Origin of the sequence: Nonomuraea sp. NPDC050153 (genome assembly GCF_044460125.1) — a bacterium.
Taxonomy (GTDB): Bacteria; Actinomycetota; Actinomycetes; order Streptosporangiales; family Streptosporangiaceae; genus Nonomuraea.
The window spans coordinates 1-54,356 of record NZ_JBITJQ010000014.1; the positions used below are offsets into that span (position 1 = coordinate 1).

The 54,356-nt window shown below is 69.4% G+C and carries 56 protein-coding genes, 2 tRNA genes and 1 riboswitch (1 of these 59 running past the window's edge); of the genes, 28 read left to right on the forward strand and 30 right to left on the reverse strand.

What is annotated here, in order from left to right; genetic code table 11:
* Window positions 1-90: 90 nt before the first annotated feature.
* The gene (locus ACIBQ1_RS30495) at window positions 91-1,050 is read left to right on the forward strand and encodes a GNAT family N-acetyltransferase (RefSeq protein WP_397282741.1); all 960 of its coding nucleotides are present in this window, start codon (window positions 91-93) and stop codon (window positions 1,048-1,050) included.
* On the opposite strand, the gene ACIBQ1_RS30500 is transcribed toward ACIBQ1_RS30495, so the two are convergent.
* From ACIBQ1_RS30500 to ACIBQ1_RS30510, 3 genes are read right to left on the reverse strand one after another with little or no spacing between them, the layout of a single operon-like run.
* Window positions 1,037-1,420, reverse strand: coding sequence for a Rieske (2Fe-2S) protein (locus ACIBQ1_RS30500; protein WP_397282742.1), 384 nt, complete (start codon window positions 1,418-1,420; stop codon window positions 1,037-1,039). The genes ACIBQ1_RS30495 and ACIBQ1_RS30500 overlap by 14 nt on opposite strands.
* A 37-nt stretch (window positions 1,421-1,457) precedes the next feature.
* Entirely contained in the window at window positions 1,458-2,918 is a 1,461-nt protein-coding gene (locus ACIBQ1_RS30505; protein WP_397282743.1) for a sensor histidine kinase, read from the reverse strand.
* On the reverse strand, window positions 2,915-3,586 hold the full coding sequence (locus ACIBQ1_RS30510; protein ID WP_397282744.1) for a response regulator transcription factor: 672 nt from the start codon (window positions 3,584-3,586) through the stop codon (window positions 2,915-2,917). The genes ACIBQ1_RS30505 and ACIBQ1_RS30510 overlap by 4 nt, the downstream gene beginning before the upstream one ends.
* Window positions 3,587-3,710: 124 nt before the next feature.
* Here ACIBQ1_RS30510 and ACIBQ1_RS30515 point away from each other — a divergent pair, with 124 nt between their 5' ends.
* Complete coding sequence (locus ACIBQ1_RS30515; protein ID WP_397282745.1) at window positions 3,711-4,211, forward strand: hypothetical protein; 501 nt, start codon at window positions 3,711-3,713, stop codon at window positions 4,209-4,211.
* 59 nt (window positions 4,212-4,270) lie between these two features.
* On the opposite strand, the gene ACIBQ1_RS30520 is transcribed toward ACIBQ1_RS30515, so the two are convergent.
* Together ACIBQ1_RS30520 and ACIBQ1_RS30525 are read right to left on the reverse strand one after the other, a co-directional pair.
* A complete protein-coding gene (locus ACIBQ1_RS30520; protein ID WP_397282746.1) occupies window positions 4,271-5,347 on the reverse strand; it encodes a hypothetical protein in 1,077 nt (358 codons plus the stop codon).
* Between the two features lie 115 nt (window positions 5,348-5,462).
* Window positions 5,463-5,936: a YtxH domain-containing protein gene (locus tag ACIBQ1_RS30525; protein WP_397282747.1), complete on the reverse strand. Its 474-nt coding sequence runs from the start codon at window positions 5,934-5,936 to the stop codon at window positions 5,463-5,465.
* Window positions 5,937-6,122: 186 nt separating this feature from the next.
* Between ACIBQ1_RS30525 and ACIBQ1_RS30530 the strand changes: the two genes are divergently transcribed.
* Together ACIBQ1_RS30530 and ACIBQ1_RS30535 are read left to right on the forward strand one after the other, a co-directional pair.
* On the forward strand, window positions 6,123-6,659 hold the full coding sequence (locus ACIBQ1_RS30530; protein WP_397282748.1) for a peptidylprolyl isomerase: 537 nt from the start codon (window positions 6,123-6,125) through the stop codon (window positions 6,657-6,659).
* 269 nt (window positions 6,660-6,928) lie between these two features.
* Entirely contained in the window at window positions 6,929-7,795 is an 867-nt protein-coding gene (locus ACIBQ1_RS30535) for a rhomboid family intramembrane serine protease (protein ID WP_397282749.1), read from the forward strand.
* 34 nt (window positions 7,796-7,829) lie between these two features.
* On the opposite strand, the gene ACIBQ1_RS30540 is transcribed toward ACIBQ1_RS30535, so the two are convergent.
* Window positions 7,830-8,075 carry a cell division protein CrgA gene (locus tag ACIBQ1_RS30540; RefSeq protein WP_397282750.1) on the reverse strand — a complete coding sequence of 82 codons (246 nt, stop codon included), beginning with the start codon at window positions 8,073-8,075 and terminating at the stop codon, window positions 7,830-7,832.
* Window positions 8,076-8,218: 143 nt separating this feature from the next.
* Here ACIBQ1_RS30540 and ACIBQ1_RS30545 point away from each other — a divergent pair, with 143 nt between their 5' ends.
* Genes ACIBQ1_RS30545 through ACIBQ1_RS30555 form a run of 3 tightly spaced genes read left to right on the forward strand, consistent with a single transcriptional unit; the run spans window position 8,219 to window position 9,550 of the window.
* On the forward strand, window positions 8,219-8,821 hold the full coding sequence (locus tag ACIBQ1_RS30545; protein ID WP_397282751.1) for a class E sortase: 603 nt from the start codon (window positions 8,219-8,221) through the stop codon (window positions 8,819-8,821).
* 1 nt (window position 8,822) lies between these two features.
* A complete protein-coding gene (locus ACIBQ1_RS30550; protein ID WP_397282752.1) occupies window positions 8,823-8,981 on the forward strand; it encodes a hypothetical protein in 159 nt (52 codons plus the stop codon).
* Complete coding sequence (locus tag ACIBQ1_RS30555; protein ID WP_397282753.1) at window positions 8,978-9,550, forward strand: anthranilate synthase component II; 573 nt, start codon at window positions 8,978-8,980, stop codon at window positions 9,548-9,550. Before ACIBQ1_RS30550 ends, ACIBQ1_RS30555 begins: the two co-directional genes overlap by 4 nt.
* A 147-nt stretch (window positions 9,551-9,697) precedes the next feature.
* Here ACIBQ1_RS30555 and pknB read toward each other — a convergent pair whose 3' ends face one another.
* From pknB to ACIBQ1_RS30590, 7 genes are all read right to left on the reverse strand, one after another.
* Window positions 9,698-11,563 (reverse strand): Stk1 family PASTA domain-containing Ser/Thr kinase, encoded by a 1,866-nt coding sequence (pknB, locus tag ACIBQ1_RS30560; RefSeq protein WP_397282754.1) that lies wholly within the window; start codon window positions 11,561-11,563, stop codon window positions 9,698-9,700.
* A gap of 83 nt (window positions 11,564-11,646) precedes the next feature.
* Window positions 11,647-12,996, reverse strand: a complete 1,350-nt coding sequence (locus ACIBQ1_RS30565; protein WP_397282755.1) for a serine/threonine-protein kinase — start codon at window positions 12,994-12,996, stop codon at window positions 11,647-11,649.
* A gap of 21 nt (window positions 12,997-13,017) precedes the next feature.
* Window positions 13,018-14,478 (reverse strand): peptidoglycan D,D-transpeptidase FtsI family protein, encoded by a 1,461-nt coding sequence (locus ACIBQ1_RS30570; protein ID WP_397282756.1) that lies wholly within the window; start codon window positions 14,476-14,478, stop codon window positions 13,018-13,020.
* Window positions 14,475-15,893, reverse strand: coding sequence for an FtsW/RodA/SpoVE family cell cycle protein (locus tag ACIBQ1_RS30575; RefSeq protein WP_397282757.1), 1,419 nt, complete (start codon window positions 15,891-15,893; stop codon window positions 14,475-14,477). Before ACIBQ1_RS30575 ends, ACIBQ1_RS30570 begins: the two co-directional genes overlap by 4 nt.
* Complete coding sequence (locus ACIBQ1_RS30580; RefSeq protein ID WP_397282758.1) at window positions 15,894-17,189, reverse strand: Stp1/IreP family PP2C-type Ser/Thr phosphatase; 1,296 nt, start codon at window positions 17,187-17,189, stop codon at window positions 15,894-15,896. It abuts the gene before it with no gap.
* Window positions 17,186-17,656: an FHA domain-containing protein gene (locus ACIBQ1_RS30585; RefSeq protein ID WP_355379658.1), complete on the reverse strand. Its 471-nt coding sequence runs from the start codon at window positions 17,654-17,656 to the stop codon at window positions 17,186-17,188. The genes ACIBQ1_RS30580 and ACIBQ1_RS30585 overlap by 4 nt, the downstream gene beginning before the upstream one ends.
* A gap of 17 nt (window positions 17,657-17,673) precedes the next feature.
* Window positions 17,674-18,414, reverse strand: a complete 741-nt coding sequence (locus tag ACIBQ1_RS30590; RefSeq protein ID WP_091081864.1) for a DUF3662 and FHA domain-containing protein — start codon at window positions 18,412-18,414, stop codon at window positions 17,674-17,676.
* 199 nt (window positions 18,415-18,613) lie between these two features.
* Here ACIBQ1_RS30590 and ACIBQ1_RS30595 point away from each other — a divergent pair.
* Window positions 18,614-18,696: transfer RNA gene (locus tag ACIBQ1_RS30595), tRNA-Leu, on the forward strand.
* Between the two features lie 325 nt (window positions 18,697-19,021).
* Here ACIBQ1_RS30595 and ACIBQ1_RS30600 read toward each other — a convergent pair.
* Together ACIBQ1_RS30600 and ACIBQ1_RS30605 are read right to left on the reverse strand one after the other, a co-directional pair.
* Window positions 19,022-20,044, reverse strand: coding sequence for a hemolysin family protein (locus ACIBQ1_RS30600; protein WP_397282759.1), 1,023 nt, complete (start codon window positions 20,042-20,044; stop codon window positions 19,022-19,024).
* Complete coding sequence (locus ACIBQ1_RS30605; protein WP_397282760.1) at window positions 20,041-21,390, reverse strand: hemolysin family protein; 1,350 nt, start codon at window positions 21,388-21,390, stop codon at window positions 20,041-20,043. The genes ACIBQ1_RS30600 and ACIBQ1_RS30605 overlap by 4 nt, the downstream gene beginning before the upstream one ends.
* A 241-nt stretch (window positions 21,391-21,631) precedes the next feature.
* Between ACIBQ1_RS30605 and ACIBQ1_RS30610 the strand changes: the two genes are divergently transcribed.
* The 6 genes from ACIBQ1_RS30610 (at window position 21,632) to ACIBQ1_RS30635 (ending at window position 26,755) form a co-directional block, all read left to right on the forward strand.
* A complete protein-coding gene (locus tag ACIBQ1_RS30610; protein ID WP_397282761.1) occupies window positions 21,632-22,948 on the forward strand; it encodes an LCP family protein in 1,317 nt (438 codons plus the stop codon).
* Window positions 22,949-22,984: 36 nt separating this feature from the next.
* The gene (locus ACIBQ1_RS30615; protein WP_397282762.1) at window positions 22,985-23,590 is read left to right on the forward strand and encodes a TenA family protein; all 606 of its coding nucleotides are present in this window, start codon (window positions 22,985-22,987) and stop codon (window positions 23,588-23,590) included.
* Window positions 23,591-23,637: 47 nt separating this feature from the next.
* Window positions 23,638-24,516: an Fpg/Nei family DNA glycosylase gene (locus ACIBQ1_RS30620; RefSeq protein WP_397282763.1), complete on the forward strand. Its 879-nt coding sequence runs from the start codon at window positions 23,638-23,640 to the stop codon at window positions 24,514-24,516.
* Window positions 24,513-24,932: a winged helix-turn-helix transcriptional regulator gene (locus ACIBQ1_RS30625; protein WP_397282764.1), complete on the forward strand. Its 420-nt coding sequence runs from the start codon at window positions 24,513-24,515 to the stop codon at window positions 24,930-24,932. The genes ACIBQ1_RS30620 and ACIBQ1_RS30625 overlap by 4 nt, the downstream gene beginning before the upstream one ends.
* Window positions 24,929-25,252 (forward strand): rhodanese-like domain-containing protein, encoded by a 324-nt coding sequence (locus tag ACIBQ1_RS30630; RefSeq protein ID WP_397282765.1) that lies wholly within the window; start codon window positions 24,929-24,931, stop codon window positions 25,250-25,252. Before ACIBQ1_RS30625 ends, ACIBQ1_RS30630 begins: the two co-directional genes overlap by 4 nt.
* Before the next feature lie 64 nt (window positions 25,253-25,316).
* A riboswitch (TPP riboswitch) is annotated at window positions 25,317-25,434 on the forward strand.
* Complete coding sequence (locus ACIBQ1_RS30635) at window positions 25,424-26,755, forward strand: purine-cytosine permease family protein (protein ID WP_397282766.1); 1,332 nt, start codon at window positions 25,424-25,426, stop codon at window positions 26,753-26,755. It overlaps the preceding riboswitch by 11 nt.
* On the opposite strand, the gene ACIBQ1_RS30640 is transcribed toward ACIBQ1_RS30635, so the two are convergent.
* A complete protein-coding gene (locus ACIBQ1_RS30640) occupies window positions 26,712-27,293 on the reverse strand; it encodes a methylated-DNA--[protein]-cysteine S-methyltransferase (RefSeq protein ID WP_397282767.1) in 582 nt (193 codons plus the stop codon). The two genes, ACIBQ1_RS30635 and ACIBQ1_RS30640, sit on opposite strands and share 44 nt — an antisense overlap.
* A 95-nt stretch (window positions 27,294-27,388) precedes the next feature.
* Between ACIBQ1_RS30640 and ACIBQ1_RS30645 the strand changes: the two genes are divergently transcribed.
* Both ACIBQ1_RS30645 and ACIBQ1_RS30650 read left to right on the forward strand, forming a co-directional pair.
* Window positions 27,389-29,236, forward strand: coding sequence for an ATP-binding protein (locus ACIBQ1_RS30645; protein ID WP_397282768.1), 1,848 nt, complete (start codon window positions 27,389-27,391; stop codon window positions 29,234-29,236).
* 177 nt (window positions 29,237-29,413) lie between these two features.
* A complete protein-coding gene (locus tag ACIBQ1_RS30650; RefSeq protein ID WP_355379644.1) occupies window positions 29,414-29,845 on the forward strand; it encodes an ATP-binding protein in 432 nt (143 codons plus the stop codon).
* Here ACIBQ1_RS30650 and ACIBQ1_RS30655 read toward each other — a convergent pair.
* From ACIBQ1_RS30655 to ACIBQ1_RS30665, 3 genes are all read right to left on the reverse strand, one after another.
* Entirely contained in the window at window positions 29,829-30,470 is a 642-nt protein-coding gene (locus tag ACIBQ1_RS30655; protein WP_397282769.1) for a YidC/Oxa1 family membrane protein insertase, read from the reverse strand. The genes ACIBQ1_RS30650 and ACIBQ1_RS30655 overlap by 17 nt on opposite strands.
* Window positions 30,471-30,546: 76 nt before the next feature.
* Window positions 30,547-30,747 (reverse strand): DUF6412 domain-containing protein, encoded by a 201-nt coding sequence (locus tag ACIBQ1_RS30660; protein ID WP_397282770.1) that lies wholly within the window; start codon window positions 30,745-30,747, stop codon window positions 30,547-30,549.
* Window positions 30,744-30,917, reverse strand: coding sequence for a hypothetical protein (locus tag ACIBQ1_RS30665; protein WP_397282771.1), 174 nt, complete (start codon window positions 30,915-30,917; stop codon window positions 30,744-30,746). The genes ACIBQ1_RS30660 and ACIBQ1_RS30665 overlap by 4 nt, the downstream gene beginning before the upstream one ends.
* Before the next feature lie 94 nt (window positions 30,918-31,011).
* Between ACIBQ1_RS30665 and ACIBQ1_RS30670 the strand changes: the two genes are divergently transcribed.
* On the forward strand, window positions 31,012-31,710 hold the full coding sequence (locus ACIBQ1_RS30670; RefSeq protein ID WP_397282772.1) for a response regulator transcription factor: 699 nt from the start codon (window positions 31,012-31,014) through the stop codon (window positions 31,708-31,710).
* Complete coding sequence (locus tag ACIBQ1_RS30675) at window positions 31,710-32,813, forward strand: sensor histidine kinase (protein WP_397282773.1); 1,104 nt, start codon at window positions 31,710-31,712, stop codon at window positions 32,811-32,813. The genes ACIBQ1_RS30670 and ACIBQ1_RS30675 overlap by 1 nt, the downstream gene beginning before the upstream one ends.
* A gap of 180 nt (window positions 32,814-32,993) precedes the next feature.
* Here ACIBQ1_RS30675 and ACIBQ1_RS30680 read toward each other — a convergent pair whose 3' ends face one another.
* Window positions 32,994-33,404, reverse strand: a complete 411-nt coding sequence (locus ACIBQ1_RS30680) for a hypothetical protein (protein WP_397282774.1) — start codon at window positions 33,402-33,404, stop codon at window positions 32,994-32,996.
* Window positions 33,405-33,591: 187 nt separating this feature from the next.
* Between ACIBQ1_RS30680 and ACIBQ1_RS30685 the strand changes: the two genes are divergently transcribed.
* The 3 genes from ACIBQ1_RS30685 (at window position 33,592) to mptB (ending at window position 37,707) form a co-directional block, all read left to right on the forward strand.
* Window positions 33,592-33,939, forward strand: coding sequence for an STAS domain-containing protein (locus ACIBQ1_RS30685; protein ID WP_185069723.1), 348 nt, complete (start codon window positions 33,592-33,594; stop codon window positions 33,937-33,939).
* Between the two features lie 712 nt (window positions 33,940-34,651).
* Window positions 34,652-35,386 (forward strand): glycosyltransferase family 2 protein, encoded by a 735-nt coding sequence (locus ACIBQ1_RS30690; protein ID WP_397282775.1) that lies wholly within the window; start codon window positions 34,652-34,654, stop codon window positions 35,384-35,386.
* Between the two features lie 764 nt (window positions 35,387-36,150).
* Complete coding sequence (gene mptB, locus ACIBQ1_RS30695) at window positions 36,151-37,707, forward strand: polyprenol phosphomannose-dependent alpha 1,6 mannosyltransferase MptB (RefSeq protein ID WP_397282776.1); 1,557 nt, start codon at window positions 36,151-36,153, stop codon at window positions 37,705-37,707.
* 374 nt (window positions 37,708-38,081) lie between these two features.
* On the opposite strand, the gene ACIBQ1_RS30700 is transcribed toward mptB, so the two are convergent.
* Window positions 38,082-40,526, reverse strand: coding sequence for a hypothetical protein (locus ACIBQ1_RS30700; RefSeq protein WP_397282777.1), 2,445 nt, complete (start codon window positions 40,524-40,526; stop codon window positions 38,082-38,084).
* Window positions 40,527-41,225: 699 nt separating this feature from the next.
* Between ACIBQ1_RS30700 and ACIBQ1_RS30705 the strand changes: the two genes are divergently transcribed.
* From ACIBQ1_RS30705 to serS, 4 genes are all read left to right on the forward strand, one after another.
* Complete coding sequence (locus ACIBQ1_RS30705; RefSeq protein ID WP_397282778.1) at window positions 41,226-42,416, forward strand: glycosyltransferase 87 family protein; 1,191 nt, start codon at window positions 41,226-41,228, stop codon at window positions 42,414-42,416.
* 22 nt (window positions 42,417-42,438) lie between these two features.
* A complete protein-coding gene (locus ACIBQ1_RS30710; RefSeq protein WP_397282779.1) occupies window positions 42,439-42,858 on the forward strand; it encodes a DUF4446 family protein in 420 nt (139 codons plus the stop codon).
* A 61-nt stretch (window positions 42,859-42,919) separates the two neighbouring features.
* Window positions 42,920-43,843, forward strand: coding sequence for a prephenate dehydratase (gene pheA, locus ACIBQ1_RS30715; RefSeq protein ID WP_397282780.1), 924 nt, complete (start codon window positions 42,920-42,922; stop codon window positions 43,841-43,843).
* A 77-nt stretch (window positions 43,844-43,920) separates the two neighbouring features.
* Entirely contained in the window at window positions 43,921-45,183 is a 1,263-nt protein-coding gene (gene serS / locus ACIBQ1_RS30720; protein WP_397282781.1) for a serine--tRNA ligase, read from the forward strand.
* Here serS and ACIBQ1_RS30725 read toward each other — a convergent pair.
* Entirely contained in the window at window positions 45,147-46,469 is a 1,323-nt protein-coding gene (locus ACIBQ1_RS30725) for a hypothetical protein (RefSeq protein ID WP_397282782.1), read from the reverse strand. The two genes, serS and ACIBQ1_RS30725, sit on opposite strands and share 37 nt — an antisense overlap.
* A gap of 155 nt (window positions 46,470-46,624) precedes the next feature.
* Window positions 46,625-46,828: a cold-shock protein gene (locus tag ACIBQ1_RS30730; protein ID WP_093173019.1), complete on the reverse strand. Its 204-nt coding sequence runs from the start codon at window positions 46,826-46,828 to the stop codon at window positions 46,625-46,627.
* A 250-nt stretch (window positions 46,829-47,078) separates the two neighbouring features.
* On the opposite strand from ACIBQ1_RS30730, the gene ACIBQ1_RS30735 reads away from it, so the two are divergent.
* The gene (locus tag ACIBQ1_RS30735; protein WP_397282783.1) at window positions 47,079-47,849 is read left to right on the forward strand and encodes an HAD family hydrolase; all 771 of its coding nucleotides are present in this window, start codon (window positions 47,079-47,081) and stop codon (window positions 47,847-47,849) included.
* A gap of 38 nt (window positions 47,850-47,887) precedes the next feature.
* On the opposite strand, the gene ACIBQ1_RS30740 is transcribed toward ACIBQ1_RS30735, so the two are convergent.
* Both ACIBQ1_RS30740 and ACIBQ1_RS30745 read right to left on the reverse strand, forming a co-directional pair.
* The gene (locus tag ACIBQ1_RS30740) at window positions 47,888-48,403 is read right to left on the reverse strand and encodes a bacterial proteasome activator family protein (RefSeq protein ID WP_397282784.1); all 516 of its coding nucleotides are present in this window, start codon (window positions 48,401-48,403) and stop codon (window positions 47,888-47,890) included.
* 5 nt (window positions 48,404-48,408) lie between these two features.
* Window positions 48,409-49,365, reverse strand: a complete 957-nt coding sequence (locus ACIBQ1_RS30745; protein WP_397282785.1) for an NAD(P)H-quinone oxidoreductase — start codon at window positions 49,363-49,365, stop codon at window positions 48,409-48,411.
* A 114-nt stretch (window positions 49,366-49,479) separates the two neighbouring features.
* Between ACIBQ1_RS30745 and ACIBQ1_RS30750 the strand changes: the two genes are divergently transcribed.
* Window positions 49,480-51,618 carry an AAA family ATPase gene (locus ACIBQ1_RS30750; protein ID WP_397282786.1) on the forward strand — a complete coding sequence of 713 codons (2,139 nt, stop codon included), beginning with the start codon at window positions 49,480-49,482 and terminating at the stop codon, window positions 51,616-51,618.
* Between the two features lie 86 nt (window positions 51,619-51,704).
* On the opposite strand, the gene ACIBQ1_RS30755 is transcribed toward ACIBQ1_RS30750, so the two are convergent.
* Window positions 51,705-51,791 (reverse strand) — tRNA-Ser (locus tag ACIBQ1_RS30755).
* A 36-nt stretch (window positions 51,792-51,827) separates the two neighbouring features.
* On the opposite strand from ACIBQ1_RS30755, the gene ACIBQ1_RS30760 reads away from it, so the two are divergent.
* Window positions 51,828-52,169, forward strand: coding sequence for an STAS domain-containing protein (locus ACIBQ1_RS30760; RefSeq protein ID WP_397282787.1), 342 nt, complete (start codon window positions 51,828-51,830; stop codon window positions 52,167-52,169).
* A 7-nt stretch (window positions 52,170-52,176) separates the two neighbouring features.
* Here the strand turns inward: ACIBQ1_RS30760 and ACIBQ1_RS30765 are convergent, their stop codons facing one another.
* The 4 genes in view from ACIBQ1_RS30765 to ACIBQ1_RS30780 are tightly spaced (at most 29 nt apart) and all read right to left on the reverse strand, a layout consistent with a single transcriptional unit that may run on beyond the window.
* A complete protein-coding gene (locus ACIBQ1_RS30765; RefSeq protein ID WP_397282788.1) occupies window positions 52,177-53,022 on the reverse strand; it encodes an NUDIX domain-containing protein in 846 nt (281 codons plus the stop codon).
* Window positions 53,023-53,034: 12 nt separating this feature from the next.
* Window positions 53,035-53,763: a M15 family metallopeptidase gene (locus ACIBQ1_RS30770; RefSeq protein ID WP_397282789.1), complete on the reverse strand. Its 729-nt coding sequence runs from the start codon at window positions 53,761-53,763 to the stop codon at window positions 53,035-53,037.
* Window positions 53,764-53,792: 29 nt separating this feature from the next.
* Window positions 53,793-54,269 (reverse strand): universal stress protein, encoded by a 477-nt coding sequence (locus ACIBQ1_RS30775; RefSeq protein WP_397282790.1) that lies wholly within the window; start codon window positions 54,267-54,269, stop codon window positions 53,793-53,795.
* Between the two features lie 13 nt (window positions 54,270-54,282).
* Window positions 54,283-54,356: the end of a hypothetical protein gene (locus ACIBQ1_RS30780; RefSeq protein WP_397282791.1), read on the reverse strand. 229 nt of this gene lie beyond the right edge of the window; only the last 74 of its 303 coding nucleotides appear in the window; its start codon lies off the right edge, out of view; its stop codon occupies window positions 54,283-54,285.

Genomic DNA, 54,356 nt, shown 5'->3' on the forward strand with positions numbered 1-54,356 from the left:
TCGGTAAGCCGTATGCGGGAAAACCGCACGTACGGAATTGAAAGGGGGATGGGGAACCGGGCCTTCACGGCACCGCGCCCCTGACTACCAATGGAGTGGGGACCGCTGACCGGCAAGGACGCCGAGGCCCTGGCCGAGCTCTGGGCCGCCATCGAGGCCGAGGATCGGACGGGCGAGGTCTACAGCGTCGACGACGTGGCGGAGCACATCTCCAGCCACCTCGTCGACCTGGACCAGGGCACGCTCGCGGCCAGGGACGGCGACCGGATCGTGGCCTTCGGCTACCTCCCCGTCCGGCAGACCGCCGACGACCTGCACATGATGCGCCTGTCGGGCGGCGTGCACCCCGCCTACCGCAGGCGGGGGCTCGGCAGGCGCATCGTCGACTGGAGCGTCCAGGCGGCGCCGGGGCTGAGCGAGCAGGCTTTCCCCGGCGTCCCTCTGGAGGTCCACATCGACGTCCACGACGGCCGGCCCGACGTCGCCGCGCTGGTGGAGGGGGCCGGGTTCACCGCCGTACGCTCGTTCGCCCGCATGGAGCGGAGCCTGTCGGGCGACCTGCCCGCGGTCCGGCCGCCGGACGGCCTCTCCATCGCCGCCTGGCTGCCCGAGCTGGACGAAGGCGCCCGCCACGTGCGCAACGAGTCGTTCCGCGACCATTGGGGCAGCGTGCGGCACACGCCCGAGAGCTGGCGCGCCCTCATCAGCGGCTCCAGGAACTTCCGCCCTGAGTCGTCGTTCGTGGCCCTGGCGGGCGGCCGACCGGTCGGCGTGCTGATCACGCACTTCTTCGAGGCCGCCTCCGCCCGGCGCGGCGAGCGTCAGGCGTGGATCCAGATCATCGGCACGCTGCGCGAGTGGCGCGGCAAGGGCGTGGCGAGCACGCTGATCGGGCACGCCCTTGCCGCGTTCGGACGTCAGGGATACGACAGTGCCGGGCTCGGGGTGGACGCCCACAACCCCACGGGGGCCGTGAGCGTTTACAGCCGCGCCGGGTTCGAGATCACCAGGCGCACCACCACCTACGCCTTGCCGATCAAGCCAGCCTGATCTTCCCCTTCGACACCTTGATCTTCTTGCTGGCGAGCGGCTTCTTGGCGGGGCCGTTCACCACCTTGCCCGTCGAGGCGCTGAACCTGCTGCCGTGGCACGGGCAGTTGATCGTGCCCCGGCTGACGCTCGCCACCGTGCAGCCCTGGTGGGTGCACTTGGCGCTGAAGCACTTGTAGACGCCCTTCCTCGGCTGGGTGATCACGTACTTGTTCTGGACGATCTTCCCGCCCCCCACCGGGATGCTCTTGGTCGTGGCGAGGACGGGCTTGGCCGCCTCCGCCTCCGCCTCTGCCGGGCGCGGCCACAGGAACACGACTCCTGCGCCCACGGCGCTGCTTCTGGTGATCAATGCGCGGCGTGTGAGCATTGTTGCCTCCTTCAACCACCCACACGTTTGCAGATCATCAGCGGTTCAGAGGAAATTTGGCGATAAATCCGGAATCTTCGTACACGAGCGTGCCGCCATGCCGGAGCGCGATGTCCCGCGCGATCGGCAGCCCCAGCCCGGCGCCGCCCGCGTCCCTGGCCCGCGCCTCGTCCAGCCTGGTGAACCGGGCGAACACCGCCTCCCGCTGCTCCGGCGGGATCCCGGGCCCGTCGTCCTGCACCTCCAGCACGGCCTGGCCCTTCTCGGCCCGTACGAGTACCCGCACGGTGGAGGCGGCGTGCCGTACGGCGTTGTCGGCCAGGTTCGTCACCAGGCGGTCGAGGTGGGCGCGGGAGCCCTTCATCACCACGTCCGGCTCGATGTCCAGCTCCAGCCGCACCTCGGGCCGCCGCCTGGCGCGTACCGACTCCTCGGCGGCCACCTGGCCCAGGTCCAGCTCGGCCGCGCGCAGCGGCTCGCCCGCGTCCAGCTTGGCCAGGATGAGCAGGTCGGCGGCCAGGGACTGCAGGCGTTCGACGTCGGCCAGGGCCTCCCTGGTCAGCTCGCTGGGCTCGGCCAGCTCCAGGCGGGCGCGCAGGGTGGCGATGGGGCTGCGCAGCTCGTGCGCCGCGTCCGCGACGAACCGCTTGTGCGTGCCCACGGCCGTCTCCAGGCGGTCGAGGGTGCCGTTCACGGTGGAGGCCAGCGCGGCGATCTCGTCTTTCGAGCCGGGTACGGGCACGCGCTGGTGCAGGTCGCGGGCCGTGATGTCGGCGACCTTGGCCCGGATGGCGGCCACGGGGGCCAGCGCGCGGCCCACCGAGATCCACGTCATCCCGGCCACCACGAGCAGCACGGCGGGCACGCCGGGCAGCAGCGCGCCGTAGAGCGTCTGCAGCGCCTTCTCGGTGCCCTCCAGGGGGACCCGCGACCAGACCATGGCGGGGCCGCCCACGGTGGCCACCCTGACGCCGGCGATGGCGTACTTCTGCGGCGCCGCCCACTCGGTGGCCGAGGTGGCGGCCTTGTCGTCGGTGAGCAGGACGTCGGGGTCGGCGACGGCGGCCGTCGCGCCGTCGCGCAGGTGGACGGTGCCGCTCCTCCCGACGATCGCGACCGGCCCCGCGGTGCCCGAGGTCTCGGCGAGCTCCTGGCCCTGCTTCGTGGTGCCTGAGGTCTCGGTGGGCTCCTGGCGCTGCTTCCCGGTGTCCAAGGTCTCGGCGGGCACCTTCGTGGTCGCCTCCAGCTCTGGCGAGAGCGGGGCGGCGCGTGCGAGGTTCACAGTCTCCGCGTACGGGGCCGCGGCCACGGCCTTCCTGGTGGCCTCGGCGTCGGCGTTGCTCTGCAGCGTGCCGCGCAGCACCGCCACCAGCGCCAGCGCCGCCAGGCCCAGGGCGAGCGCCACCACCAGGGTCGCGGCGGCGGTCGCACGCAGCCGCACGGATGACAGCTGTACGAGAGCGGGCCGCAGGCCGTGGGGGATCCGCAGTGGGCTCATGCCGCCTCCAACCGGTAGCCGGCGCCGCGGACCGTCATGAGCGTCGTTTTTCCGAAGGGCACGTCGATCTTGCGGCGCAGGGCGCTGATGTAGACCTCGACGATGTTCGGGTCGCCGTCGTAGGAGAAGTCCCAGGCCTGGGCCAGCAGTTCGCTCTTGGAGACCACCTCGCCGGCCCGGCGGGCCAGCGCGTGCAGCACCGCGAACTCCTTGGGCGTCAACCCGATCTCCACCTCGCCCCTGCGGCACTTCAGCGCCGCCGGGTCGACCACCAGGTCGCCCACGGTGATCGACACGGGCCGCTCCCGCCCGCCCCGCCGCACCAGCGCCCGTAACCTGGCCAGCAGCACCACGTACGAGAACGGCTTGGCCAGGTAGTCGTCGGCCCCGTTGTCGAGCGCCTCGGCCTCGTCGTAGATGCCGTCCTTGGCCGTGAGCATCATAATCGGCGTCCAGTCGCCCGCCTCGCGCAGCTTGGCGCAGACCGCGTAGCCGTTCATCCTGGGCAGCATCACGTCCAGGACGATCACGTCGTACGCGTTCTCGGTGGCCATCCACAGGCCGTCACGCCCGTCGTGGGCCACGTCCACGGCGAAGCCCTCGCCCGCCAGCCCGCCTTTCACCAGATCGGCCAGCCGCTCCTCGTCCTCCACCAGTAGCACTCGCACACCGACCAGGGTGCCTCAGGTCACCTAAAGCCAACCTGAAGATCATTTAGGGCCTCTTCAGGATCACTTCAGGTGCGCCGGTCCAGTCTCGGAGGCGTTCGACCGATCCCAGTGAGGAGAACCCATGTTCAAGCGACGTCTCGCGCTGCTCGGCGCGGTCGCCGTTCTCGCCGTCACCGGCCTGACCGGCTCCGCCCTGGCCGACGAGGCCCCGCCCACCGCCGGCGCCAAGGTGACCTGCAAGACGGCCGACGGCGTGGCCGTCCAGATCGCCGAGGCCGTGCCGGGGATTCCCGGCAAGATCGCCACGCGCGGCGGCAAGGTGCGGGTGACCGAGCCCGACGGCAAGCTGAAGGTCGACGCCCTTCCCGACGGGGAGGCCCCGCCGCTGGACCTGGCGAAGGCGCTGCCAGCCCCGCAGGACGGCGAGGACCCGGTGACGACCGTGCGCATCCCGGAGGACGGCGAGGCCCTGGTGCTGACGGCCACGCCCATCCCGGACGGGGAGCTTCCTGAGGGCGGGCAGGCCGCCCCCGCCCAGCCGGCGAAGCCCGGGGAGGCGCCGACGGGTGAGCCGCTCGCCATCACCAAGACAGTGAAGATCGTCTGCGAGAAGGCCGACTAAGACTTCTCCACGTCACCCCTGGTCACCCCGGGCCACTTCGGTCACTTCGGTCACTTCGGTCACTGTGGGAAGGACGGGTGTGGTCCGAGCGCCCAGTACTCGTACAGGCCGTGGCCGACGAGCCCGTCGTACTCGAAGCGCCCGACGGCGTCCACCATGCCCCACATCCTGGCGGCGTCGTCGGGCAGCCGGTACGTCACGCCCTGCACGACCGGCCCCTCGCCCTGGTACATCCCGTGCTTCCAGTCCGGCTCCAGGCCATAGCCGGTGCCGACCATGAGGTGCACCGGCAGGATCGGGGTGCAGCGCACGTCGAACGGCTTGCCGCCGGGAGGCGAGAAGGTGATCGTGGCCTCGACGACGTCGCGGGTGCCGGGGGCGTAGACCGGGCGGTATTCCGGTCTGCCGAGGTATTCCTCCTCGCGGCCGTCGGACCAGACGCGTACGGCCTCCTCCAGCATCCGGCGGCCGCGCTCGTCCTCCTGGACGATGCAGAGGATGGCGTGGTCGTCGAACTGCATGGGCGTGTAGAGCCAGTAGAACGTGCCCGGGTTCTTGGTCTGGATGCCGGGCGGTTCGGGCTCGCCGACCGGCCTGATGCCCCAGGATCGGTCTCTGGTGCCCTGCCAGCGGTCGGGCGTGACAGGTATGTCCTCCTCGCCGATCCTGATGTTTCCGGACCAGCGCCCGGTCTGCGCCAGGCGTACCGAGTCGAACATGACCCGCTCCTGCCACCGCAGGAAGTGCCGCGGCTCCAGCGTCGCCGGGATCGTGCCCTCCCAGAGGAGGTCGAAGGACAGGCCGTGCTCGTTCGGCTCCAGGACCACCCGGAGGCGCTTGAGCCCTTCGAGCACCTCGACCCGGAACGGGCCGATCTCGGTGTTCATCCGATCGGTGCCCAGCTCGCGGGAGGCCCGTACGACGCGGTGCAGGTCCGCGTGGCGTACGCAGGCGAAGGCGTCGGTGACGCCCAGGTTGGGGTACTGGCCGAGGCCGACGATCAGCATGAGCTCGTCGGTGCCGGGGTGGCAGTTGAAGTAGTAGCGGTCGTAGAAGTTGCGGTCGGAGGTGGCGACGTGCCGCATGACCTGGGCGGCCTGGTGGACGGGGTAGTCGTCTAAAGGAGACAGCGCCATGTCCGGGTTTGTAGCAAGCGCTTGGTGTCTCGTCAACGGGCTGCCCCGGCCTCGTGAACGAGAAGCGCGCCCTCGGGCTCACCCGAGGACGCGCTTCCCTTCCGGCAGTACCTGATCAGGACATCTTGCGAGATGCCTCATCTGCCTTGTCGGACATCCGTCCCGCCATCCGGTCCACCGGTTCGGCGGTCCTGTCGGCCTTCTCGGTGACCCAGCGTGACGCATCTGAGGCGGAGTCCTTCATGTGCTCGGTCCACTGCTGCGCGTTGCGGCGATAGAACATGTAGCCGATCGCCCCCACCGCGAGGCCGGTCAGCAGAACGAGCGTCGGCCATCGCCGAGACCGCGTGGGCGTGGGGTCGATCCTCCTGGCCGCCGAGGTCAGCATCGAGCTGACCCTGGGAGCGACCTGATCCTCGAACCCGTGCGCCGCTGAGTGCAGCCGTGGCGCCGCCCAGTAGCGGGCGTCCTCGAAGCGCTGGGCGGCGACCATCTTGGCCTGGTCCGCCATGGGCGCCATCCGGTGGCCGGTTCGTACGGCCTGGGCCTTCATTCGGCCCGTCCACGTGGTGGGTACCTCTATGACCACGCGGCGTCTTCTCATTGTCAGGGACACGACAACCTCCCCTGTCCTTGGGGCCCCGAGCCTGACCTTCCCTGGACAAGGCAGCTCAATCATGGCGGGTCGTGGGAGGATGGCCTGTGGAGGCCTACCGGCCATAATCCTCAAAACATCACAGAACCAACCCTGCGCATAGAGGGGGGCGGCTGTCTCGTGGCTGAGAAGCTGATCGCAAACCTGAAGACCAACCATGGAAATATCAAGGTGGAGCTCTTCCCCAACAGAGCCCCGAAAACGGTGCGTAACTTCGTCGAGCTGGCAGAAGGCTCGCGCGAGTGGACGCACCCGGGCACGGGTGAGAAGAGCACCGAACGCTACTACGACGGGACGATCTTCCACCGGGTGATCTCCGGATTCATGATCCAGGGCGGTGACCCGCTCGGCCAGGGCATCGGTGGCCCGGGCTACGAGTTCGACGACGAGATCCACCCGGAGCTGTACTTCAACCGCCCGTACCTGCTGGCCATGGCCAACGCGGGCATCCGCTTCGGCAAGGGGACCAACGGGTCGCAGTTCTTCATCACGGTCGTGCCGACGCCGCACCTGAACGGCAAGCACACGATCTTCGGTGAGGTGATCGAGGGCCAGGACGTCGTGGACGCCATCGCCAAGACCCGCACCGACCGCCGGGACCGCCCGGCGGACGATGTCGTCCTGCAGTCGGTCACCTTCGACCGCGTTCCCGCCTGACCACCCCCGCCCCATCCCCACCACGGGCCCTGGGGCGGCCCTCACTCCCGTGCCTCCACCAGCGCGGCACGGGCCTCGGGCTTCTGCCTGCGCCGGTGCGGCGGGGCGTGTCACGTCCGCCACGGGGGCGGCATCACGTCCGCCGCAGAGCGCATCACGTCCACCGCAAGGCGTGTCACGTCTCCTGCGTGCCGCCGCAGGTCCACAGCGGGCCGGGGGCGACGGGTGGGGACACGCGGGTACGGCGCGTAAGCCATAGGCTTTCGGTCATGACCAGCCAGCCGCCCAGCCCGCCCCCGCACCCCGAGCAGCCTGCGGAGGCGGTGCCCACGTGCTACCGGCACCCCGACAAGGAGACCTGGGTCCGCTGTCAGCGGTGCGAGCGCCCCATCTGCCCGGACTGCATGCGCGACGCCGCCGTGGGCTTCCAGTGCCCCGAGTGCGTGGCCGACGGCAACAAGGGCCTGCGCCAGGCCAGGTCCACGTTCGGCGGGAGCGTCGTACGCACGCCGATCGTGACCTACACCATCCTGGTCATCAACGTCCTGGTCTTCGCCGCCCAATACCTCACCGGCGAGCGCGTCACCGCCGAGCTGGCGATGTGGCCGGGGCGGGTGGCCGTGTTCGACGAGTACTACCGGCTGATCACCGCAGCGTTCGTCCACGGCGGCCTTTTCCACATCCTGTTCAACTGCTGGGCGCTCTACGTCGTCGGCCCCTACCTCGAGCGCGCCTTCGGCCACGTCCGCTATATCGCGATCTACCTTGTCAGCGCGCTCGGCGGCTCGGCGCTGAGCATGTGGGTCGACTCGCTCAACCAGACCACGGTCGGCGCGTCAGGGGCCATCTTCGGCCTGTTCGGCGCCGTGTTCGTGGTCGGGCGCAAGCTCAACCTGGACGTACGCGGCATCGCCGCGCTCATCGCGATCAACCTCGCGATCACCTTCATCGTGCCCGGCATCAGTTGGACGGGTCACATCGGCGGCCTGATCACGGGGTCGGCGCTGGCGGGAGCGCTGGCCTACGCCCCCAAGAGCAACAGGACCCTGTGGCAGGTGCTGGCGATCGCGGGAGCGTTGGCTGTGCTCGCCGTGCTCGTGATGGTCAAGGTGTCGGCCATCATGAGCACGGGCTGACTTCCCCAGGCTGTGGAAAAGGCTGTGGAAAGAACTAACGCCAGCGGGTGGAAAGAACCACCCCGAAGATGATGAAAACAAACCCGATCAGCAGGTTCCAGTTCTGGAGGTCGCTGAAGAAGGGCGCCCGTGGTGCGACGTAGTAGACCGAGATCCACAGGATGCCGATGATCCACGCCGTGACCATCGTGGGCGCCAACCAGCGCGGGCTGACCTTGACCTGCTGCGATCTCTGCGGCGGGGTGTAGACCGCCTTCTTGCGAGCATTGGACTTGGGCACTGGTAACTCCTGCTGAGGGCCTGGGCATCCGGATCGTCCACAGGCTCTTCGTTAAGCCTAGTTGAAGTGTGGCCAAGGATAGCCGCCACGCGCGGGACATGGCGATCCCTGGTTGTCGCATCTGACCCGAATACGCTGATCGCATGCGGGCCACGCTGCGGGCCGTGGGAGAGACGAGCATCACCGCGGGCCTGATCATGATGCTTTTCTGCGCGTACCTGCTCTGGGGCACCGGCGCGTACACCCAGAGCCAGCAGCGCCTGCTCCAGCGCGAGCTGGCGGTGCGCAAAACGGCCAGACCCGAGCCGGGCAAGCCCATGGCCCTGCTGCAGATCCCCAAGCTGGGCTCCGACTACGAGTACGCGGTGGTCGAGGGCGTGGACGCCGAGCACCTGAAGAAGGGCCCGGGGCACTACCCGGACAGCGCCATGCCGGGCCAGGTCGGCAACTTCGTGGTGTCGGGGCACCGCACCACGTACGCGGCCCCGTTCAACCGGATCGACGAGCTCGAACGTGACGACGAGATCGTCGTGGAGGCCGGCGGCGCCCGGTACGCGTACCGGGTGACCTCTCAGGACGTCGTGAAGCCCGACGAGGTGGACGTGTTCGCCCCCGTGCCCGGCAAGCCCGACATCCGCCCTCTCCGGGCTTTCATCACGTTGTCCACCTGCCACCCCGAATACTCGGCCGCCGAGCGCCTGATCGTCTACGGCGTGCTCAAGGACGGGCCCGAGGATAGGGAGTGACATGTACGCCTGGCTCTGGCGCAAGCTGCCCGGCACCGCGCGGACCAAGGCCCTGACGGCCGCCGTGCTGGCCGCTGCCGCGGTGGCCGTACTCTGGTATGTCGTATTTCCGCTACTCGAGCCCATGGTGACGCTCGACGAGGTGAGCGTGAGGAAATGAGCCGCGTGCTGGTCGTGGACAACCACGACAGCTTCGTCCACACCATCGTCCAGTACCTGCGCGAGCTGGGCGCCGACTGCGCCGTACGGCCGCGCGACGGCGTACGCGTGAGCGACGCCGACGGCTTCGACGGCGTCCTGATCAGCCCGGGCCCCGGCACCCCCGAGGCGGCCGGGGTGAGCGTGCCCCTGGTCCGCCACGCGGCCCGGAGTCGCCGGCCGCTGCTCGGCGTCTGCCTCGGCCACCAGGCCATCGCCGTCGCGTACGGCGCCACCGTGTCCCGCGCGCCCGAGCTCGTCCACGGCATGACCAGCCCCGTCACCCACGACGGCAAGGGCGTGTTCGAGGCGCTGCCCTCGCCCGTGCGGATGACCCGCTACCACTCGCTCGCCGTGTTGCCCGAGACCGTCCCCGAGGTGCTCGACGTGACCGCCCGCACCGGCGACGGCGTCATCATGGGCCTGCGCCACCGCGAGGCGCCCATCGAGGGCATCCAGTTCCACCCCGAGTCCGTGCTGTCCGAGCACGGCCATCGGCTGCTCCAGAATTGGCTGCGAGGAATCTTGTAACAAATGTCCCCCGGCGAGCGACTACCAAGTGAACGTCCCCGCCGTTGCCCCCGAGCGGCGGGGGCGTTCTCGTGTCAGCGACGGCACGAAATGTCAGCGACGACATGAAGAAGGGCCGCCCGCGAACGGGCGGCCCTTCTTCATGTCTCAGTTGCCGGTGCCTCCGAGACCGTCGTCGCCGATCGGGTCGTCGGTCGGCGGCTCGTCGTCGGACGGGAAGTCCGTCTGGTCGTCCGTCGGCGTGTCCGACGGAACTTCCGCGGTGGGCTGCGGGTTGCTGGTGTCCAGGCCGGGACCCGTGGACACCACGATCGTGATCGTCGTGCCGGGCGGCAGCTTGGTGCCCTCACCCGGGTTCTGCTGGATGACCGTGCCCTCGGCCTGCTCGTTCGGCTGCTCGTCGACCCTGACCTTGAAGCCGGCGGCCTTGATCTGAGCCGAGGCGTCCTCCTTGGTGAGCCCGATCAGGCTGGGCACCTCGCCGAGCTCCTTGGGCACGTAGAGGGTGACCGTGCCGCCCTTCTCGATCTCCTCGCCGGCCTTGGGGCTGGTGTCGATGACCGTGCCCTGTTTCCTGCTGGAGACCTTGGTCTTGACCGTGCCGCGCAGGCCCGCGTCCTCCAGCGCCTTCATGGCGTCGGCCTGCGACTGGCCGACGAGGCCGTCGGGCACCTTGACCTTCTCCGGGCCCTTCGACACGACCAGCTTGACCGTGGAGCCCTTGTCGACCTTGGTGTTCTCGGCGGGGTCCGTCCTGATGACGCTGCCCTTGTCGACGTCGTCGCTGGGCTCCTGCACCACCTGGACGGTGAGCCCGAGGCTCTTCAGCTGCTCTTCCGCGAACGCGCGCTCCTGGCTGGCCAGCGACGGGATCGCGATCTGCGTGTCGGTCGGCGTGTTCTTCGACCCGAACACCGAGTAGCCGACCCCGACGAACGCGCCGATGATCAGCAGCGGAACGATGATCCACAGCGCGGTCTTGACGCCGTTGTTCCCGCCGCCGCTCGCCCTGCGCCGCCCGCCCCGCCCGCCGCCGCCACCGTCGTCGTACTCGTACGGGGGGACAGCGGTGGTGCGCTGCGTGGCCGGGCCCTGCCCCGCCTGGGTCGCGGTCATCATCCGCGTGCCCTGGTTGAAGTTGCCGTTCATGGCCATCGTCTGGGCGTCGGTCGGCATCCCGGACATCGCCCGCTGGATGTCGGCCCGCATCTCGCCCGCGCTCTGGTAGCGGTGGGCCGGGTCCTTGGCCATGGCCTTGAGCACGATCGCGTCGGCCCACGGGGGGATGTCGCGGTCGATCTGCGACGGCGGGATCGGCTCCTCGCGCACGTGCTGGTAGGCGATCGCGACGGGAGAGTCGCCGGTGAACGGCGGTTGCCCGGTCAGCAGCTCGTAGAGCAGGCAACCGGTGGAGTAGATGTCGCTGCGCGCGTCGACCCGCTCGCCCCGCGCCTGCTCGGGAGACAGGTATTGGGCGGTGCCGATCACCTGCGCCGTCTGCGTCATCGTGGCCGCGGAGTCGGCCATCGCACGTGCGATGCCGAAGTCCATCACCTTGACGTCGCCGGCGCGCGTGATCATCACGTTGGCCGGCTTGATGTCACGGTGTACGATGCCGCCGCGGTGGCTGTAGTCGAGCGCCCGCAGGATGCCGTCGACGAGCTCGACCGCGCGCTCCGGCAGCAGCCGCCGGTCCTGGCGCAGCAGGTCGCGCAGCGTCCGGCCGTCGACGTACTCCATCACGATGTACGGCACGGGCGTGCCTTCGGTACCGTCTTCGCCGGTGTCGTAGACCGCGACGACGGCCGGGTGGTTCAGAGAGGCCGCGGATTGTGCCTCGCGACGGAATCGGGCCTGGAAGGTGTGATCGCGCGCCAGGTCGGACCGGAGGGTTTTGATCGCGACTATGCGGTCCAGCCGGATGTCTCGGGCACGATACACCTCGGCCATGCCGCCGCGCCCGACGACACCGTCGAGCTCGTAGCGACCTCCGAGTAGCCGAGGCTGAGTCATTTCCTGCACTGTCCCTTACCGTTCATCTTGGGTACCGGCCTGCTCGGGGGGCCGCCGGTGTCCATCATCGACCCCATAGCGCATCACGTCTCCTCCTTGGGCGGGTTTGTATCACCCGGGTCCGGCGAGGCGGTAGGTGTCGGAGTTTTGGGTGTAGTGGTGGGCGTTGGGGTCGGTGTGGGTGTAGGGGTACGGGTGGTCGGGGTCGGTTTCGGTGTCGGCTTCTTGGTGGGAGTAGCCGACTTGCTTACCGTAGCTGACCGCGAGGGTATCGGCCTCGGTGACTTCACCGGAACCACGGCAGGCCGCTTGGTGCGCCTCTTCGTGGGTGTGGGTGTCATCCGGTCCGGCGTCGTCGCCGCCGACTTGGTCGGCTCGGCCACCTCAGGCGTGGGCTGCGAGGGCTCCCGGCCGGCGAACGCGATGGCGCTGAGCCCCACCGCGGCCGCGCAGCCCGCGGTGGCGACCAGGGCGAGCGTCCTCCTGTGGCGCTTTCCCCCGGCCGGTGCCTGCGGCGTGGTGGCCGAGTGGAGGTGGTCCGTCTCCTGCTCGTCCTCCGGGGCCGGCTCGCGTACCCGGAAGCCGCCGGGGTCGGTGAGCATGCTGAGGTCGGCGCCCTGATGGGCGCTGGCCAGCGACTCGCGCAGCATGTAGGCCCGGTCGGCGACCTCCAGCGCCGTGGCCGGGCGCCGCGTGGGGTCCTTGGACAGAAGCGACATGACCAGCTCGCGCACCGGCGTGGGCACGTCCACCCCGAGGGGCGGCGGGTGCTCGTTGAGGTGCTGCAGCGCGATCGCCACCTGGCTGTCGCCGCGGAACGGCGTGCGCCCGGCCAGGCACTCGTAGGCCACCACGCCCAGCGAGTAGAGGTCGGTCGCGGGAGTGAGCGGGAACCCCTGGGCCTGCTCGGGGCTGACGTACTGGGCGGTGCCCAGCACGGTGCCCGTCTGCGTGACCGGAGCCGCCTCCAGGGCCCGCGCGATGCCGAAGTCCGTGACCTTGATGGTCCCCTCGGGGGTGACCAGCAGGTTTCCCGGCTTGATGTCGCGGTGGATGATCCCGGAGGTGTGCGCCGCGTGCAGCGCCTTGGCCGTCTGGTTGACCACGTCGAGCGTCACCTCGGGCCCGATGGCGCCGTTGCGCGCCAGGATGGCCGACAGCGGCTCGCCGTGCACCAGCTCCATCACGAGATAGGCGAGATCGCTCTGCTCGCCGTAGTCGAAGATCTGCGCCACTCCCGGGTCGGCCAGGGCCGCCGTGATGCGCGCCTCGTTCCTGAACCGCTCGCGGAAGGTGGGATCGGCGTAGATGTGACTACGCAGGATCTTCACCGCCACCTCGCGCCCGAGCAGCTCGTCACGGGCACGCCAGACCTCACCCATACCGCCCGTGGCGATGCGGGAGAGCAGGAGGTAGCGGTTACGGAGCCGCATGACCCAGCAGGTTACCGTCACTCACTTGTTCAGCACCGCCTCCAGCACGGCCTTTGCGATCGGCGCGGCGGTGTGGCCGCCGGTCGCCTCCGCGCCGACGTTGGCAGCACCGGACTCGACGATGACCGCCAGGGCCACCTTCGGGTTCTCGGCAGGCGCGAAGGAGATGAACCAGGCATGCGGTGGTTGGCCGTCGGCCGTCTCCGCGGTGCCCGTCTTACCCGCTACTTGGACGCCCGGGACCTGCGCCAGGTTTGCGGTGCCGTTCTGGACGACGCTGACCATCATCTCACGCAGTTTGCCCGCCGTCTCGGAGCTGACCGCTTCCGACAGCTGCTCGGGGTCGGCCTGCGTGATCGAGTCGCCCTTGGCGTCGGTGATCTTGTTGACCAGGTACGGCTTCATCACCTTGCCGTCGTTGGCGATGCCCGCGGCGATCATGGCCATCTGCATCGGGGTCATACGGTTGCTGCGCTGCCCGATCGAGGCCATGGCCAGGGCCGCCTTGTCCTCTTCCTTGCCGAAGTCGCTGTCGGTGACCGACATCGGCACGGCGATCGGCTGGCCCATGCCGAACTTCTCGGTCTGCTCCTTCATCTTGTCGTAGCCCAGCTCCATGCCCATCTTGCCGAACGGCGTGTTGCAGGACTTCTCCAGCGCGAACGTCAGCGTGACCGAGCCGGAGCCGCAGGCCGCGCCGCCGTAGTTGGGCAGGCTGAGGTTCGTCTGGGGCAGCGGCAGCCGCTGCGGCGCGTCCACGGTGGTCTGCGGGCCGGCCGAGGAGTTGTCCTCAAGATAGGCCGCCATGGTCACGACCTTGAACGTCGAACCGGGCGGGTAGGTCTGCGCGATCGTACGGTTGAGCAGCGGCTGGCTCTTGTCCTTGGCCAGCTCCTCGTAGCGGGGGAAGACCTTGGACTTGTCGGTGGTGGACAGCTCGGTCGGGTCGTAGGTGGGCAGCGAGACCATCGCCAGGATCGCGCCGGTCTTCGGGTCGAGCGCCACGAGCGCGCCGCGCTTGCCGCTCTGCCGCAGCGCGTCGTAGGCCGCCTTCTGCGCCTTGGGGTTGATCGTGAGATCGACGTTGGCGCCCCTGGTCGGCTCGCCGGTGAACAGGTCGATGCTCCGCCGCAGCAGCAGATCGGCACTGGAGCCGTTGAGCAGCTGGTTCTCCGACCTTTCGATGGCGCTCTCGCTCTCGGGCGAGAAGAAGCCGGTGATGTGCGCGTAGAGCTTGGCCTCGGGGTATTCCCTGAGGAACTTGAACCGGGGGTCCTTGGTCTCGACGGACTGCGCGAGCACCTTGCCGCCCGCCGTGATGCGGCCGCGCTCGATGGCGTAGCGGTCGTAGAAGTTGCGGGTGTTGCGGGCGTCGCCGCGCAGGCCCTCCGCTTTCACGGCCTGCAGGTAGTTCACGTTGATCATCAGGAGCGCGAACATGGCCAGGCAGGCCACGGCTACGCGCTTCAGAGTGCTGTTCATCGCTGGAACACCTGCGTCAGTCCTTCGTTCTGGATCGCCTGGGGCGGAGGCCGCCGCGCCGCGTCTGACATGCGTACCAATAGCGCGATAAGGATCCAGTTAGCCAGCAACGCCGAGCCACCCTGGGACATGAACGGGGTGACCAGGCCGGTCAGGGGGATGAGGTTCGTCACACCGCCGACGATGATGAAGACCTGCCAGGCGAGGATGAACGACAGGCCGCCCGCCAGCAGCTTGGAGAACGGGTCGCGGGCCGCCAGCGAGGTGCGCAGGCCGCGCTCGACCAGCAGGGCGTACATCATGAGCAGCGCCATCAGGCCGGTCAGGCCCAGCTCCTCGCCGGTCGCGGCGAAGATGAAGTCGGAGAACGACAGCGGGATCAGCTGGGGGTTGCCCTGGCCCAGCCCCGTGCCCAGGATGCCGCCCGCGCCGAACCCGAACATGCCCTGCATGATCTGGAAGCTCTTGCTGCACATCGAGTCGCCCGGCGGATCCTCCAGGCAGACGGGGTCGTTGCCGTAGTAGATCGGGTTGCTCGGATCGAGCCAGGCGTCGAAGCGGGCGCCGACGTGGTCGAAGACCTGGCCGGCGAGGAAGGCGCCGCCGACGAACAGGAGCACGCCGATCAGCACCCACGAGGTGCGCTGGGTCGCGATGTAGAGCATCGCGATGAACGTGCCGAACAGCAGCAGCGAGGTGCCCAGGTCCTTCTCGAAGACCAGGACGAGCAGGCTGAGCCCCCAGGTGATGAGGACGGGGCCGAGGTCCCTGGCCCTGGGCAGGTCGATGAAGAGCAGCCGCCGCCCGGCCAGCGCCAGCACGTCGCGCTTGGCCACCAGATAGCCGGCGAAGAAGACGACCAGCGCCAGCTTGGCGAACTCGCCCGGCTGGATGGAGAAGCCGCCGATGCGGATCCAGATCTTGGCGCCCTGTACCTCGCTGAGGCTGCTGGGCAGCAGCGCGGGGATGGCGAGCAGGACCAGGCCGATGGCGCCCGCGGTGTAGGTGAGGCGCTGGAGCATGCGGTGGTCACGCAGCACGATCAGGGTGATCGAGAACATGACGACGCCGAGGCCCGTCCACATGATCTGGTTGGTGGTGGACGCGCCGCCCATCTTGGCGGCCTCGAGCCGGTAGATCATCACCAGGCCGAGACCGTTGATGAGGGTCACCAGCGGCAGGATCAGCGGGTCGGCCCAGGGCGCGAACTTCGCCAGGACGAGATAGGCGGCCAGCATCAGGCCGCCCAGGCCCAGTCCGTACGCCAGCATGCCCGCGGGGATCTGGTCGTTCACCGCCAGGCCCACGTTGGCATAGGCCCCCATGACGATCAGCACCGCGAGAGCGAGCATGACGAGCTGAGCCATGCGGCGCTTGGCCGGCATAGGGACGGGGGAGTCTGCGACTTCGCTCATTTACCGTTGCTTCGTCTTGGTCGCGCTCACGGATGGCGTGGGCGACGAGCTGGCGGTCGCGGCGGGGGTGTCGCTGGCTTCCTTCTCGCCCTGGGCGAACTTCAAAGCGTTGATCCTCGTCATGCCTTCGTCGACGTCGGTGACCGGGATGCCGCCCTTGATCAGTGCCTGGTCGGCCTCGGACAGCTGGGAGAGCTGCCGGCCCGTGGCTTTGGAGACCTCGAAGAGCTGGAAGGGACCCAGCTCTCTCTGGATCCCCCGGAACACGACCACCTCGTCGCCCCTAGCGCCGACGAAGAACTGGTCCTGGGTCCACTGATACCCGAAATAGCCGCCGACGCCGATGGCGACGGCGCCTATGCCGAACACGGTGACCAGCACGGGCCACATACGACGGCGCTTGCGCCGGGGCGCCTCGGCGACCGGCTCATCGAAGTCGTCGTCCGTGAACACCGGCTGGGGCGCGGTCACCGCGTGGGCTCGCCCCGGCTGGGTCTCCTGAGGGTTGCCGTGCAGCCGGTTCATGCCCGCGGCGCCGACGACGGCGGCCTCGGCGGGCACCTGCTGCCCATCGGTGAGGTCCAGCACGTCGGCCAGCACGCACGTGATGTTGTCGGGCCCGCCACCGCGGTTCGCCAGGTCGATGAGCTGGCGAACGACCTCTTCCGGGTCGTCGATGTTGGTGAGCGTGGCGTGCAGCGTCTCCGCGCTCACCACGCCGGACAGGCCGTCGGAACACAGCAGGTAGCGGTCGCCCACCTGCGCCTCGCGCAGCGTCAGGTCGGGATCGACCTCACCGCTGCCGTCGAGCGCGCGCAGCAGGATCGAGCGCTGCGGATGCGTGGCCGCCTCTTCCGGCGTGATGCGCCCGTCGTCGACGAGCTGCTGCACCAGCGTGTGGTCATGGGTGATCTGGTAGAGCTCCCCACGCCTGAGCAGGTAGGCGCGCGAGTCGCCGACGTGCACCAGTGCGACCTGGGTGCCGTGCCAGAGCATGGCCGTCAGAGTCGTGCCCATGCCTTTGAGGCTGGGATCCCGCCCCACCATTTCGTGCAGCTTGCGATTGGCGTCGCGTACCGCTGCCTCGATGGTGTTGAGCAGGTCACCCCCCTGTTGGGCCTCTTCCAGAGAGGCCATGGCGGCGATGGCGACTGAGCTCGCCACCTCGCCGTGTGCGTGCCCGCCCATGCCGTCTGCGACGGCGAGCAGGCGGCCGCTAGCGTACGCCGAGTCCTCGTTCCCTTCGCGGAGGAGGCCGACGTCCGAGCGGGCGGCGTAGCGGAGTGCGATGGTCATTTGCGCAATTCAATGACTGTTTTGCCGACGCGGATCGGAACACCGAGCGGCACCGGGGTCGGGCGGGTGACTTTCGAGCGGTCGAGATACGTGCCGTTGGTGGACCCAAGATCTTCCACGATCCATTGACCGTCCTGGGGAAAGAGCCGGGCATGCCGGCTGGAAGCGTAGTCGTCGGTGACTACCAGCGTGGCGTCATTGGCCCGGCCTATGGTGATGGGCGTCTCCGTGAGATTAATGGTGGTGCCCTGCAAGGGGCCACCGGTAACGATGAGCTGGCGTGGCTCGCCCTTTTTGCTCTTGGGCTTGGCCACGGGTTTGGCGGGTTTCACGCCTTTGCGTGGGCCCGCGGGAGCAGTGCGTGAACCGAACAAGTCAGTCCGGATCACGCCGACTGCGGCAATGACGAAGAACCACAGCACCGCCAGGAAGGCGAGCCGGATCAGCAGCAGCGTGAGCTCGGACATGGACCGCTTGTCTACCCCTAATCGCGCCGGAACACCAGAGTCGTGCGCCCCAACGTCACTCGCGTGCCGTTCTGGAGCTCGATCCTGCGTACCGGCTGGCCGTTGACGAAAGTGCCGTTGGTGGACCCGAGATCGACGAGGGCCACAGTCTGGCCCTCGACCCGCAACTCCGCGTGGTGCCGCGAGACACCCGGATCGACCAGACGAAGATCGCAGTCGGTGCCCCTGCCGAGCAAGGTCACCGGAGTGGTGAGCTCGTAGGAACGGTCGCCCTGCGGGTCGTCCTGAGTGGAGACGAGCAGCCTGGGCCGCCCGTTGAACGCGTTAGGCCTCGACGGAGGCAGGTCGCTCGCCGGCTGGCGAATCTCGTCCTGCTCGACCGTCGCGCCACGGATGACGCCGGATCTGATGCGGAACAGCCCCACAGCCAGATCGCCGGCGGTCTCGAAGCGGACCCGGACCGGTCCCACAAAGGAGTAGCCCTGTTCCTTGGCGTACTCCCTGGCGAGGTTGGCCAGCTCGTGACTGATGCTGTCGGCGTAGACCTCAAGCCGTTCGCTGTCGGTCGTGGACAGTTCAACCACGAAGTCGTTGGGCACGAGCGTTCGACCCTGAGCGACGATCGCCGCACGCTCATCCATCTCCCGCTGAACCGCGCTGGCGACCTCGACCGGCTGAAGGTCAGATTTGAACGCCCGCGCAAAGGCCCCCTCAACCAAGCCTTCGAGCCTTCGCTCGAAGCGCTGAAGGACTCCCACCGGGTACCTCCCTTCCTCCGTGCATATGATCGCGGCCCCCAGACGCGTCCGGCGCCCGGTTCCCGCTCGTTCCACGTCACGGCATCCCTGGCGCTCGTCGGCTGTCGCGCCCAGCTCCTCCGCTCCCGTGTCTTATGCGATCGTATCCGGGTTCAGTACCAGTGGCTGTTCCGTGCTAGTGTTCTTTCCGCACCCACAAGGGCGGGTGGCGGAACGGCAGACGCGCACGGTTCAGGTCCGTGTGTCCGAAAGGACGTGAGGGTTCAAATCCCTCCTCGCCCACTCGGTGACTGGGGACTCCTGGTCGCAAACCTTTCAGGTTTGCTCCCTCGGGTCCCCTCGTCATTTCGCCCGGGGGATGACCCCCGGACCCCCAGCGTTTTCCGGGGGAGTCCCCCCGGGACCCCCTGTCTGGGAGAGATCTCCCAGACCCTCCATCGTTGCGCCGGCTTTCGTGTCTCATGGCAGACCCACATTGGCGAAGTGTTTGCTGGATCGCAAGAGGGTCGGTCTCTCTTTTCAAGAACCTGTTGGTAACGGGCGTGCCGTGTTTTGACGGTACGCCCGTTTGGTTGCAGGCTGCTTTCGTATGACTTGTCGGTGTGTTTTACGTCACAGATGCGAGGGTTCTGGTGTCGAGGAGTTCGCCCAGGAGGTCTGTGAGGCTCACCATGCCGATGACGTCGCCTGCCTGAGCCGTCACCAGGGTCAAGTGGGCTCGGGCCTCCTGGAGGGCTGTCACCGCCTCAGGGACCTGGGTGATGCAGGGGAGCTTCGGCAGGGGGCGGCACAGGTTCTCTGCCTTGCTCGTGGGCTGTAGGAGGGCGTCTCTTGCGTGGAGTGCGCCTCTTACGTCGCCCGGGGTGCCTACCAGGAGTCTCAGGTGGCCGCTCTTGGCCGCTGCCGCTCTGATCTCGGTCGCGTTCGCCGTCGGCGGGACCATCACCGCCTTGTCGATCGGGACCATGAGGCGTTCTATGCCTTCGTCGTCCAGGCGCAGGGCGCGGGTCAGGAGGTCGTGCTCGTCGCGGTCCAGGAGGCCCATGCGGCCCGACTCGCCCACCAGCAGGGCCAGCTGGCGGGGGGTTCTGGTCGTGGCCAGCTCGTCCTTGGGCTGGACCCCGAACAGGCGCAGGATGAGGTTGGTCAGGCCGTTCAGGGTCGACAGGAGCGGGCGCATCACCCAGGTGAAGGCCCGGAAGGGGAGGGTCAGCAGCAGGGCCGAGCGCTCCGGGTGGGTCAGGGCCCACGACTTCGGCGCCATCTCGCCCACCACCATGTGGAGGAAGGTCACCAGGGCCAGGGCGATCGTCAGCGCGATGGGCAGGCGCAGGCCCTCCGGTACGCCGAGCGCGCCGAAGACCGGCTCCAGGGCGTGCTCGATCGCCGGCTCCGTCACCTGGCCGAGGCCCAGGGTGCACAGCGTGATGCCCAGCTGGGCGCCCGCCAGCATGAGGGACAGCTGCTTGGTGCCCCCGACCGCCGACCTGGCCGTCAGCCTGATCAGGCGGTTGTTGCGGGAGGCTATCTCCTCCAGGCGGTGGCGCCGGGCGGAGACGAAGGCGAACTCCGCGGCCACGAACAGAGCGTTGAAGGCCAGCAGCGCGAGGCTGATGAGGAGCATGGTCATCGTGCCGCCTCCGCGTGCTGGACGGGGGCCACGCGGACCCACTCGGGCACTCTGCGGTTGAGGGATATCACTGTCAGCTCTGCCAGGTGTTCCTGCTCGTCCTCTGTGAAGGGGTCGGTGTCCTGTTCGACCGGCACCGTCACCGTGTCGCCCTCGTCCGGCATCCTGCCCAGCTTGGCCAGCACGAGGCCCGCGAGGGTGTCGTAGTCGTCGCTCTCGGGGAGCGCGACGCCCGTGGCGCGCTCGACCTCGTCCAGCCGCAGCCGGCCCGGGACCTCCCAGATGCCGCCAGGGTGCTCCACCACGCCGGCCGGCTCCGGGTCGTTCTCGTCGACCAGCTCGCCGACCAGCTCCTCGGCCAGGTCCTCCACCGTGATCACGCCGGCCAGGCCGCCGTACTCGTCGATGACGCAGGCGATGTCGTCCTTGGCCACGCGCATCCGGTCGAGCACCGCGGGGAGCGGGACCGAGTCCGGGACGAGCAGGGCCGGGCGGGTGACGTCTGATATCCGGCCGTCCTGCAGACCTGACGCGAGGAGCTCTCTCACGCCCGTCACGCCTGTGACGTCGCCGTCCTCGTTGAGCACCGGGTAGCGGGAGTGGCCGCAGCTGCGCATGATCTCGATCAGGTCCGAGACGGGCTGCTCGGAACGCAGCACCACCACGCGCGGGCGCGGGACCATGATCTCCTCCGCCGTGCGGTCGCCGAACTCCAGAGCCCGTTCCAGCAGGTCGGAGAGTCTCGGCGGGAGTTCGCCCGCCATGGTCGACTCCTCGATGATGCGGGAGAGCTCCTCCGGCGTCGCGCCGTGCTCCACTTCCTCCACCGGCTCGATGCCCACGCGCCTGAGCAGGCCCGTCGCCGCCGAGTCGAACAGCTTGACCACCGGGCCCACCACCGCCAGGTATGCCAGCGTCGAGCTCGCCAGGAACTTGGCCACCGGCTCCGGTCTGGCGATGCCCAGGTTCTTGGGCGCGAGCTCGCCCAGGACCATCTGGACGACGGTCGCCACGAAGACGCCGATGGCGACCGAGAGTCCGGTGATCATGGTGGCGGACAGTCCGGTGTCCGCCAGCCATGGTCGTACGATCGTGGAGATCGCGGGCTCGGCCAGGAAGCCGACCAGCAGCGCGGTCACGGTGATGCCGAGCTGGGCCCCGGAGAGCATGAACGAGAGGCGGGACGTGACCTGGAGCGCCTTTTCGGCGGCAGGGTCCCCCGCCGCGGCCTGCTCGCGGAGGAGAGCGCGGTCGACGGCCACGAAGGCGAACTCCTGGGCGACGAAGTAGCCGGTCGCCGCCGTGAGGAGGATGAGGGCCAGCAGGCCCAGATAGGCGCTCACCATGGTGAGCTCTCAGAGGAACCCGTGCTGGCGCACGGGCAAAGACTCCACGGGTCCGGAGCGGACACGATCTTCCCTTCGATAGAGGTCGTCCATAACCGTAACGATGCGGTTGGCATCTATGTTTCCGCGGTGACTATTCGCTGGTTCTGAGTACTTTTCCCTGGGAAAACCTTGGCCGAGTGTCTTCACTGCTGGGGGGTTCGACGTAGCGTTTATGACAAACCGAGGGGAAGAAGGCGAAGTGTCTGAGGACGACCGGACGCGGGCCATGCGCTCGCCAGGCGACGGCCGCCCGCTGCCACCGAGGCCGGGTGACGGCCTGCGCGCCGGGGGTGCACCGGCCCACCAGGTCCCGTCCGCGCCGGCCGGGGGGCCGGCCGGGGGGCCGGCCGGGGGGCCGGGCGCGCCGACGCACAAGCTCCCTGCGGCCTCGCAGTACCCCGAGCCGGGGTCAGGCGCCGCCTCTCCCGGGTCCGGCCCGGAGGAGCCGCGCCAGGGGCGTTCACGCGTGTACGGCAAGGCGCGCTCCGGCAGCAGTCCGGTGAAGCCGCTCCGGCCGGGGCGCGAGCCCTCGGACCCGGCCAAGCCCCGCAGGCGGGTGTCCGGCAGGACCATCCTGACGATCGTCGCCGGGTTCCTGGTCGTGCTGCTGGTGGCGGGCGTGGGCATGTTCTTCTGGATCAACTCCAGGATCAACGGCATCGAGGGCGTGCTCGACGACTATCAGGGCCGTGTCGCCGACACCCCCGGCACCAACTGGCTGCTCGTCGGCTCCGACAGCCGCAAGGGCCTGTCGGCCGCCGAGCGCAAGAAGCTGCGCACGGGCCAGGCGGTCGGGCAGCGTACGGACTCGATGATGCTGCTGCACATCCCCGAGGGCAGTGACAAGCCGACGCTGGTCAGCCTGCCGCGCGACCTGGCCGTCGACATCCCGGGCAAGAGGCGCGACAAGCTCAACGCCGCTTACAACGGCGGGCCGCAGCTGCTGGTCCGCACCATTGAGACGGTCACGGGCGTGCACATCGACCACTACATGGAGATCGGGTTCGCCGGGTTCGTCGACATCGTCGACGCCATCGGAGGCGTCGAGATCAACGTACGGGCCGCCGTGGACGACCCCAAGGCCGGGCTCAAGCTGAAGAAGGGCACCCAGGTGCTCAACGGCGCCCAGGCCCTGGGATACGTACGGACCCGCAAGGGCGGCGCGCTGCCCGACTTCGAGCGGACCAAGCGGCAGCGGCAGTTCCTGGGCGCGGTCGTGAAGAAGGCGGCCAGCCCCGGAGTGCTGATCAACCCGTTCACGTCGATCCCGCTGGCGATGAGCGCCACCGACGCGGTCTCGGTCGACGGGGGGACGGGCGCGTTCGACCTGCTGTCGCTGGGGCTGGCGATGGGCGACAGCCCCGTGACGACGGTGGTCCCGTTCGGCGGCACCGAGCGGCTCGCGGACGGCGGCGAAGCGATCAAGTCGGACCGCCCCAAGGCGCTGGCCCTCTTCAATGCCCTGAAGGAGGACAAGCCGGTGCCCAAGGACGTCCTCGACACCGGCAACAACTAGCGCAGCTAGTCATGCTTCGACACTAACCTCCCAGCCATGACCATCTCGGAGAAGTTGCACGCCGTCGGCCGCCCGCTGCTCCGGGCGCAGCTCGACCATCCCACCGTGGCCGGCATCGCGCGTGGCGACCTGCCCGAGCCGGTGTTCAGGTCGTGGCTGGAGCAGGACTACCTGTTCCTGCTCGACTACGTACGGGTGTTCGCGCGGCTGGCCTGGCAGGCGCCCGCCGGGCATCTGGGTGACCTGGTGGACCTGGCGCACACCACGTACCACGACGAGCTGAGCCTGCACAGGTCGCTGTCGGCCGGGTTCGGCGCCGATCTGGAGGGGGCGGTGAAGGGGCCGGCGTGCGCGGCGTACACGGCGTTCCTGCTGGAGTCGGCGGCGTCCTATGGGGAGGGGCTGGCCGCGCTCTATCCCTGCATGTGGGGATATTCGAGTCTTGGACGGATATTGGCGGAGAATCCGCCTGCTGAGCCGAGGTATCGGGCGTGGGTGGACACGTACGCCGATCCCGGGTTCGCGGCGCTCACCGAGCGGATCGCGCAGATGATCGACGAGGCCGGTCCGGACCCGGCGCGGGCCGAGGCGCTGTTCGCCGAGGGGATGGCGCACGAGCTGGCCTTCTGGAGCGTGCCGTAGCCGTCCACAGGCTGTGGACGGTCGGGGCGCGCACGTACCCTGGTGGCATGCCGGAACTACCCGAAGTGGAGTCGCTCACCCACTTCCTGCGCGAGCGGGCCGTGGGCCGCACGGTCGTGGGGGTCGACGTGGTGGCCTTCCAGGCGCTCAAGACGTTCGACCCGCCCGTGACCGCGCTCGGTGGGCTGACGATCACCGGCGTGGCCAGGCACGGCAAGTTCCTCGACCTCGACTGCGACGGCCTCCACCTGGTCATCCACCTGGCCCGGGCGGGGTGGCTGCGCTGGCGCGACGACCTGTCGGGCGCCAAGCCGGTGCGCCCGGGCAAGGGCCCGCTCGCCGTACGCGTCCGGCTGGCGCCCGATGAGGAGGGCCTGGCGCCCGGGTTCGAGCTGACGGAGGCGGGGACGCAGAAGCGCCTTGCCGTCTATGTCACCAAAAATCCGGACGAGGTCCCCGGCATCGCCGCCCTCGGCCCCGACCCCCTCGACGAGTCCTTCACCGTCGACGCGCTCAAACGCATCCTGGGCGGCAGCCGCACCCAGATCAAGGGGCTGCTGCGCGACCAGAAGATCATCGCCGGCATCGGGAACGCGTACTCGGACGAGGTGCTGCACGCGGCGAAGATGTCCCCGTTCAAGATCGCGGCCACGCTGACGGACGCGCAGATCGCCGACCTGCACGAGGCCATCGTCACCACCCTGGGGGAGGCGGTGGAGCGGGCGCACGGGCTGGCGGCCAAGGACCTCAAGGCGGAGAAGAAGTCGGGGCTGCGGGTCCACAACCGCACGGGGCAGCCGTGCGACGTCTGCGGCGACACGATCCGGGAGGTGTCCTTCGCGGACTCCTCGCTGCAGTACTGCCCCACCTGCCAGACCGGCGGCAAGCCCCTCGCCGACCGCCGCCTGTCCCGCCTTCTCAAATGAAGTCCGAGGAAGAAGGCACTTCGGAACCGCTCGACGACTACGACGTGCGGCAGTGGGACACCCGCGAGGACTGCGAGGTGCGCCAGATCCTCGACCGCATCGCCGACAAGTGGTCGCTGCTCGTGATCGCCCTGCTCGACTGCCAGAGCCTGCGCTTCACCCAGCTCCGCCGCGAGATCGACGGCGTCAGCCAGCGCATGCTCAGCGTGACCCTGCGCCAGCTCGAACGCGACGGTCTCGTCAGCCGTAAGGTCCACCCCGTCGTGCCGCCCAGGGTGGACTACGCGCTCACGCCGCTCGGCCGCACGCTGCACGAGACCATCAAGTCGCTGGTCACCTGGACGGAGGCGCACCAGGAGGAGATCGCCGCGGCGCGTGCGGCCTACGACGCCAGGCGCGAGATGATGGAGTCATGACCGTTCCTGAGATAGAGGCCAGTGCCGTTCCCGCAGACGCTTACCTGCTCGACGTCCGTGAGCAGGACGAATGGGTCGCTGGGCACGCCCCGGAGGCCGTGCACATCCCCATGACCCAGATTCAAGGGCGGGTCGAGGAGGTGCCCGGCGACCGCACGGTCTACGTCGTCTGCCGGGTGGGCGGCCGGTCCCTGCAGGTCGCGGCCTGGCTCAACCAGCTGGGGCGCGACGCCGTCAACGTCGGCGGCGGCATGCAGTCGTGGGAGTTCGCGCGCCGCCCGATGGTCAGCGAGACCGGGCGGCAGCCGTTCGTGGCGTGAAATCTTGGTGAAGGCCCCACTGTGGCGGTTTCGCCGTCATTAAGGCATGATGAGGGCGCCAACTGCAGATTGTCGCGGGAGCTCGGGGTTTCGCCGGGCTGAGAGGGCAGCCACAGATCCGCTGCCGACCGCCTGAACCTGTCCGGGTAATGCCGGCGTAGGGAGTGCGCGATGACGCATGTCGTCGACGAAGTTCCGCTGACTCTTGAAGGCCGGCCGCCGAAGACCCTGGGCGTGCTCGACCAGGGCGCGCTCTGGGCGAACCTCGGAGTCAGCCTCCTGGGCTTCTCCGGGGCGTCCCTCCTGCTCAACCCCTTGGACAACGCTCCGCTCAGCCTGGCCGCCGCGCTCCTGGCGACCGTGGTCGGCAGCCTGATCGGCACCGCCATGGTGGGCCTGTCCGCCGTGCCCGGCACCCGGACGGGGCAGCCCGCGATGGTGCTGCTGCGGGGCCTGTTCGGGGCGAAGATCTCGTACGTCCCCACGATCCTGAACATCGTCCAGATGCTCGGCTGGGCCGCGTTCGAGCTGTGGGTGATCGCCAAGGCGGCCAGCGCGATCTTCGGCGCCGTGCCGTACCAGGCGTGGGTGATCGCGGCGGGGGTGCTGACCACGGCGCTCACGATCTGGCCGCTCGGGTCCGTCAGGCTGCTGCGGCGGTACGTCACCATCGGCGTGGTCGTGTCGATGGTGTGGTTCGCCTGGTTCTTCCTGACCAGGGCGCCCGCGCACACCGGCGGGTCCTGGACGGCGTTCGCCCCGGCCGTGGACTACGTGATCGCGCTGTCGGTGTCGTGGGTGCCGATGGCGGCCGACTTCGCCCGGCACTCCAGGTCGAGCAGGGCCGCGTTCACCGGCGTGGTCGGCGGCTACACGCTGGCTCAGGTGGCCTGCCTGGGCCTGGGCGTGTTCGCGGTGGCCCTGGCGGGGGCGGACAAGGTGGCGGCCGATCCGACGTCGGTGTTCGGCCCGTTCGTGGCGGTGCCGCTGGGCGCGCTGTTCTTCGCGATCCTGGTGCTGCGTGAGACCGACCAGTCGTTCGCCAACGTCTACTCCACCACGGTCTCGCTGCAGAACCTGATGCCGCGGGTGGACCGGCGCGTCTTCTCCATCGCCATCGGCGTGCTGAGCGTCGCTATCGCCCTGGTCGTGGACGTCAACTCGTACGGGGCGTTCCTGGGGGTGATCGGGGCGATCTTCGTGCCGATGTTCGCGGTGCTGGCAGTGGACTACTTCGTGCTCGGCGGCTCGCGCGGCTGGAACACCGCGGAGGACGCGCCCTCACGCTGGTCGAGGCTGGTGCCGTGGGCCCTCGGCTTCGTGGCGTACTGGCTGGCGACCGCCACGCCCCCGGACACGCCGTGGGGGGCCTTCTGGCAGTCGGTCCGCGAGGCCATCGGCTTCACCCGGCAGCCGTGGATGAACGGGGCGCTCGGCGCGGCCATCGTCGCCGCGCTGGTCACCCTGCTGATCGGCTGGTCGACGCGCGCTTTTCGACGTTGAGCAGGTGCTGCTTGGCCGCCGCGCCGCCCGCGTAGTCGCCGAGCGCGCCGTCCTCGCGCACCACCCGGTGGCACGGCACGATCACGCTCACCGGGTTGGAGGCCAGCGCGTTGCCGATCGCCCGCAGCGCGCGCGGCCGGCCGATGCTCGCGCCGATCTCCTCCAGCGTCGTGGTGGTGCCGTACGGGACCGCGATCGTCTTCTGCAGCACCGTACGGGCGAAAGACGTCGCCAGCACGAGATCGACGGGCGTGGTGAACGCGCGCAGGCGGCCGGAGAAGTAGGCGTCCAACTCTCTGCGCACCGGGTCGAGCCGGCTCGGGTCCGGCCCGATGAACGTGCCCACATGCCTTGTGACCAGCTCGTACACGGCGTTTTCCGGCTCGAAGCTGCACGCCGCGACCCCCTTGCCGGTCACCGCGAGCACCAGCCTGCCGACGGCCCCGTCATAGGTGCCGAACGCGACGTCAGGATGCGTCTCACCTCGATAGGTGCTGGAGGTCACACGCAACAGGGCATCGAGATCGCCGCTCGACATGCCACCACCCTCCCCACCCGCCGAGAATCACCGTGCCCGCAGCGTATCGGACGGATCGCCCGACGCACTCACCACGCCACGTGCACTATGGAGTAGTGGGGGACGAATGGGCCGGTAGTGACGACGAGATCGCTCGTGCTGCCCTCGCCGGTTCGCCCAACGCCGTCGTGGTCGTCGACCGGGATCAGAGCGTACTGGTCTGGAACGAGGCGGCCGAGCGGCTGTTCGGGTGGACGGCGGAGGAGATGCTCGGGCGCCGGGCGCCGATCGTGCCGAGCGAGCTGACCGCCGAGCACAACGCCGCGCTCGAACGCGTGCGCACCGGCGGCCAGGTCTCGGTCCGCACCAAACGTTTACGCGGCGACGGGACCCTGCTCGATGTGCGCGTCGACATCAGCGCGCTGCGCCTGGGCAGCTCCGTGGCCGGGTACGTCTGCGTGCACCACCTGGCGCGGGCCGACGCGGTGGCCAGGGACCGCATGGCGCGGCGGGCCAGGCTGGTGCGCCGGCTCACCGACGTGGTCGGCGACATCAACTCCGAGCTGGAGCTGTCGGCCGTGCTCGACCGGATCTCGGCCAGCCTCACGGAGCTCACCGGGGCGGACGCGGGCGGGTTCGTGCTGATCGAGGGCGAGCGGTTACGGCTGGTCAGCACGTACGAGCTGCCGGCGGCCATCAGGGGCACCACCAGCGACCTGCGCACGAGCCTGGTCGACAAGCTCTTACGCACCGGCAAGACCGTCATGCTGGAGTCGAACGGGCTGGAGGACCTGGTGTGGGCCCGGCTGAACGGGCTGCACACGATCGCGCTGGGCCTGGCGGCCGTCGGCGGGCGCCCGTACGGGGCCCTGTACGCGCTGTTCGCCCAGAGCACACCGGGACACCTCGAACTGGAGCTGCTGGAGCTGCTGGCCGGCCATGCGGGCATCGCCGTCGGCAACGCGGTGGCCTACCAGGAGGCGGTGCGGCAGCGGGCGCACGAGCAGGCCGTCTTCGACGCCAGCGCCGACGGCATCGCCGTGCTCGACGGATCGGGGCGGGTCGTCCGCTGGAACCCGGCCGCCGCCGACCTCACCGCGTTCCCGGCCGAGACGGTCATCGGCGGGCCGCCGCCGTTCCCGCTGCCCAAGCCGGGCGAGAAGGTCACGTTCCAGATGGAGAACGGGCGGTGGCTGGACGTCGTGAGCGCGCAGATCGACGAGACCGGCGAGGTGGTCATCGACTTCCGCGACGTGACCACGGCCAAGGAACTGGAGGAGGCCAAGGACCTGTTCCTGGCCACGACCAGCCACGAGCTGCGCACGCCGATCACGATCGTGCGCGGGTTCGCCAGCACGCTGGACAGGCGCTGGGACAAGATGAGCGACCCCGAACGCCGCTCGGCCGTGCACACGATCGCCGAGCGGTCCAGGTCGCTGGGCGAGCTGATGGACCACCTGCTCCTCGGGGCCAGGGCGGGGGCGGACGAGCTCAAGGTGCGGATCGAGGAGTTCGACCTGGCCGAGCGGATCGACACGGCCACGCTCGGGCTGCCCGCGCTGTCGGACAAGCACCGGGTCGAGGTGGTCATCCCGGACGGGTTGCCGAACGTGCTGGGAGACGCGCTGGCCACGGAGATCGTGCTGGGGCAGTTGCTGGAGAACGCGTTCAAGTACTCGCCCAAGGGCGGATTGATCAGCGTGGAGGCGTGGTCCGAGGCCGACAACGTCGTCGTGGTCGTCGACGACGAAGGGGTGGGTATCGCCCCGACTGACCGGGAGCGGATCTTTGAGAGGTTTGTCCAGGTGGACAGCGGCGACCGGAGACGGTTTGGTGGAGTGGGGCTCGGACTCTACATAGTCCGCAGCCTCGCCAGAGCACAAGGCGGAGACGTGAGCGCCCATCCGAGACCCGGAGGCGGCACACGGATGCGTCTCGAACTGCGAGGGGCTTTTCGGGCCTAGTTTCCCCTATCGGATCCGACACACCGAGGCGGTAACGAGGTGGTCACAGTTGAGCTGATCTATCGTCCAATGTGTACAAGCTGTGATCGAGATGCGGTTTCTGGGATTGAGTAACGGGGCATTTCGGTCGTACCGGGGAGTGTTCCCGCGGGGGGCACAGGGAACGGGGAGGTGGGTGTGTCAAGCGTGGTGCTGCTGCCGTACGCGCCGTCCAGCGTCGCCGTTGCCCGCCAGCGCCTGAGCACTGAGCTGCAGGACAGCGGGGTTTTTACGGCCGCGATCGACGACGCGGTGCTCGTGGTGAGCGAGCTGCTGAGCAACGCGTTGAGGCACGCGCACCCGCTTCCGTCGGGGATGGTGAGAGTGGCGTGGCTGCGGAGTGACGATCACATCGAGGTGGCGGTGAGCGACGGGGGTGCGGCGACCGAGCCGCGGGCGGGCCGCCCGACCCTGTCGTCGCTCGGGGGCCGGGGGCTCGGCATCGTGGAGTACGTGGCGGAGAGCTGGGGGGTCCGGCACGACGGCGACACGACCACGGTGTGGGCCATCCTGCCCGCTCCTCGCGCGTCGCTGAACGGGCAGGTCACAGCCCTCAGAGAGGCCGGCTAGCCAGCACCGCCCGCTCGCTCGTGGCCCACGCCATGGACACGAGCAGGTAGAGCCCGGCCGCGAGCGGCAGCACCAGCGCGGCCAGCACGGAGCCGTACGGCATCCACGGGAGGATCCGCTTGAGCCAGTCCGGCTGATCCTCGGTCACCTTGATGTTCCTGGCGGAGAACCACGCCACCACCGCGACCAGCGCAATGACCGCAACAAAGACCAAAACCGGCGCGCTGACCAGACCGAAATTGGCCACAACGCCGGCCACCTGCTGGCCCAGTGGGGCGCCGAAAAGGGTCTGCCCGGCCAAAGCGGTCGGATGCGTGGCCACCCGGAACATCAGCCACATGAACGGAAGCTGGGCCAGCATCGGCATGATCCCGGCGAACGGCGAGCTGCCTTCCTTGGCGTAGAGCGCGGAGGTCTCCCTGGCCAGGCGCTCGGGGTTGCGCGCGTACCGCTTCCGTAGCTCGCGCAGCTTGGGGGCGAGTCGCTCGCGGATCTTCATCGTGCGCGACTGGCGTGCGTTCAGAGGCAGCAGCAGGAGTCGTACGGCCAGGGTGAACAGCACGATGCCGAGCGCCGCGCTGCCCCCGGACATGCTGATGACGAACGTGACAAGAGAATCGATCATGAGCCCTACCTGGAGTGAGACGGGGAAAGGGCTCACTCGTACGAGGAGCCCCGCTTGACGGTGAAGCGGGGCGTTCCTAAGGGGCTCGTGGGCGCGCGCGTCCGGCCGCGTCCGGGTCGCGCTGCCGCTGGAAGGCCATGCGGCGCGCGTAACTCAGCGGAAAGCTCGGCGGCTCCCCACTGAGGATGGGCAGCAACGTGGCCGCCCACGTGGCCAGCAGCAGGATCGCCACCATGGTGATCCCGACCAGCCACGGGTCGAACAGGAAGAACGTCAATGCGATCGGGAGGACTTGCCCACCACGGCGACCGCGACGAAGACGAGCAGAGCGACCACTCCGATGATCAGAGCGATCTTGATCAGGCCTGCCAGCATCGGCAGCAGGAAGTTGAACAGCACGAAGAGACCCAGCAAGGTCCCCAGCACGAGCATCACGACTCTACCCATGGAGCCACCGTACGTCCTCCGGGGGTGATCCGCGAGGCTTACGAAGCAATGACGTCCATGACGCTCAGGCGTTCTTCGGTCGTACGGTGAAGTCGTGAACACGCGCATCCTGGTCGTCGATGATGATCCGACCGTTTCCGAGGTCGTCGCGCGCTATCTGGAGCGCGACGGTCACGAGGTCGAATGCGTCGGCGACGGGGCGGAGGCGCTGCGCAGGGCGCTGGCCCATCCGCCCGACCTCATGGTGCTGGACCTGATGCTGCCCAAGCTCGACGGGCTGCAGGTGTGCAGGAAGCTCAGGGAGCGCTGGCCCGTACCGGTGATCATGCTGACCGCGCTCGGCGAGGAGATCGACCGGGTGGTCGGGCTGGAGACGGGGGCCGACGACTACGTGACCAAGCCGTTCAGCCCGCGCGAGCTCGCGCTGCGCGTGCAGTCGGTGCTGCGGCGGGCGCGGGGGGCGTCCGTCACCGGCGGCACCGGGGTGCTGCGTGACGGGGATCTGGTGGTGGACGTGGGGGCCCACGAGGCCCGGCTGCGGGGGGACGAGGTGATGTTGACGGCGCGGGAGTTCGATCTGCTGGCCCACCTCATGCGCAATCCGCGGCAGGCCTTCAGCCGCTCCGCGCTGCTGAACCAGGTGTGGGGGTGGTCGTTCGGCGACTCGTCCACCGTGACCGTGCACGTCAGGCGGTTGCGGGAGAAGATCGAGCCCGATCCGACCGAGCCGCGCAGGATCGTCACGGTGTGGGGGGTCGGATACCGGTACGAGCCGATGGAGGGCGGTTCCTGATGCCGCAGCCCAGTGAGCTGCCCATGGTCGTGGCGGTGGCGGCCGGGCTCGGGCTCGTGGTCGCGCTGCTGGGCATCGGGGTGATGTGGCGGCTGCGCACCAGGTCCATCGGGGTGATGATGGCCGTGGTCGTGGTGGTCGCCGTGGCGGCCACGCTGGCCGGGGTCGTGGCGATCATCATGAAGATGATCATCGAAGGGGCCGTCAAGGACTTCGTGCTGAGCGTGGTGGCCGTGGGCGGGCTGGTGGGGCTCGGGGTGGCGTTCGTGCTGGCCAGGCGGGTGGTCGCGGAGAGCCGGCGGCTGGTGGACGCCGTGCGCGCCGTGCCGTTCACCGCGCCGAGGGGGCTGCCGGCCGAGCTCCAGACCATCGCGAACACCCTGGAGGAGGCGTACGCGCGGGAGCGGGCCCTCGAAGGGGCGCGGCGGGAGCTCGTCGCCTGGGTGAGCCACGACCTCCGTACGCCGCTGGCCGGGATGCGGGCCATGGTCGAGGCCCTGGAGGACGGGGTGGTGTCGGATCCGCGGACGGTCGCGCGCTACCACGGGCAGATCAAGCTGGAGGTGGAGCGGCTCTCGGCGATGGTGGACGACCTGTTCGAGCTGTCGCGGATCCACGCGGGGGCCCTGCGGCTGTCGCGTTCGCGCGTCGGGCTGGCGGACCTCGTGGCCGACACGGTCGCCGGCGCCGAACCGCTGGCCAGGGCCAAGGGGGTGGTCCTCACGGCGGAGGCGGCGGCGTCCCTGCCGGTGGAGGCCGACGCGGGGGCGTTGGGGCGGGCCCTTCGGAACCTCGTGGTCAACGCCATCCGGCACACGCCGTCGGACCGGACCGTGATGCTGCGGGCCGGGGTGGATGAGGAGGGGATGGCCTGCCTGTCGGTCGCGGACTGTTGTGGCGGGATTCCTGAGGAGGACCTGCCCCGGGTGTTCGAGGTCGCCTTCCGGGGGGAGGCCGCTCGCACCCCCACCGCTGACGGCGGGGCCGGCCTCGGGCTGGCCATCGCGCAGGGCATCGTGGAGGCGCACGACGGGGTGATCGGGGTGGTCAACGACGGGCCGGGGTGCCGGTTCGAGATCCGGCTTCCCCTGGTCGGCAGCTGACCGCTCCCGGCGGCGCTTGCTCCTGGTATGGCGCCTGCTCCTGGTACGGCGCTTGCTCTTGGTATGGCGCTCGCTCCTGGTACGGCGCTCGCTCCTGATGTGGCGTTCGCTCTTGGTACGGCGGCTCGGGCGCTTTTGGCGGATAGGGCGGATATGGCGGAGGTGGCGGTGGCGTGCCGCTCAGGCGCTTTCGGGGAGCTCCGGCTCCGCCGTGTCCCTTGAGCCGCCGAACGACTCCGACATCGCGCGAAATGTCGGGCACGGCCAGCGCCACATGCAGCTCCGGCACCGCAGGATCGGATGGGCGGCGTCGCTGGTGATGCCCCCCGCGTCCCTCGGCTGGTGAAGATCGAGCAATCTCAGCCCGAGCTCCAGGAACCTGAGCAGATCAGCGCGGGCACCGCCCAGGAAGTCGAGGTCCTCGATCGCGAGCCTGGTGCGGATGGGGACATAGCCTTCGCGGTTCACCAGGCTGCGGAGGCGTTCTGCTTCTTCATGCCATGACGTGGCCTTCTCCGTGCGGATCAGGATGCTCTCCAGGCGCTCCCGGAGCCCTTGACGCTGAGGGTCTTCAGGTTTCTCTGCTTTCATCGTCGCGGGACCCGTCTGTCGTGCCCCAGCCCCTCCTTCACCATGAAGCCGTGCTGTGTCCGGTGTCACGCTGTCAAGCTTCGCGTACTCTCCGTTTCCATGGAGCCCAAACGGAGGACAAAAACCTGTGGTTGCCCTATCGGCGTGACAACGTGACCGGAAGCCTCCGCGCCGCTAGCCTGCCCATGTGGAGCTCAAGGTCTCGACTCGATCACATGCCGGGTGCGCACTCGTTGCCATCACCGGAGAAATCGACCTCTATACGGCACCTCACCTGCAGTCCGAGTTCACTCGGCTGCTGCAGGAGGGGCCCAGCCGAGTGGTCATCGACATGTCCGCCGTGGATTTCTGCGACTCCACGGGGATGAACGTGCTGCTCTCAGCGCTCAAGCGGATGAAGGAACAGGGAGGGGCGCTCGACGTGGCCGCTCCACGTCCCGCCGTCCGCAAGATCCTGCAGGTCACCGGGCTCGACTCGGTGTTCACCGTGTACGACGAGGTGCCGCAGGAGTTCCTCATAACCGAGGGGTCATGACGGGATCCGTGCTCGGATCCGGGAACGTACTGAACGGGGTCACCTCGACCCCGGCCGCAGGGGCGGCCCGCTGCACAGCGGCGCCGCTACTCGCGCATGCACCACACCGGCCACCCGCACCGCGCCCCGAGGACGCGTCACGCGGGACACCGGCACTGCGCTCTGACCCTGCCTCGCGCAGGACACCAGCACCGCGACCTGCCGAGATGTCCTGCGTGCCCGCAGCGCCCCGCCCGGCGCACGCGACATGCGGGACAGCAGCGCCCCAGCCCACGCACAGGACCGCGACGACAGCGCCCCGGCCTGCACGCGGGACGACCGGGGTGGCTACGGTCGGGGTGGCGACGATCAGGCCCGCGCACAGGACATCGGGGTCGGCAGCACCCCGGCCCGCGCATGAGACGCGGAGGACGGCAACGCTCCCTCCTTTGGCCACGACGCCGCATCGGTCACCAAACGCACCCCTGCACAAGAAGGAAGTGCGTGAGGTCGTGCCTGCGGCGCAGCACGAGATCGTGATGCATGCGGCCCTGCGCGGCACATCGCAGCCGCATCAGCCGCCTGATGACGGGCAACGCGGGACCGCCCGTGACCGGAGCGTCGGCTACGGTGTCAATAACGACCTGAGTCGAGTCCCGGGGCACGGTCCCGACGTCAATCCCGGTGCTCGACCGAGGAGAATCGAAAGCGTCGTGTGCGGAGGTGACGCTCGGTGAGCACCAGCGGCGACACAGCGGTCATCATCCCGGCCGCCAACGAAGCCGACCGCATCGCGGCCACCGTCAAGGCCGCCGCGGCCCTGCCCGGCGTCGACATGGTCGTGGTCGTGGACGACGGTTCGAGGGATCAGACCGGCAGGGTGGCGCGCGCGGCCGGCGCCAGGGTGGTGCGCCACAGCCGTAACAGGGGCAAGGCCGCCGCGATGGAGACCGGAGCGGAGGCCGTCCGTCTCCTCGACGAGGACGCCACCCCCCGCCACCTGCTCTTCCTCGACGCCGACCTGGGCGAGACGGCTCACGCCGCCGCACCCCTCATCGAGCCCGTACGCGCGGCCAAGGCCGACATGACCATCGCGGTCTTCACGACCAGGGTCAAGCTGGGCGGCCACGGCCTGGTCGTACGCCTGTCGAAGGAAGGCATCCGCCGGGCCACCGGCTTCGACCCCGCCCAACCGCTCAACGGCCAGCGCTGCATCACCAGAGCGGCCTTCGAGGCGGCCCGTCCGCTGGCGCATGGGTTCGGGGTGGAGACGGCGCTGACGATCGACCTGCTCCACAAGGGGTACCGGATCGTCGAGGTCGAGGTCGACATGGCCCACCGCGCCACTGGCACGGACTGGCGGGCCCAGCTCCATCGAGCGATACAACTCCGGGACGTGGCGCTTGCCCTGGCCACCAGAGAGCCGCTTATCGCCCAAAACCTCCATAAAATCCGCCCCAACCGCTGACCATCTCCACACCTTGCACCGACCATGAGGCCGTTTCCCTCCTCACACGAGGGCAGCGGCCTTCTCCATCCACAGAGCCCTCAGCCCGATCCCCGTTATCCACAGGAAGCTTCCGCCCGGCCGAAGCCACCCCACGAGTGTGCTGGAATTTGCCGGTGACTTCGGAGAAGCGGCACGAAAAGGCACGGGGCCGGCTCGCCGGGCTGGCCACGGCGGCGATCGGCGCCTCGATCCTGCTGACGATCACCATAGGTCTCCTCGGCCCGTCGCCGATGGTGCCTGCGCTGACCGGCCCGAGCTGGCAGCCGCCGTACTCTCTCGACGTCCACCCCAACCCATACCTGGTGATCGCCCTCGCCGCCGCCGCAATCATCCTGGGCGGCCTAGGCCTCCTGACCGCCCTCACCCTGACCCGCCCCCCAGACCTTCCCCACCCACCCACAGCCACCCCCCAGACCCCACCTCCCACCAACTCGGCGGACACCCCGTCCCCACAGCCCGACGCAACACAGCCCAACGCAACACGGCCAGATGCGACGAGGTCAGACGCGACGCAGGCGGATGTGCAAGGAGCGGGAACACCGGGAACACCGGGGGCGGCTGGGGCGCCGACGGACGTGCCACGGGCGGGAACGCCGGGGGCGGATGCAACATCGGCGGCTACAACGGGGACGGATGCAGCCCGGGCAAATACGGGATGGGCTAATACGGCACGGGCAGATGGTTCAGCACGGCCGCCGAAGACGAACGGGTCGCCAACAGGCGTGCCGAGCAGCAGGCGCTGGCCACTACCGAGCGCCCGCCTCCTCGTCCTGATCGGCTGCGCAGCCGCCGCAATCCTGGCGTTCCTGCCACCGTCCGGCTCCGGAGACCACCTCAACTACGCCGCCTACGGCCGCATGGTCACGCTAGGCCTCAGCCCGTACACCCACGGCGCGGTCGACGTGCCGGGCGACCCCATCGCGGACGCGGTCGAGGACCCATGGCGCGAGGAGCCGAGCGTGTACGGCCCAGTGGCCACTGCCGTGCAGGCGGTGGCGAGCTGGATCGGCGGCGACTCGCTCCGCCTGACGATATTCGTGCTGGCCCTGTTCAACGCCGCCGCCTTCATTGTGACGGCCCTGCTCATCGACCGTTTCACCAGAGACGACCCGACCAGACGCCTGCGCGCCGCACTCCTGTGGACGGCCAACCCTCTCCTGCTCTACCAACTGGTGGCAGGAATGCACGTGGACACGCTCGCCATCGCCTGCATGGTCGCCGCCCTCCTGGCCAGAAGCCGCCCCGCAGGCTCCGGCGTCCTGCTCGGGCTGGGAGTGGCGATCAAGGTCAACGCCGGCCTGGTCGCCCTCGGTCCCGCCTGGGAGCTGCGCCGCCGCCCCGCCCGCCTGGCCCTCATGGCGTCCTGCGCACTCGCCGTAGTGATCATCGGGTACGCGATCGTCGGCCCCGAAGCGATCGCCCCGATGACGCGCACCAGCAAGTCGATCTCCCACGCCTCGTTCTGGAAGCTCGTCCAGGGCTGGCTCCAGTCCATCGTGGGCACAGGCAGCGCCTATCGAGGAGAGATCCAGATCGGCTCACTCCTGGTGCTCGCCCTCATCGCCTGGTCCCTACTCCGCCTGGCCTCCCGCTCCCGCCGCCCTGCCTCCCCACCAACCAACGAGGCAACCCCAATCCCGCCGAACGGACCTGGCCACCCCACGACCACCGCAACGATCCACGCCCCGTCGAGCAACGTGAGCCATCGAGCAGCAAGCCGGGCGGCCAACGACCCAGAAAGCGGAACGAGCAACGATCCGGGAAGTGGGACAAGCAACGCCCCAGACAGCGGAACGAGCAACGATCCGGGAAGTGGGACAAGCAACGCCCCAGACAGCGGGACGAGTGACGATCCGGGAAGCGGGACGAGCAGCGGCGCAGCACGCTGGGCGAGCCGCTGGACGGCGTCACACGGCAACGGCGGGCTTGAGGCACCGGTCGTGGCGGTCGGGCTGGTGATCGCCTACGTGTTCGCCACGCCGTACATCCTGCCCTGGTACGACGGCTTGGCCCTCGGATTGCTGGCACTGGTGGCGGCCTCCGCAGTGGACGGGTTCGTAGTCGCCCACCTGCTGGTGCTGTCGTTGGCGTACCTCCCGGCCAGAGTGAACGGGCAGCCGGCAGACCTCGAATGGCTCAGCACAGTGGTCCGGCCGCAACTCGCGTGGGCGCTGCTGGCCCTGACGGTGGCATTGGTCGTGTGGGCATGGCGAGCTGCCAGACGTGATCGCCTGCCATCGGCACTGGCTCGGCATGGCGAGTTGCAGGGCGAACGCTGATCGTTGGCGGCGGCCAGGCGGGCTTGGCATGTCCTGCGGAGTGGCGTAGCCCGGTTTTCGCGTGAGGCTCTGCTGGTTTGACCATGCCGTCATCAGTTCGGGGTGCGCCACTTCCTGCTGGTCGGTGTCGGGTGGGGTGAGCAGGGTCATGGAGCTTTCGGACAGGTGGCGGCGGTCGGCGACCTGCAATTCGTCCTGAGCTTCGACCAGGATCGTGCTGGCCGGGCGTGGCAGGGCTTCGGGGCTTTGGTCAGGATCGGGCTGGCCAGGCGCAGCAGGGCCTCCGGGCTTCGATCAGGATCGGGCTGGCCGGGCGTGGCAGGGCTTCGGGGTTGGTTGGGGAAGACGCTGACGGCGCGGCGCTGGGGTGGTCGTCAATGCCAGTTGGGGGTGGTGAGTTGGAGAGCGCGGACGCAGGCGGCCAGGGTTAGCGGAACGGCCACGGTTAGGGCCATGGCGGGGATGGCGATGCCGGAGTCGTTCATGAGGAAACCGACAAAGGCGCAGGTGAGGGCGCCGAAGAGGCCGGCTCGAAGAGTGGGGGCCAGGCGGTAGGCCTGGCCGAGGGCGGAGGCGCCCCAACGCGAGGGGCGGTTGAGTACCAGGAACAAGAAGGCCAGCGCGACCAGCGAGAGGAGGGTTAGTGACCAGTTCCCGACAGTTACGCCGATCATGGCACTGAACTTGCGGCCGACGACGGTCCACGCCTGGCCGTCGATGACCTGCTGGACGAAGTTGCCCAGGTGGGTGCGCTGGGCGTCGGGACGCAGCCAGTCGAACACCGAGAGGGCGCCCACGAATACGGCCCCCACCAAGCCGACGAGCAGGAGCCTCAGCAGCGATACGCGTTTGCCGGAAAGCAGAATGAGGAAGACCGCCAAGCCGATCACGAACGCCGGTACACCGCCGAAGTCCGCCCCCCACGAAGGCCACCCGTCCGCGAAGATCGCGAGTCCCCCGTACAACGCGCACACCGCAACGACCACGACCCTGGAGACGCCCCTGCCGAGCAACCACTGGGCCACGCCCGCGAGTCCGAGGATGGTGCCTGTGGCGTAGACGGCGAAGGCGATGTTGCTGAAGCCGTAGAAGCGGCCCCCGGTGACGGGCTCGTAGCCGGTTACCGCGTTCACCTGGAGCTTGGAGCCGCTCATGACGTCGATGAGGAGCGCAAGGGAGGTGACGGCGGCGACCACGGTGAGCGGGCCCAGCACGTGAGCTCGCCACGGACCGGCGAAGGCCAGGGCGGTGATCAGTCCGGCGATGGCCACGATCGTCACGATCACCGACAACATCGGCACGGGCAGGGACCACCAGGGCACCAGCTGGGTCAGGAAGGTGGAGACAGGGATTGCTCCGCTGATCACTGCGACGATCTGAACGGCTTTGAGGAGCTTGGAGGTGCTCGCGAAATCGCCGGCTGGGGTGCCGAAGGGTGATGTGCCGTCGTGTTCGGTGGATGGGGGCTCGGCGGAGAAGGGCTGGGTGGTGAGGGGCTGGGTGGTGAGGGGCTCGGCGGAGAGGGGCTCTGTGCCGGGGGAAGTAGGGGGAGCGGTTTGTTCGGGGAGTTTGAGTGCGTCGGTGGTGGGTGGGGTGCGGTCTTCGGTGGTGTTCGCCGTGGCGGTGTCGGGGGGTGTGGTGGTGCTTTCTGTGGTGTCTTTGGCGGTTTTGAGGGGGTTGGTGGTGGGTGGGGTGGTGTCTTCGGGGGTGTTGAGGGTTGCGGTTGCGGATGAGGTGGTGCGGTTTGCGATGAGGGGGGAGGGCTTGGTGCCGTGATGTGAGGGGGTTCGGGGCTGGTCGGCGGTGGGGTGGGGAGATGGGGTGGAGCGGCGGCGGCGGAGGGCCAGGGCGGCGAGGGCGTAGAAGAGGAGTTGGACCGTCACGAGTACGGCGAAGAACGGGCCGCGTACCTCCCGGAGCACCTGGCTGGCCAGATCTCCGTCCGCCAGCTCCGCCACCGTCTCGGCCGGTGTGGCGGAGGTCGGGCCGTTGGGCTGCCAGGGGCGGCCGACCACCTGGCGTGGGGCGGGGAGGCCCAGGAGTTGGATGGCGGTGGCGGTGAGGTCGGTGATCGTGACCAGGGCGTCCTGGCGGGTGGAGGTGGCCGTGAGGTAGCCGTGGTCGTACGGCTGGCCGCTCGGTGACGGGCCCTTGGCGATTGCCACGTGGAGGTGGGCGGTCGGGGACACGTCCGAGATGCCTGCCACGAGGGTGGTGGTGTTGGGGGGCAATTTGGCGATCAGGGCGCCGATCTGCTGGTCCGCCTTGGTTACGGCTGCTTGGCGGGCCGTGGTCGGCAGCGGCGTGGGGACGCCGTACTCGTCCAGGGGCTGCCCGGTCCAGGCGGTTGCCAGGTCGGCGGCCTCCATGATGATCAGGTTGTACGGGGTCAGGTCGCCGGCGGTGTCGAGAGTGGGGGTGTATTTGGCGAGATTTCCGGACCTGTCGGCTCCGGCGAGTGCGGCGCCTGCGCCTATGGCGGCGACCTTGCCACCGTTGTCCGTCACCAACTGGCCCAGGGTACCTAGCTGGGCGTCGAACCCGGTTTCGGACTGGTACGCGGCCAGGGTGGGCCAGTTCGGGATCTTGGCTGCTTCCCCGGTGAGCTGGGGGGTGGGGGGCTGGAGGCAGCCCTTGCCCGCCGTGCCGGCTCGTTGGCCTGCTGAGATGGTCAGCCAGCCCGTCGTGGGACAGGTGATGCCGCGGTCGGGGGGTGGGACAGCTCTTGTGGAGAGGGAGGCGGAGGCGCCCTGGCTGATGAGCGCCCACAAGTTGGGGGTGCGGGAGGGGTGGAGGTCGCTCCATTCGAGGCCGGGCACGCCGACGAGGGCTACATGGCCCTGACCGATCCCTCGGGCGGGCTGCCGTAGCGCAGTGGCCGAGGGTCCTCCGGGTGCTTGGGCTGCTCCAGCTGCTCCAGCTGCTCCAGCTGTCCCGGCTGTCCCGGCTGCTCCGGCTGCTCCGGCTGTTCTGGCGGGTGGGCCGGGGTTGCCGGGGGGCGTCGCGGCGGCGGCCGCGGGTGGGGCTAGGCACGTTGCGGCGGTCAGGCCGAGGACAAGCGTGCCGAGTGCCCGGCGCGGGCCGAGGGCCGGAGCCAGCGCGGTGGTCGGGGTGTGCGCTGGCGTGAGGGCGGCTGCGGCGTGGGTGGTCGTGGTGTGCATTGGCGTGGGAGTGGTGGTCGGAGTGGTGGAGGCGAGCGTTGGCGTCGGCGCGTTAGCGGCGGGTTCGAGTGCCAGCGCGGTGGCGGGTTCGGGTGCCGGTGTGGTGGCGGGCTCGGGTCTCAGCGCGGTGGCGGGTTCGGGTGTCAGGGCGGTGGCGGGTTCGGGTGCCGGCGTGGTGGTGTGCTGGGGTGCCGGTGGGGTGGTGGGGGCCGCGGGAGGTGGGGGGGTGGGGTGGGGTGGTTGAGGAGGGGTGGGTGGTACGTGGTGGGCGCCGTCCCGGTTGGGCGTGGCGTTCGGCATGTACGGACCCCCATTGTTTGCCCTCGATCAACAACAGCCACGGTAACGTGCCACATCGTGACAAGTGGCGAGGTGCGGGTGGTACGGCGGCAGTGGTGGGCGTGGGCGCTCGTGGTGCTCGTGGTCGCGGCGGCCGCGGCGCCCCTGGTGGTCACGTGGCTCACCAATCCGGACGACCAACGGCTGGTTGACCTGGACGTTTACCGTACCGGGGGCCAGATGCTGCTTGAGGGCCGACCGGTGTACGACTATTTCACACCCGCCCCGCAGCTGTTGCCGTTCACGTACCCGCCCGTCGCGGCGATGCTGGCCGTGGCGCTGGCCGAGATGTCGTGGGGGACGGCCCAGTGGGTATGGACGGCCGGGATATTCGCGGCGCTGGCCGTGACCGTGTGGCTGTCGTTCAGGCAGGCGCTCAGGAAGTACGTGCCCTGGGTGTTCGCGGCGCTCATGGTGGCCTGCGTGTATCTGATGCCGATCAGGGACCAGGTGCGGTTCGGGCAGGTGGACATCCTGCTGGTGGCGTTGTGCCTGGCCGACTGCGTGGTCAGGCGGCCATGGTGGCCGCGGGGGTTCCTGATCGGGCTGGCCACGGCCGTGAAGCTCACGCCGGGCGTCTTCCTGATCCACCTGCTCGTAACGCGGCAGTGGCGGACGTTCTTCATGGCGGCGTTCACGACGGCGGTGCTCACGCTGCTGCCGTTCGCGGTGATCCCGCGGGACGCGTTCCAGTTCTGGTTCTCGGCGCTGCTCGACCCCAACCGCCTCGGCTCGAACGCGGCCACCACCAACCAGTCGATCCGCGGCATGCTGATCCGGCTCTACCTGCCCGAGACGGCGACGTCCGCGATCTGGCTGGTGATCGTGGCCGTGGTCGCGTGGTACGGGTTCCGCGGCGCGCGGGACGCGTACCGGGCGAACGACCATCTCACCGCGGTCGCCCTCGTCGGGCTCATGGCCGTGCTGCTCTCGCCCGTCGCCTGGATCCACCACCTCGCCTGGGTGGTCGTGGTGCTCGGCGCGATCGTGGGTGACGGGCGCGATCCGGTCAGGCTGCGGGTGGCGGCGGGCGTGTGGCTCTATTACGTGGTGCCGATCCCCTGGTGGGGCGTCTCGTTGAAGGCGGCCGAAATCCCGGGGGTCAGCCCGGTGCTGGGGAAGATCGTCCAGAACGGGTACGGGCTGGGGGCGCTGGTGCTCGTGTGGTTGTTGGTAGCCTGGTTGCCGAAACGGCGTCAGATCGCGTGACGGAACCATTACCCTCTGTGCCGTGCTCGTTACCACATGGGTCGTCGTGGGTGTCGTCGCCGGGGTCAGCGGCGTGTTCATCGGGTATCTGTCGCTCCGGCAGGCCAGGGCGGCGGTGGAGGACTGCCAGCGGATGCTCGCCCGCCAGACCAGCGAGGGCATGGGCGATCTCAAGGCCATCAGGGACGTGGCCGTCTGCCGGTACGACGCGCTCTCCGAGATGACCGGGCGGCTGTCGTTCTCGGTGGCGATGATCAACGGGCTGGGCGACGGCATCGTGCTGACCTCGATCAACGGGCGCAGCGAGACCCGTACGTACGTGCGGCCCGTCGTGGGCGGGAAAGGGCGCGAGCCGCTGTCGCCCGAAGAGGAGGAGGCGGTGCGCGCGGCCAGGCTCGGGCTCGGGCCGATGATCCTCTCCCGGGCCTCGGGACCGCTGTAACGCGGGCGCGTCCCTGGGCGTAAGGGGCGTGGTGGCGCTCACCTGCGGATACTCTGGATGTATGCCCAGACTCGCCTATCTCGGGCCGGAAGGCACCTTCACCGAAGAGGCCCTGCGGCTCCTCGACCCGACGGCCGAGCGCCTGCCCTGCGCCACCGTGCCCGCCGCGCTCAACGCCGCCCGTAGTGGCGAGGCCGACGGCGCCGTCGTGCCGCTCGAAAACTCCATCGAGGGTGCGATCACCACGACGCTCGACGAGTTCGCGTGGGGCGAGCCGCTGCTGATCACGGCCGAGCTGCTGCTGCCGGTGCAGTTCTCGCTGCTGGCCCGGCCCGGCACCGAGATCCCCCACGTCAAGCGGGTCTACACGCATCCCGCGGCCATCACCCAGTGCCGCGCCTTCATCACGCGCGAGCTGCCCGACGCCGTCGTGGTGGCCGCGCCCTCGACCGCGGCGGCGGCCCAGGAGGTCTCGCTGCCCGGCTCGCCGTACGACGCCGCCATCGCCGCCCGCATCGCCGGCGAGCACTACGGGCTGGTGGAGCTGGCCACCGACATCGGCGACAGGTCCGACACGGTGACCAGGTTCGTACGGGTGAGCCGCCCCGGCGGCCCGCTGCCCGAGCCGACCGGCTCCGACCGCACCACGCTGGTCGTCTTCCTCGCCGACGACCACCCGGGCGCGCTGCTGGAGATGCTGACGGAGTTCTCCGTGCGCGGGGTCAACCTGACGCGCATCGAGTCGCGGCCGACCGGTGACGGCATCGGGCGCTATTTCTTCCACTTCGACTTCGAGGGGCACGTGGCCGACGCGCGCGTCGGGGAGGCCATCTCCGGGCTCCACCGCATTTGCGGCGAGGTGCGTTTCCTGGGCAGCTACCCGCGCGCCGACGGGATCGCGCCGCAGATCAAGCGGGGCACCTCGGACTCCGAGTTCGCCGAGGCGGGCGACTGGCTCGCACGCGTCCGGGCGGGCCAGGTCTGAGGTCACGGCCAATCGGGTCCGCGTGTACGCGGTAATACGGGGGCGGGCTGCTGCCGAGCGCCGGTAGCCTTTGGCTTGTGATTGACCTGCGTACCCTTCGTGAGGATCCCGACCGGCTACGGGCGTCGCAGCGTGCCCGCGGTGAGGACGACTCCGTCGTCGACACGCTGCTCGACCTGGACGAGCGCCGCCGATCCGCGCTGACCTCGTTCGAGTCTCTGCGCGCCGAGCAGAAGAGCATGGGCAAGTCGGTCTCCAAGGCGCAGGGCGAGGAGAAGGCCGCGCTGCTCCAGCGGGCCAAGGACCTCGCGAGCCAGGTCAAGGCCGCCGAGGCCGAGGCGGAGAAGCTGACGGGCGAGCTCGACGACCTCGTTCAGACGGTGCCCAACATTGTCGAGGAAGGCGCGCCGGAGGGCGGCGAGGACGACTACGTGGTCCTCGAGACGTCCGGCGAGCCGCGCCAGTTCGACTTCGAGCCCAAGGACCATCTGGAGCTCGGCGAGGCGCTCGGCGCCATCGACATGGAGCGGGGCGCCAAGGTGTCCGGCTCGCGCTTCTTCTTCCTCAAGGGCGTCGGCGCCCGCCTGCAGCTCGGCCTGCTCAACATGGCCATGCAGCAGGCCATCGAGGCCGGGTTCACCCCGATGATCACGCCGGTGCTCGTCAAGCCGGAGACCATGCAGGGCACCGGCTTCCACGTGGCCCACGACAAGGAGATCTACCGCCTCCCCGAGGACGACCTCTACCTCGTCGGCACCTCGGAGGTCTCGCTGGCCGGATACCACGCCCAGGAGATCCTCGACGGCGGCGACCTGCCGCTGCGCTACGCGGGCTGGTCGTCGTGCTTCCGCCGCGAGGCCGGCTCGTACGGCAAGGACACCAGGGGCATCATCCGGGTCCACCAGTTCGACAAGGTCGAGATGTTCTCGTACGTGCGTCCCGAGGACGCCCACGAGGAGCACCTGCGCCTGCTCGCCTGGGAGAAGGAGATGCTGGCCAAGATCGAGGTCCCCTACCGGATCATCGACACGGCGGCGGGAGACCTCGGCATGTCGGCCGCCCGCAAGTTCGACTGCGAGGCGTGGATCCCGACCCAGGGCCGCTACCGCGAGCTGACCTCGACCTCCAACTGCACGGAGTTCCAGGCCCGCCGGCTCGCCGTCCGCTACCGCGACAAGGACGGCAAGCCGCAGCACCTGGCCACGCTCAACGGCACGCTCGCCACGACCCGGTGGATCGTGGCGATCCTGGAGAACCACCAGCAGGCCGACGGCTCCGTGGTGGTTCCCAAGGCGCTGCGGCCCTACGTGGGCCTCGACGTGCTGGAGCCGTCCAAGTAGACGCGGCGGGCGTCGTACCTGATGAGTGCGGCGCCCCCGAGCACCACCAGGGCGGTCAGCAGCACGGCCAGGGCGACGGCGACCCCGTACGAGTCCGGGGCGCCATGCGACCAGCCGTAGAAGGGCGTGTAGACGCACAGGTACACGAGCGGCGCGGCCAGCACCCCGACGGCGGCGGGCATGGGCCGCGCCCGGCCGGCCCCGGCCAGCACGAGGCATGTGACGGCGCCCGCCAGGACGGCGATCATGCCGATGAGGATCAGCACCGGCTCCAACCCCGTGGACCAGCCGGTGAGCACGGTGAACACGCCCAGTGACGCGGCCGCCGCGGAGCCCAGGTAGGCGCGGCCGAGCCGGCGCAGCCCCGCCCCGGCGCAGCCGAACAGCATGCACGCGGCCAGGAAGATCGCCACGTTGCTCTCCGGCGACAGGTCCACCGCCCCGTACCCGGGCGAACCGGGCCAGCCCACGCGCCGCCACGCACCGGACACGTCGCGGACCAGGATGCCGTCCAGGCCGTTCGCGACGACCACGACGTGCCCGCCCGGGCGGGCCTGCACGGCCAGCGCCATCGAGTAGCGGTCGGTCCCGTACTGATACCGCCGGGCGAACCGCTCGCGGTCGTCACCGGTGAGCGCCCACGACGGGCCCCAGGTCTTGCCGCCGTCGTCGGACTGCTCGACGGCCATCCGGTTGGGCACCACCCGGTAGCACCGCGTCGCCCGCATGGGGACGCAGGCGGCGCTCTGCAGCGGCCTGCTCTCCTCCTGCGGGCCGCTGTCGTCCGACCAGGTGACCCCGCCGTCCTCGGAGACCTGAGGGGCGCCGCCCTGAACGTGGACGACGATCCGGTCCCCGTCCACCCTGACCGAGTCGGCGGTGGGCGGGGCCGCGGCCGACGTGGCGGTCACGGCGAGCACGGCCAGCGGCATCGTGACCGTCACGCGCCAGCGCGCGGAGTCCGACTCCAGGCTGCGGCGGCGTACCCACCAGGCCAGGGCGAGAGCGGGCAGGGCGAGAAGGTCCGTGGGATCGGCCAGGACGCGCGACGGGCCCGCCACGAGGGTCCAGGCGTGGGAGGCCAGCTCGGCGCCCGTCTCCGTGGCCTTCACGAGCGTGAAGAGCACCCCGGTCAGTACGGTGGCCGCCAGGTCGGCCCGCCGCCAGAAGAGCAGGGCCGCCAGCGCGGGGGCGACGACCAGTCCCGCGACGTCACTGAGCTTGCCCGTGACGAACCCGGGCCAGGCCTGCTTGAGCAGGTGATCGTTGATCAAGAGCACGAACACCCCGGCAACGGTCACGGGGTGACATAACCAGGCGTACCTCATGTAGGGGTGGATGGCCGCGAAGCCCAGAAGGTTCGCGGCCGTGACCAACCCGGAACAAGCAAAAGACCGAGGCCCGCTGGAAACGAACCCCGGCCTGTCTAGCTGCTACAAGGTCAGATGGCGCGGACCTGGGAGGCCTGCGGCCCCTTCTGTCCCTGCGTGATCTCGAACTCGACCCGCTGGCCGTCCTCAAGGCTGCGGTAGCCGCTGCCTTGAATCTCGGAGAAGTGCACGAACACGTCCGGCGCACCGCCGTCCGGGGCGATGAAGCCGAAGCCCTTCTCGGCGTTGAACCACTTGACGGTTCCCTGAGCCATAAAAGCTCTCCCTCAGGATGTGAATCTATGGGACCCACACCTCGTGGGTCCCGGTGTGTCGTACAGCAAGCACCCGGGGTGGCTCAGACAAAGTCATGCTGGTTTTCACTACGGGATCAGCTAATACAACGCCATCACATCTAACACCATTCTGGCGCGTTGGTGTTCCCGTACCTACGAAGATTTCTGTCAGACGGCATCACCGGGCAAACTGGAACCTGTTATGCAGAGCCTTCCCACGCCCCGCCTTGTGGCCACCGACCTCGACGGCACCGCGTTGCGTAGTGACGGAACCGTGTCTCCCCGCACGCTGGCGGCCTTCGGCAGAGTCGAGGAATCCGGCGCCGTGCTCGTGTTCGTGACGGGGCGCCCGCCCCGGTGGATGGGCGGGGTCGCGAGTGCCGTACGTCACCGTGGGCTCGCAATCTGTGCGAACGGTGCACTGGTCTACGACCTTCATACCGAACAGATAGTGGAATCTCACCTCATCGCGGTCGACGTACTCCAGGAAGTCGTGGATCAGCTAAGAGCGAACGTGTCCGATCTCGTATTTTCGGTCGAGTATGAAGCGGGTTTTGCGCATGAGTCGGAATTCCTCCTGGGCGGCTTGGACAGGGGGGCCCTAACGGCACGCGTCGACTCCGTGACCGCGCGTCCGTGCGCCAAGCTCCTCGCGCTGCACCCCGGAATGGACGTGGACACGTTGCAGGCCACCGTGGAGGGGCTGGTGGGGCATCTGGTGACCGCGACCCACTCCAGCCGCCGGGGCCTGATCGAGATGAGCGCCCAGGGCGTGACGAAGGCCACGGCCCTGGCGGCGCTCGCCGGGCAGCACGAGATCAAGCCGGCCGAGGTGGTCGCGTTCGGTGACATGCCGAACGACCTGCCCATGCTGAGCTGGGCAGGCACGTCGTACGCGGTCGCCAACGCACACCCGGACGTGCTCGCGGCGGTCGACCACGTGACCGCGGCGAACGACGACGACGGCGTCGCTCAGGTGATCGAGCGGCTCTACGGATAGCCGCGGCGGGCGGCCATCCGCAGCAGGCGCTTGCGCCGTTACAGGTAAGGGCCGGTTCCGCCGGGCGGCCGGTGCTGGTCGTCACCCTGCGGCACGCCGGGCAGCGCCCTGCGCATCTGCTCCAACTGGGCACGGGCGGCCATCTGCTGCGCGAACAGCGTGGTCTGGATGCCGTGGAACAACCCTTCGAGCCAGCCGACCAACTGGGCGTGCGCGATGCGCAGCTCGGCCTCGCTCGGCGGCGCGCCGTTCTCCTCCGTGAAGGGAAGGGACAGCCGCTCCAGCTCATCGACCAGCTCGGGAGCCAGACCGTCCTCAAGCTCCTTGATGGAGGACGCGTGAATGTCCTTCAGCCGTTTGCGGCTGGCCTCGTCGAGGGGGGCGGCCCTGACCTCGTCGAGGAGCTGCCGGATCATGCTGCCGATGCGCATCACCTTGGCGGGCTGCTCGACCAGGTTGGTGACCGATCGATCCTCTTCGCCGTTATCGCCCTGACCTTGGAAGTCAGGACCCACCACCACGATGTGAGGGGTGTTGTTGTCCTCAGCATTCATAACACTCACCGTACTAGCAGGATCTTGCCGACGTGCTCCCCCGAATCCAACATTCGGTGGGCTTCGGCGGCCTCCGACATCGGTAGTTTCGCGTGCACCACAGGACGCACGGCCCCGGCGCCGACCAGGGGCCAGACGTTGTCCACAACACTACGGACAATTGCCCCCTTCTCGTCCACCGGGCGGGAGCGGAGCGCCGTGGCGTGCACCGAGGCCCGCTTGGCGAGCAGGGCCCCCAGGTCGAGCTCGGCCTTGCGGCCGCCCTGCAGCCCGATGATCACCAGCCGGCCGCCGGTGCGGAGCACCCGGACGTTTCCGGCCAGGTATTTGGCGCCCATGATGTCGAGGATGACGTCCGCCTGAACCTTGTCGGCGAAGTCTTCCTCGCGGTAGTTGACGACCTCGTCCGCGCCCAGCTCCCTGACCCGCTCGCCCTTGGCGGCCGAGCCGACGGTCGCGGCGACCCGCGAGCCGAGTGCCTTGGCAAGCTGCACGGCGAACGTGCCGATCCCGCTGGCCCCGCCGTGCACCAGCAGCGTCTCGCCCCTGCGCAGCCGCCCGACCATGAACACGTTGGACCACACCGTGCACGCCACCTCCGGCAGGCCCGCGGCCTCCACCAGCAACACGCCGTCCGGCACCGGCATGACCTGCTGCCACGGAGCCGCTACGCGCTCAGCGTAACCACCGCCCGCGAGCAGCGCGCACACCTCGTCGCCCGGCTTGAACTGCTCGACGTCCGCGCCGACCTCGGCCACCACGCCGGAGACCTCCAGCCCCGGGTACGGCGACGCGCCGGGCGGAGGCGCGTAGAACCCCTGACGCTGCAGGACATCGGCCCTGTTGACCGCCGAGGCGGTCACGTCGATGAGGACGTCTCCCCGCTCGACCCGAGGGTCCGGCACCTCACGCCACTGAAGCACCTCTGGTCCGCCAGGCTCGACGATCTCAATGGCTCGCATGCGAACTACGGTAGCCGGGCAAAGAAGTTGTGGGTTGCCGAGCTGTGGGGTTGCCCATGGCGTTAATCTGCAAGGTATTTGCTGCCCCTTTAGACCCACCAGAGGGGGAACACGGTGGCAAGACACGATCGAGAGGAATCGCTCGAGGAGCAGCTGGCGTGGCTCGACGCGATCAAGGAGACGGAGGAGGCCCCCGTCTCTGTGAGCGCGTCGACAGCAGCTGCCGACGAGTCGGTTGCCTCGCCGTACCCCCAGGACCCGTGGCGGATGGTCCCCACGCAGCCCGACACGCCGACGCCGCCGCTCTTCCGCGCGGCCGTCGACTCCGTGTACGGCGCCGCGGCGGCCGAGGACCTGCCCGACGGTGAGATGGAGGCCGCCGAGTGGCTCGGCACGGCCAGCACGGCCACGAGGCCCCCGGCGTCCCCGCCGAGCTCGCTGGGCGGCGACGACCCGTTCCACGCTCCGTTGAAGCCGCTGCCGCGGCCCGACGACACCGACACGTACTCGCTGTCGTTCGCCGCGTCGGAGACGCCGGAGCAGGAGACGCAGGACTGGACGTCCGTGCCCGAGTGGGCACGCGCGCCTGAGCCGCCCCGTGAGGAGCAGGACAAGGAGACCGCCCGCGCGGAGGCCGAGCCCGCCGAGCCCGTCGAGTCCGTCGAGTCCGTCGAGTCCGCCGAGGACAAGGTCGAGGAGCCCGAGAAGGCCGGGAAGAAGGACGGCGAGGCCGCGGCCGAGACCTCTCCGAAAGTCGAGCGCCCGAAGTGGTCGGAGCCGTCGGACACCCTCCCGACGATCCAGCCGCCCAAGTGGTCGGAGCCGGCCGCCACGCAGGAGGCCGAGCCGACCGAGGTCGAGGAGCGGCCCTTGTGGCCGACGGGCGAGCGCGCCGAGCCCTTGTGGCCGAAGAAGGAGGAGCGCCAGGAGCCGTCGTGGGCCAAGGACGAGCAGCCGGAGCTGTCGTGGTCGAAGGATCCGGAGCTGTCCTGGTCGCAGGACGCTGAGCCGTCGTGGTCGAAGGTCGAGCCCGCGCAGCCTGAGGAGCGACGCGAGGAGCAGCGCCCCTCGTGGACGGAGCCGACCCCGCAGGAGCGCTCTTCGTGGTCGGAGCCGGCCCAGCAGGAGCGTCCCTCGTGGTCGGAGCCGCCTCGGCAGGAGGAGCCGCCACAGCCGGAGCCGCCGCAGCAGGAGCGCCCGCAGTGGACCGAGCAGCACGAATGGCGCCCCGCGGAGCGCGAGATCCCGCCGCCCGCGGAGCGGCGCCGGCGCCCTGCTCCGATCCCCGTGTTCACGGCCCCGCCCCGGCCGCCGATCACCGGCCGCCCGACCGCCGACAGCCTCGACCCGGAGTCCCTGCTACGCGGACGGCGTAACGCCCCCTCCAAGGGCTGGCGCCGCCTGATCTACAAGGCGTCGGGAGGCTGGATCAAGCCGGGCGAGCCCCCGGAGGTCCGCCGCCGCCGCGAGCTGGTGAGCAGGAGCCGCACCCCGGTCACCGCCGGTCACCACCGCGTGGCCGTGCTGAGCCTGAAGGGCGGTGTGGGCAAGACCACGACCACGGTCGGCCTCGGCGCCACCCTGGCCCAGGTCCGCGGCGACCGGGTCATCGCCATCGACGCCAACCCCGACAGGGGCACCCTGTCCGACAAGCTCGTCCTGGAGACCTCGGCCACCGTGCGCGACCTGCTCAACGAGCGCGACCAGGTCAAGCGCTACGTGGACATCAGGGCGTTCACGTCGCAGGCGTCCTCGCGGCTGGAGGTGCTCGCCTCCGACCGCGACCCGTCGGTGTCCGAGGCGTTCAGCGGCGCCGACTACCAGGCCGTCTCCCAGGTGCTGGAGAACTTCTACTCGATCTGCATCACCGACTGCGGCACGGGCCTGCTCCACTCCGCGATGGGCGGCGTGCTCGGGCTGGCCGACCAGATCGTGCTGGTCAGCTCCCCGTCCGTGGACGGCGCCAGGGCGGCCTCCGCGACGCTCGACTGGCTGGAGGCGCACCACTACGCCGACCTGGTGAAGAACGCGACCGTGGTGCTGTGCAGCGTGCGGCCGCGCTCGAAGTCGGCGGTGGACATCAAGAAGCTGGAGGCCCACTTCGCCGCCAGGTGCCGCGCGGTGATCCGGGTGCCGTACGACCCGCATCTGGAGGAGGGGGCGGAGATCGACCTCGACCGGCTGCAGGAGCCGACCAGGGACGCCTATCTACAGCTGGCCGCGTGCGTGGGCGACGGGTTCGCGGGACAATGAGAAATCTGCCGTGTGGACTGCCGCTACGGGCCTGGACCCGGCGCGCGGCAGTCCGACGAGCAGGTTACTCATCGGGGGCTGTTGAGCGGAGGGTGTGGGATTCGAACCCACGAGGCCATCGCTGACCTGGCCGCTTTCAAGGCGGCTGCACTCGTCCACTATGCGAACCCTCCTGTGCGGAAACCACGATAGCGGCTGCAGTGACAGGGGTGTACGTTCAGGAGGTGGCGGATCTCAACGTCGAGGTGGAGCGCGGCGGGTCGGCAGCGCTCGTCCGCCTCGACGGTGACCTGGACAAGCTCACTGCGCCGCAGCTCAAGGAGTGTCTGGGCAAACTGCTCGCCGAAGGGCTCGTGCGGGTCGACATCGACGCCGGGGAGCTGGAGTTCTGCGACTCCAGCGGCCTGTGGGTGCTCGTGGAGCACCAGCGCCGCGTTTCCGCCCAAGCCGGTACGTTACGCCTGGTCGGAGTGCATGGCGTGCTCCAGCGCGTGCTCGACGTGACGGGCCTGAAGGCCGCCTTCGACGCCGTGCTCGCCGCGGAGCGGTGAGGAGAGGTCACCTGGGGAGCTGCGAGAGCAGCCATTTCGGGCCCACGGTTTCGGCGCCCAGCTCGTGCACGCGTTCCTTCAGCGCCCGGTCCGCGGTGACGACGAGCACGCGTTCCCACGGCTTGGCCTCGCGCACCACGTCGACGATCGCGTCGTCGCCGCTGCCGGTGGCCGCGACCACCTGGATCCCCGTCATCTCCGGCGTGCTCCTGGCCGCGCCCTCCACGACCGCCACGACGCGCGGATACCACTGCGCCAGCACCGGATGCGTGAGCCTGAGCCTCGACACGGCCTCCAGCAGCCGGGTCGCCGCGCCGAGCCGGTCGCGCCACCAGCCGTGCTCGGCCCGCGCGCCCACGATGTTGGCCACGTCGAGCACGAGGGTCTCCGGCCTGATCTCCCCCTGGATCTCGTCCCAGGTGGCGGCGAAGCCGGGATGCAGCTTCCGGTCGGCCACCTGCGGCAGCGGCAGCCAGCGCATCTCGCTGCTCTCGCCGTTGGCGGGTGCGGCGGCCAGCAGCTCGGCCGAGGCGGCGATCACCGTCTCGAACGCCCACCCGCCGTGATCGTCGCGGAAGACGCCCTGCACCCGCAGCCCGTCGCCGGCGAGCGCGGCCTCCTCGCGGGCCTCCCGCAGCGCGGAGGCGACGGCGTCCTCGTGGCTGTCGCGCGCCCCTCCCGGCAGCCCCCACGTGCCGCCGTGGTGGCTCCACCAGGAGCGCTTCTGCATGAGCACGTACGGGGTGCCGGCCTCGTCATGGTGCACGACGAGCAGCCCCGAGGCCCCGTGCAGCCCCCAATGCCGGTGGCCCTGGGAGCACTCGATCCAGCCGTCGCCGTCCTTGGCCGCCATGGCGGGATTCTCTCAGCCTCCACCCTTGCTGAAATGTTGCAGGTCCCTGGCCCCTGACCAGTAGCCGCCCCACTCCCAGCCGACCTGACGGAAGGCCTTTACTACCTTGTCACCCGGATTTATTACTCCCTTTCCCTTCATGGGGCGTTTCGTGAACTTTTTGGATGCTTGGTGGGCTGTGCTACCACTTGCGGTGACATATGGGTTCTGGATGGGATTGACGTCTATCGCCTGACCGTACGCATGCTTGGACCAATGCGTGGATCCGGTCGCTTGGCGGCAATTGAAGGCCGAGGTGTTGTTGGCCTCGATCGAGTCGAAGTCGTCGCCCTTGTACGCGTCGACCAGCTTCATCCGCTCGATCGGCCAGCGCCAGCCGTACAGTTTCTTGAAGACGGTCACGATGTCGTCGGTGACCGCCTTGTTCACCACCAGCTGACCGGTGTGCGGCTTGTCGTCGAAGCCCCAGTACGTCATCGTGACCAGCCGCAGGTCGCGGTAGTGGACCGGGCAGCCCGCCCGCCACGAGTACGGCAGTTGCTCGCGGGAGAGCCGCGAGATCTTGGCGCTGAAGGCCGGCGGGGCGGCCGAGCCGGGCGCGCCCGTGGTGGGTGACGGCGAGTCGTGGCTCTCGAATGCGGGAGCGGTCTCCTTGGGGATGGACCCCGTGGCGGCAGGCTTGCCCGTCCCGCACGAAACGGACGCGAGCACCACGAACGCCATGGCAGCAGCACGTTTCATCTCGCCACCATATGCGACGTCCGACCAGCTCAAGGGACTATCAGCACAGTACGCCGGGCCCGTTTCGCCAGCCCGACCGCCACCGAGCCGTGCCAGGAGGAACGCGAGCGGCCCACCACGATGGCGTCGGCCATGTATGCGCTGGCCAGCGTTTCGAGCTCGCGTGCCGCGTCACCGCGCACGCTGACGAACTGCCACGGGACGCCCGCGCCCCTCAGCTCGTCGCGCAGGTCCTCGGTCAGGTCTGCCGCCGCGTCGGGGATGATCGGCGACCCGGCGAAGAACCACAGCGCGGCGCTGTTGAGCGATTCCACGAAGGCGATGAGCAGCGCCGCGTTGTCCCGCCGGGCGAGCCCGGCCGCGTACGCGAGCGCGTTGCGGCTCGGGCCCGATCCGTCGAAGCCCACCACGAGCAGGCCGGCGCCGTCCTTGCCGATCTCGAACTGCCCGTCCGGGAGCCTGCCGGTCAGTGGCTCCCGTCCGGGGTCTGTGTCACCGCCGAACACGGCACGTCTCGCGTTATGAGTCGGCGTGCCGTGATGGACCCGCGGCGGAGCGAGCACGTCCATCACGGCCTTCCGAGCGGTGCTCGG

Coding starts and splice junctions, on each gene's coding strand:
- ACIBQ1_RS30495 (WP_397282741.1), top strand. CDS start 91: ATGGAGTGGGGACCGCTGACCGGCAAGGACGCCGAGGCCCTGGCCGAG.
- ACIBQ1_RS30500 (WP_397282742.1), bottom strand. CDS start 1,420: ATGCTCACACGCCGCGCATTGATCACCAGAAGCAGCGCCGTGGGCGCA.
- ACIBQ1_RS30505 (WP_397282743.1), bottom strand. CDS start 2,918: ATGAGCCCACTGCGGATCCCCCACGGCCTGCGGCCCGCTCTCGTACAG.
- ACIBQ1_RS30515 (WP_397282745.1), top strand. CDS start 3,711: ATGTTCAAGCGACGTCTCGCGCTGCTCGGCGCGGTCGCCGTTCTCGCC.
- ACIBQ1_RS30520 (WP_397282746.1), bottom strand. CDS start 5,347: ATGGCGCTGTCTCCTTTAGACGACTACCCCGTCCACCAGGCCGCCCAG.
- ACIBQ1_RS30535 (WP_397282749.1), top strand. CDS start 6,929: ATGACCAGCCAGCCGCCCAGCCCGCCCCCGCACCCCGAGCAGCCTGCG.
- ACIBQ1_RS30545 (WP_397282751.1), top strand. CDS start 8,219: ATGCGGGCCACGCTGCGGGCCGTGGGAGAGACGAGCATCACCGCGGGC.
- ACIBQ1_RS30550 (WP_397282752.1), top strand. CDS start 8,823: ATGTACGCCTGGCTCTGGCGCAAGCTGCCCGGCACCGCGCGGACCAAG.
- ACIBQ1_RS30555 (WP_397282753.1), top strand. CDS start 8,978: ATGAGCCGCGTGCTGGTCGTGGACAACCACGACAGCTTCGTCCACACC.
- pknB (WP_397282754.1), bottom strand. CDS start 11,563: ATGACTCAGCCTCGGCTACTCGGAGGTCGCTACGAGCTCGACGGTGTC.
- ACIBQ1_RS30565 (WP_397282755.1), bottom strand. CDS start 12,996: ATGCGGCTCCGTAACCGCTACCTCCTGCTCTCCCGCATCGCCACGGGC.
- ACIBQ1_RS30570 (WP_397282756.1), bottom strand. CDS start 14,478: ATGAACAGCACTCTGAAGCGCGTAGCCGTGGCCTGCCTGGCCATGTTC.
- ACIBQ1_RS30575 (WP_397282757.1), bottom strand. CDS start 15,893: ATGAGCGAAGTCGCAGACTCCCCCGTCCCTATGCCGGCCAAGCGCCGC.
- ACIBQ1_RS30580 (WP_397282758.1), bottom strand. CDS start 17,189: ATGACCATCGCACTCCGCTACGCCGCCCGCTCGGACGTCGGCCTCCTC.
- ACIBQ1_RS30585 (WP_355379658.1), bottom strand. CDS start 17,656: ATGTCCGAGCTCACGCTGCTGCTGATCCGGCTCGCCTTCCTGGCGGTG.
- ACIBQ1_RS30600 (WP_397282759.1), bottom strand. CDS start 20,044: ATGACCATGCTCCTCATCAGCCTCGCGCTGCTGGCCTTCAACGCTCTG.
- ACIBQ1_RS30605 (WP_397282760.1), bottom strand. CDS start 21,390: ATGGTGAGCGCCTATCTGGGCCTGCTGGCCCTCATCCTCCTCACGGCG.
- ACIBQ1_RS30615 (WP_397282762.1), top strand. CDS start 22,985: ATGACCATCTCGGAGAAGTTGCACGCCGTCGGCCGCCCGCTGCTCCGG.
- ACIBQ1_RS30620 (WP_397282763.1), top strand. CDS start 23,638: ATGCCGGAACTACCCGAAGTGGAGTCGCTCACCCACTTCCTGCGCGAG.
- ACIBQ1_RS30625 (WP_397282764.1), top strand. CDS start 24,513: ATGAAGTCCGAGGAAGAAGGCACTTCGGAACCGCTCGACGACTACGAC.
- ACIBQ1_RS30630 (WP_397282765.1), top strand. CDS start 24,929: ATGACCGTTCCTGAGATAGAGGCCAGTGCCGTTCCCGCAGACGCTTAC.
- ACIBQ1_RS30635 (WP_397282766.1), top strand. CDS start 25,424: ATGACGCATGTCGTCGACGAAGTTCCGCTGACTCTTGAAGGCCGGCCG.
- ACIBQ1_RS30640 (WP_397282767.1), bottom strand. CDS start 27,293: ATGTCGAGCGGCGATCTCGATGCCCTGTTGCGTGTGACCTCCAGCACC.
- ACIBQ1_RS30655 (WP_397282769.1), bottom strand. CDS start 30,470: ATGATCGATTCTCTTGTCACGTTCGTCATCAGCATGTCCGGGGGCAGC.
- ACIBQ1_RS30665 (WP_397282771.1), bottom strand. CDS start 30,917: ATGGGTAGAGTCGTGATGCTCGTGCTGGGGACCTTGCTGGGTCTCTTC.
- ACIBQ1_RS30675 (WP_397282773.1), top strand. CDS start 31,710: ATGCCGCAGCCCAGTGAGCTGCCCATGGTCGTGGCGGTGGCGGCCGGG.
- ACIBQ1_RS30680 (WP_397282774.1), bottom strand. CDS start 33,404: ATGAAAGCAGAGAAACCTGAAGACCCTCAGCGTCAAGGGCTCCGGGAG.
- pheA (WP_397282780.1), top strand. CDS start 42,920: ATGCCCAGACTCGCCTATCTCGGGCCGGAAGGCACCTTCACCGAAGAG.
- ACIBQ1_RS30730 (WP_093173019.1), bottom strand. CDS start 46,828: ATGGCTCAGGGAACCGTCAAGTGGTTCAACGCCGAGAAGGGCTTCGGC.
- ACIBQ1_RS30740 (WP_397282784.1), bottom strand. CDS start 48,403: ATGAATGCTGAGGACAACAACACCCCTCACATCGTGGTGGTGGGTCCT.
- ACIBQ1_RS30745 (WP_397282785.1), bottom strand. CDS start 49,365: ATGCGAGCCATTGAGATCGTCGAGCCTGGCGGACCAGAGGTGCTTCAG.
- ACIBQ1_RS30765 (WP_397282788.1), bottom strand. CDS start 53,022: ATGGCGGCCAAGGACGGCGACGGCTGGATCGAGTGCTCCCAGGGCCAC.
- ACIBQ1_RS30770 (WP_397282789.1), bottom strand. CDS start 53,763: ATGAAACGTGCTGCTGCCATGGCGTTCGTGGTGCTCGCGTCCGTTTCG.